The sequence below is a fragment of the Pseudooceanicola lipolyticus genome, assembly GCF_002786325.1.
GTDB classification, from domain to species: Bacteria; Pseudomonadota; Alphaproteobacteria; order Rhodobacterales; family Rhodobacteraceae; genus Pseudooceanicola_C; species Pseudooceanicola_C lipolyticus.
In genome coordinates this window covers 1-45,306 of the sequence record NZ_PGTB01000020.1, presented here as the reverse complement: position 1 = coordinate 45,306, position 45,306 = coordinate 1, and the positions used below count along the sequence as shown (strand labels likewise).

At 65.4% G+C, this 45,306-nt stretch carries 45 protein-coding genes and 1 pseudogene; 24 read left to right on the top strand and 22 right to left on the bottom strand.

All coding sequences use genetic code 11. The features are described from left to right. Positions 1 to 428, bottom strand: a 428-nt coding sequence (locus CVM52_RS08400) for an FAD-dependent oxidoreductase (protein ID WP_133119814.1), incomplete at its 3' end; no start/stop codon positions are given. Positions 429 to 485: 57 nt separating this feature from the next. Between CVM52_RS08400 and mnmC2 the strand changes: the two genes are divergently transcribed. Both mnmC2 and CVM52_RS08390 read left to right on the top strand, forming a co-directional pair. Then, positions 486 to 1,157 (top strand): tRNA (5-methylaminomethyl-2-thiouridine)(34)-methyltransferase MnmC2, encoded by a 672-nt coding sequence (mnmC2, locus tag CVM52_RS08395; RefSeq protein ID WP_100162060.1) that lies wholly within the window; start codon positions 486 to 488, stop codon positions 1,155 to 1,157. A gap of 1 nt (position 1,158) precedes the next feature. After that, the gene (locus CVM52_RS08390) at positions 1,159 to 2,067 is read left to right on the top strand and encodes a DMT family transporter (RefSeq protein WP_100162059.1); all 909 of its coding nucleotides are present in this window, start codon (positions 1,159 to 1,161) and stop codon (positions 2,065 to 2,067) included. Here the strand turns inward: CVM52_RS08390 and CVM52_RS08385 are convergent. Beyond that, positions 2,041 to 4,017 (bottom strand): lytic transglycosylase domain-containing protein, encoded by a 1,977-nt coding sequence (locus CVM52_RS08385; RefSeq protein ID WP_100162064.1) that lies wholly within the window; start codon positions 4,015 to 4,017, stop codon positions 2,041 to 2,043. The two genes, CVM52_RS08390 and CVM52_RS08385, sit on opposite strands and share 27 nt — an antisense overlap. A 148-nt stretch (positions 4,018 to 4,165) precedes the next feature. On the opposite strand from CVM52_RS08385, the gene dapA reads away from it, so the two are divergent. Next, on the top strand, positions 4,166 to 5,041 hold the full coding sequence (gene dapA, locus CVM52_RS08380) for a 4-hydroxy-tetrahydrodipicolinate synthase (RefSeq protein ID WP_100162058.1): 876 nt from the start codon (positions 4,166 to 4,168) through the stop codon (positions 5,039 to 5,041). Here dapA and pdxR read toward each other — a convergent pair. From pdxR to CVM52_RS08355, 5 genes are all read right to left on the bottom strand, one after another. Further along, entirely contained in the window at positions 5,034 to 6,500 is a 1,467-nt protein-coding gene (gene pdxR / locus CVM52_RS08375; RefSeq protein WP_100162057.1) for a MocR-like pyridoxine biosynthesis transcription factor PdxR, read from the bottom strand. The two genes, dapA and pdxR, sit on opposite strands and share 8 nt — an antisense overlap. Before the next feature lie 43 nt (positions 6,501 to 6,543). Further along, positions 6,544 to 7,512: a class I SAM-dependent methyltransferase gene (locus tag CVM52_RS08370; protein WP_100162056.1), complete on the bottom strand. Its 969-nt coding sequence runs from the start codon at positions 7,510 to 7,512 to the stop codon at positions 6,544 to 6,546. 158 nt (positions 7,513 to 7,670) lie between these two features. Continuing rightward, positions 7,671 to 8,744 carry a hypothetical protein gene (locus CVM52_RS08365; protein WP_100162055.1) on the bottom strand — a complete coding sequence of 358 codons (1,074 nt, stop codon included), beginning with the start codon at positions 8,742 to 8,744 and terminating at the stop codon, positions 7,671 to 7,673. Between the two features lie 215 nt (positions 8,745 to 8,959). Next, complete coding sequence (locus tag CVM52_RS08360) at positions 8,960 to 10,351, bottom strand: aminotransferase family protein (protein WP_100162054.1); 1,392 nt, start codon at positions 10,349 to 10,351, stop codon at positions 8,960 to 8,962. A gap of 170 nt (positions 10,352 to 10,521) precedes the next feature. Further along, entirely contained in the window at positions 10,522 to 11,100 is a 579-nt protein-coding gene (locus tag CVM52_RS08355; RefSeq protein ID WP_100162053.1) for a transglycosylase SLT domain-containing protein, read from the bottom strand. Between the two features lie 222 nt (positions 11,101 to 11,322). Between CVM52_RS08355 and hspQ the strand changes: the two genes are divergently transcribed. Then, positions 11,323 to 11,649: a heat shock protein HspQ gene (gene hspQ / locus CVM52_RS08350; protein WP_100162052.1), complete on the top strand. Its 327-nt coding sequence runs from the start codon at positions 11,323 to 11,325 to the stop codon at positions 11,647 to 11,649. 4 nt (positions 11,650 to 11,653) lie between these two features. Here the strand turns inward: hspQ and CVM52_RS08345 are convergent, their stop codons facing one another. From CVM52_RS08345 to CVM52_RS08335, 3 genes are all read right to left on the bottom strand, one after another. Next, positions 11,654 to 13,228 (bottom strand): gamma-glutamyltransferase family protein, encoded by a 1,575-nt coding sequence (locus CVM52_RS08345; RefSeq protein WP_100162051.1) that lies wholly within the window; start codon positions 13,226 to 13,228, stop codon positions 11,654 to 11,656. A 243-nt stretch (positions 13,229 to 13,471) separates the two neighbouring features. Next, complete coding sequence (locus CVM52_RS08340; RefSeq protein WP_100162050.1) at positions 13,472 to 13,975, bottom strand: ATP-binding protein; 504 nt, start codon at positions 13,973 to 13,975, stop codon at positions 13,472 to 13,474. After that, entirely contained in the window at positions 13,947 to 14,285 is a 339-nt protein-coding gene (locus CVM52_RS08335; RefSeq protein WP_100162049.1) for an STAS domain-containing protein, read from the bottom strand. Before CVM52_RS08335 ends, CVM52_RS08340 begins: the two co-directional genes overlap by 29 nt. 107 nt (positions 14,286 to 14,392) lie before the next feature. Here CVM52_RS08335 and msrC point away from each other — a divergent pair, with 107 nt between their 5' ends. Further along, positions 14,393 to 14,848 carry a free L-methionine (R)-S-oxide reductase MsrC gene (msrC, locus tag CVM52_RS08330; protein ID WP_100162063.1) on the top strand — a complete coding sequence of 152 codons (456 nt, stop codon included), beginning with the start codon at positions 14,393 to 14,395 and terminating at the stop codon, positions 14,846 to 14,848. 13 nt (positions 14,849 to 14,861) lie between these two features. Here msrC and CVM52_RS08325 read toward each other — a convergent pair whose 3' ends face one another. Then, the gene (locus CVM52_RS08325; protein WP_100162048.1) at positions 14,862 to 15,047 is read right to left on the bottom strand and encodes a hypothetical protein; all 186 of its coding nucleotides are present in this window, start codon (positions 15,045 to 15,047) and stop codon (positions 14,862 to 14,864) included. Between the two features lie 447 nt (positions 15,048 to 15,494). Here CVM52_RS08325 and CVM52_RS08320 point away from each other — a divergent pair, with 447 nt between their 5' ends. Beyond that, positions 15,495 to 16,118: a LysE family translocator gene (locus tag CVM52_RS08320; protein ID WP_100162062.1), complete on the top strand. Its 624-nt coding sequence runs from the start codon at positions 15,495 to 15,497 to the stop codon at positions 16,116 to 16,118. A gap of 2 nt (positions 16,119 to 16,120) precedes the next feature. Beyond that, positions 16,121 to 16,498 (top strand): GFA family protein, encoded by a 378-nt coding sequence (locus tag CVM52_RS08315; protein WP_100162047.1) that lies wholly within the window; start codon positions 16,121 to 16,123, stop codon positions 16,496 to 16,498. A gap of 16 nt (positions 16,499 to 16,514) precedes the next feature. Here CVM52_RS08315 and CVM52_RS08310 read toward each other — a convergent pair whose 3' ends face one another. Beyond that, positions 16,515 to 16,925, bottom strand: a complete 411-nt coding sequence (locus CVM52_RS08310; RefSeq protein WP_100162046.1) for a nuclear transport factor 2 family protein — start codon at positions 16,923 to 16,925, stop codon at positions 16,515 to 16,517. A 107-nt stretch (positions 16,926 to 17,032) separates the two neighbouring features. Between CVM52_RS08310 and CVM52_RS08305 the strand changes: the two genes are divergently transcribed. Next, positions 17,033 to 17,686: an RluA family pseudouridine synthase gene (locus tag CVM52_RS08305; protein WP_100162045.1), complete on the top strand. Its 654-nt coding sequence runs from the start codon at positions 17,033 to 17,035 to the stop codon at positions 17,684 to 17,686. A gap of 168 nt (positions 17,687 to 17,854) precedes the next feature. On the opposite strand, the gene CVM52_RS08300 is transcribed toward CVM52_RS08305, so the two are convergent. The 9 genes from CVM52_RS08300 to CVM52_RS08260 all read right to left on the bottom strand — a co-directional run bounded on the left by CVM52_RS08300 (position 17,855) and on the right by CVM52_RS08260 (position 27,388). Continuing rightward, positions 17,855 to 18,535, bottom strand: a complete 681-nt coding sequence (locus CVM52_RS08300) for a DUF1523 family protein (RefSeq protein WP_100162044.1) — start codon at positions 18,533 to 18,535, stop codon at positions 17,855 to 17,857. A gap of 9 nt (positions 18,536 to 18,544) precedes the next feature. Then, complete coding sequence (locus CVM52_RS08295) at positions 18,545 to 18,820, bottom strand: hypothetical protein (RefSeq protein ID WP_100162043.1); 276 nt, start codon at positions 18,818 to 18,820, stop codon at positions 18,545 to 18,547. Between the two features lie 3 nt (positions 18,821 to 18,823). Continuing rightward, positions 18,824 to 20,170, bottom strand: a complete 1,347-nt coding sequence (locus CVM52_RS08290; RefSeq protein WP_100162042.1) for a DUF6638 family protein — start codon at positions 20,168 to 20,170, stop codon at positions 18,824 to 18,826. 121 nt (positions 20,171 to 20,291) lie between these two features. Continuing rightward, complete coding sequence (locus tag CVM52_RS08285; protein WP_100162041.1) at positions 20,292 to 22,229, bottom strand: AAA family ATPase; 1,938 nt, start codon at positions 22,227 to 22,229, stop codon at positions 20,292 to 20,294. A gap of 61 nt (positions 22,230 to 22,290) precedes the next feature. Beyond that, positions 22,291 to 23,415 (bottom strand): hypothetical protein, encoded by a 1,125-nt coding sequence (locus tag CVM52_RS08280; protein ID WP_100162040.1) that lies wholly within the window; start codon positions 23,413 to 23,415, stop codon positions 22,291 to 22,293. A gap of 56 nt (positions 23,416 to 23,471) precedes the next feature. Beyond that, on the bottom strand, positions 23,472 to 24,548 hold the full coding sequence (locus CVM52_RS08275) for a coiled-coil domain-containing protein (RefSeq protein ID WP_100162039.1): 1,077 nt from the start codon (positions 24,546 to 24,548) through the stop codon (positions 23,472 to 23,474). 190 nt (positions 24,549 to 24,738) lie between these two features. Continuing rightward, a complete protein-coding gene (gene recR, locus CVM52_RS08270; RefSeq protein ID WP_100162038.1) occupies positions 24,739 to 25,332 on the bottom strand; it encodes a recombination mediator RecR in 594 nt (197 codons plus the stop codon). 94 nt (positions 25,333 to 25,426) lie between these two features. Further along, entirely contained in the window at positions 25,427 to 25,771 is a 345-nt protein-coding gene (locus CVM52_RS08265) for a YbaB/EbfC family nucleoid-associated protein (RefSeq protein ID WP_100162037.1), read from the bottom strand. Between the two features lie 141 nt (positions 25,772 to 25,912). Continuing rightward, positions 25,913 to 27,388: an NAD-dependent succinate-semialdehyde dehydrogenase gene (locus CVM52_RS08260; protein ID WP_100162036.1), complete on the bottom strand. Its 1,476-nt coding sequence runs from the start codon at positions 27,386 to 27,388 to the stop codon at positions 25,913 to 25,915. 89 nt (positions 27,389 to 27,477) lie between these two features. Between CVM52_RS08260 and CVM52_RS08255 the strand changes: the two genes are divergently transcribed. The 5 genes from CVM52_RS08255 (at position 27,478) to CVM52_RS08235 (ending at position 32,632) form a co-directional block, all read left to right on the top strand. Then, the gene (locus tag CVM52_RS08255; RefSeq protein ID WP_100162035.1) at positions 27,478 to 28,272 is read left to right on the top strand and encodes a hormone-sensitive lipase; all 795 of its coding nucleotides are present in this window, start codon (positions 27,478 to 27,480) and stop codon (positions 28,270 to 28,272) included. A gap of 4 nt (positions 28,273 to 28,276) precedes the next feature. Further along, on the top strand, positions 28,277 to 29,110 hold the full coding sequence (locus CVM52_RS08250) for a hypothetical protein (RefSeq protein WP_100162034.1): 834 nt from the start codon (positions 28,277 to 28,279) through the stop codon (positions 29,108 to 29,110). Positions 29,111 to 29,135: 25 nt separating this feature from the next. Then, complete coding sequence (locus tag CVM52_RS08245; protein WP_133119813.1) at positions 29,136 to 29,435, top strand: hypothetical protein; 300 nt, start codon at positions 29,136 to 29,138, stop codon at positions 29,433 to 29,435. A gap of 135 nt (positions 29,436 to 29,570) precedes the next feature. Beyond that, positions 29,571 to 30,779 carry an aminopeptidase P family protein gene (locus CVM52_RS08240; RefSeq protein ID WP_100162032.1) on the top strand — a complete coding sequence of 403 codons (1,209 nt, stop codon included), beginning with the start codon at positions 29,571 to 29,573 and terminating at the stop codon, positions 30,777 to 30,779. A gap of 215 nt (positions 30,780 to 30,994) precedes the next feature. Then, positions 30,995 to 32,632 (top strand): GAF domain-containing sensor histidine kinase, encoded by a 1,638-nt coding sequence (locus CVM52_RS08235; protein WP_100162031.1) that lies wholly within the window; start codon positions 30,995 to 30,997, stop codon positions 32,630 to 32,632. Positions 32,633 to 32,641: 9 nt separating this feature from the next. Here the strand turns inward: CVM52_RS08235 and CVM52_RS08230 are convergent, their stop codons facing one another. Next, the gene (locus tag CVM52_RS08230) at positions 32,642 to 33,649 is read right to left on the bottom strand and encodes a LacI family DNA-binding transcriptional regulator (RefSeq protein WP_100162030.1); all 1,008 of its coding nucleotides are present in this window, start codon (positions 33,647 to 33,649) and stop codon (positions 32,642 to 32,644) included. 232 nt (positions 33,650 to 33,881) lie between these two features. Here CVM52_RS08230 and CVM52_RS08225 point away from each other — a divergent pair, with 232 nt between their 5' ends. The 11 genes and pseudogenes from CVM52_RS08225 to CVM52_RS08175 form a co-directional block, all read left to right on the top strand. After that, positions 33,882 to 35,492 (top strand): extracellular solute-binding protein, encoded by a 1,611-nt coding sequence (locus CVM52_RS08225; protein ID WP_100162061.1) that lies wholly within the window; start codon positions 33,882 to 33,884, stop codon positions 35,490 to 35,492. 64 nt (positions 35,493 to 35,556) lie between these two features. Next, entirely contained in the window at positions 35,557 to 36,417 is an 861-nt protein-coding gene (locus tag CVM52_RS08220) for a carbohydrate ABC transporter permease (protein WP_100162029.1), read from the top strand. Further along, a complete protein-coding gene (locus CVM52_RS08215) occupies positions 36,414 to 37,355 on the top strand; it encodes a carbohydrate ABC transporter permease (protein WP_100162028.1) in 942 nt (313 codons plus the stop codon). Before CVM52_RS08220 ends, CVM52_RS08215 begins: the two co-directional genes overlap by 4 nt. Next, on the top strand, positions 37,355 to 38,413 hold the full coding sequence (locus tag CVM52_RS08210) for an ABC transporter ATP-binding protein (RefSeq protein WP_100162027.1): 1,059 nt from the start codon (positions 37,355 to 37,357) through the stop codon (positions 38,411 to 38,413). Before CVM52_RS08215 ends, CVM52_RS08210 begins: the two co-directional genes overlap by 1 nt. Next, positions 38,413 to 39,429: an ABC transporter ATP-binding protein gene (locus CVM52_RS08205; RefSeq protein ID WP_100162026.1), complete on the top strand. Its 1,017-nt coding sequence runs from the start codon at positions 38,413 to 38,415 to the stop codon at positions 39,427 to 39,429. The genes CVM52_RS08210 and CVM52_RS08205 overlap by 1 nt, the downstream gene beginning before the upstream one ends. Positions 39,430 to 39,450: 21 nt before the next feature. Beyond that, positions 39,451 to 40,536, top strand: coding sequence for a Gfo/Idh/MocA family protein (locus tag CVM52_RS08200; RefSeq protein WP_100162025.1), 1,086 nt, complete (start codon positions 39,451 to 39,453; stop codon positions 40,534 to 40,536). A gap of 18 nt (positions 40,537 to 40,554) precedes the next feature. Beyond that, positions 40,555 to 41,466: a sugar phosphate isomerase/epimerase family protein gene (locus tag CVM52_RS08195; protein WP_240620903.1), complete on the top strand. Its 912-nt coding sequence runs from the start codon at positions 40,555 to 40,557 to the stop codon at positions 41,464 to 41,466. Between the two features lie 92 nt (positions 41,467 to 41,558). Further along, the gene (locus tag CVM52_RS08190) at positions 41,559 to 42,737 is read left to right on the top strand and encodes an aldose 1-epimerase family protein (protein ID WP_100162023.1); all 1,179 of its coding nucleotides are present in this window, start codon (positions 41,559 to 41,561) and stop codon (positions 42,735 to 42,737) included. Beyond that, positions 42,734 to 43,522, top strand: a complete 789-nt coding sequence (locus CVM52_RS08185; RefSeq protein WP_100162022.1) for an SDR family NAD(P)-dependent oxidoreductase — start codon at positions 42,734 to 42,736, stop codon at positions 43,520 to 43,522. The genes CVM52_RS08190 and CVM52_RS08185 overlap by 4 nt, the downstream gene beginning before the upstream one ends. 23 nt (positions 43,523 to 43,545) lie before the next feature. Beyond that, positions 43,546 to 44,739: a CaiB/BaiF CoA transferase family protein gene (locus CVM52_RS08180; RefSeq protein WP_100162021.1), complete on the top strand. Its 1,194-nt coding sequence runs from the start codon at positions 43,546 to 43,548 to the stop codon at positions 44,737 to 44,739. Further along, a pseudogene (locus CVM52_RS08175) lies at positions 44,736 to 45,306 on the top strand (carbohydrate ABC transporter substrate-binding protein); the annotation flags it as partial. The gene CVM52_RS08180 and the pseudogene CVM52_RS08175, both read left to right, overlap by 4 nt.

Sequence of the window (45,306 nt, the reverse complement as noted above, 5' to 3'; positions counted from 1 at the left end):
TGAATGACCAGGCCGGTCGGGCTGGCCGGGCACCAGGGGCCGGCCTGGTTCACCGGCAGGATGCGCCAGTCGGCCTTGCCCTGCCACAGGGTTTTGGCGTTTTCGGCGCGGCTGCGGGCCAGGTCCAGCGCGGCCTCATCGGCAATCGGTTGCAGCCGCCCGCTGCGGCCATAGCCGGCCGTTAGGCCGCCGGTGGCCTCGACCCCGGCCCAGAAGGCTTCGGCCAGCAGCAGGCTGTCGAGCTGGAACGCCTTCTTGTCGTTCCAGTTCTCCGGCACATGCGGCGCCAGCGCACCGACGATGCCGCCGCTGGTGCCGGCGCCGGGGCCCAGCGGGTCGATCACCCGCACTCGGGCGCCGCGCCGTGAACAGGCCCAGGCGATCGACAGGCCGAAGATGCCAGCGCCGCGGATGGTGATTTCGGCCATTGCCAATGCCGGACCCTTTCGCCAGTGTCGCGCCGTCTTAGACTAAGGCTTTCGCGGATGCAGGACCAGCAGGCAGAGATCGAATGGCGCGACGGCGGGGTGCCGGTGTCGGCGCGGTTCGACGACCCCTATTTCAGCCTGGAAAACGGCCTGGCCGAGACCCGCCACGTGTTCCTTGACGGCAACGGGCTGCCGGGGCGGTTCCGCGACGGGTTCTGCATCGGCGAGCTGGGCTTTGGCACCGGGCTGAACTTTCTGACCGCGGTCGAGGCTTGGCAGGCGGCGGGCGCAGTGGGCACGTTGCGCTTTGTCAGTTTCGAGGCGTTTCCGATGGCGGCCGGGGATATGGCGCTGGCGCTGGCGGCGTTTCCGGAACTGGCGGCGCTGGCGCCGGAACTGCTGGCGGCCTGGCGGCTGGACGGGCTGGCGATGCAGGTGGGCGGCGCCGAACTGACCGTTGTGATCGGCGATGCGCGGCAGCGGCTGGCCACCTGGGAGGGCGTGGCGGATGCCTGGTTTCTTGACGGGTTCTCGCCGGCCAAGAACCCGGAACTGTGGGAACCCGCGCTGATGGCCGAGGTCGCCCGCCACACCGCGCCGGGCGGTACGGCGGCCACCTATACCGCGGCGGGTTTCGTGCGGCGCGGGCTGGCCGAGGCGGGCTTTACTGTTACACGAAAGCCGGGGTATGGCCGCAAACGTCACATGACGATAGCGGAGAAACCCTGAGATGCAGCCGGACCGCCTGGTTATCGCGCCGAAGACCCCGTCGGCGCAAAGCAACAACGTGCGCCTGGGCGTGGCGCTGATGATTGCCACCACCGTCGTGTTCTCGGTGCAGGACGGCATCTCGCGCTATCTGGCGGGCGAGTACAACACGCTGATGGTGGTGATGATCCGCTATTGGTTCTTTGCGCTGTTCGTGATGGCGGTCGCGGCGCGCAGTGCCGGCGGGCTGCGGGCGGCGGCGCGCACCTCGCAGCCCCTGATCCAGATCATCCGCGGGCTGCTGCTGGCGGGCGAGATCTGCGTGATGATCTACGGCTTTACCGTGCTGGGCCTGGTGCAGAGCCACGCGGTGTTCACCTGTTATCCGTTGCTGGTGGCGGCGCTGTCGGGGCCGATCCTGGGCGAAAAGGTCGGTTGGCGGCGGTGGAGCGCGATTGCCGTCGGTTTCGTCGGTGTCCTGATCATTCTGCAGCCGGGCTATGGCGTGTTCGATCCCTCTGCGGTGATCCCGCTGTTGGCGGCGGTGATGTTCGCGGTTTACGGCCTGCTGACCCGCTATGCCGGGCGGCGCGACCGTACTGCCACATCGTTTTTCTGGACCGGGGTGACCGGGGCGGTGTTCATGACCCTGATCGGCCTGTCGTCGTGGGAACCGATGAGCGGCCCCGATACGATCTGGATGGCGGCGCTGTGCGTCACCGGGGCGCTGGGGCACTGGCTGCTGATCCGCTGTTACGAGGTGGCGGAGGCCAGCGCGGTACAACCCTTTGCCTATTTCCAGCTGGTCTTTGCCGCCTCCATCGGCCTGATCGTGTTCGGCGAGGTGCTGACCTCGAACGTGGTGATCGGCGTCGCGATCATCGTCGCGGCGGGCCTGTTCACCTTATGGCGCGAAAGACAAAAGCGTTGATCCGGCCAGTTCCTGCGAGAAGGGCACCGGCAACGGGTCTTTGCCCAGGCGCGCACGGTAGACCGGCAGGCTTTCGGTCACCCGCATGACATAGTTGCGGGTTTCGTCGAAGGGGATGCGTTCGATCCAGTCGACGATGCGGGCATCGTCTGCCGGCTTCGCCTCGCGCGGGTCGCCGAACCGGTCCATCCAGCGCAGCGGCCGCGACGGGCCGGCATTGTAGCCGGCCGACATCATCACCACGTTGCCGCGCAATTCGCCGGCCAGCCCGGCCAGGTAATTGGCGCCCAGCTTGGCATTGTATTGCCAGTCCGAGATCAGCCGCCCGGTGTCGTGGCTGCCCAGGATGCCCAGATCGCCAGCCACCGCGCGGGCGGTGCCCGGCATCACCTGCATCAGCCCGCGCGCGCCCGCGCCGCTGATCACGCTGGGGTCAAATTCGCTTTCCCGGCGGGCGATGGCCAGCACCATTTCCGGTGCCATCGGCAGGTCCATGGCGCCGACCGGGTGCAACGGATAATAGGCGCCATAGAGCAGGATGGCCCGGCGCGCGGCGCGCTTGGCGATCATCACCGCCAGGTGCGGGCGGTCGAGATCGACCGCCATCTGGCCCAGCTGCGCCGCCGCGCCCGGTTCCAGCGTTTCGACCAGGTGGGTCAAGAACCGTTCGGCCAGCACGGGTTCGCCGGCGGCCAGCAGCATCAGGCCGGCCTTTTGCACGCTGGAGCCGGTGAACGCGGCGTTGCGCCAGTCGGGCAGGGCGGGGGGCTTGCGCAGCAGCGGGTCGAAGGGCAGGCCGGCGCGTTCGGCCGCCAGCAGGCCGTAAAACGAGGTCTGGAATTGCGCCGCCATGGTATAGGCGGCCTTGGCGGCCTCGGCCTGGCCCAGCGCCTGATGCGCGCGGCCCAACCAATAGCCGGAACGGCCCTTGGAGATCGGCGAATCGACGGCGGCGTCGAACCGTTCGAAATGCCGCAGCGCGGTGGTGGGATCCTTCAGATCGCTCAGCGCGATATAGCCGGCCAGCCATTCCAGCTCGGCATGGGCATAGCCGGCTTCGGGGGTGGTGTGGTGCGAGGCGGCGATATGATAGGCGCGCACCGGGTCGCCGGCCAGCATGAAGCTGCGCGCCAGGTCGACGCGGCGGGCGGCCCAGGCGGCGGGTTCGCCCAGGCGGTCGGCGCTGGTGCTGCACTGGATCAGCAGCTCGGCCGCGTCGGATTCGCGGCCCTTGCGGTGGCGCCAGACGAAGCGGTCATAGGCCAGGCCGGGCGAGTCTTGCAGCGCCTGGGGCACCGCGGCGATTTTTGAATCGACGCCGGGCGCCTGTTCGCGCAGGGCGATGCGCGCTTCGGCCAGCTTGCGCTGACCGTCATCCACCAGCGGCAACATGCGGCGGGCGCTGACCAGGTGATCGTCCCACAGCAGCCGGTCGAGCCGGGCAGCGTGATGCGGCGCCAGCAGCTTGCCATGGGCCGACAGATAGGCGGCCTGAATCGCCTCGCCCATTGGCATGGTGCGCCAGGCCAGCACCAGTTCCGCCTCGCCATCGCCTTTCTGGCCGCTGGCGATCAGCGCGGTGGCATGGGCCAGCATACCTTCGGGGGACTGCGGCGGTTGATCGCGGAAAAAGCTGAGCACGGTGTTGCGCCCGGCGGCGACGATGGCCGGTTCGCTGTTACGGCGCAGCCAGTCCAGGCCGGGCCAGTCGGGGCGCCGGGTGAGAAAGGCAATGACCTCGGCCGCGGTGCCGTGACCGGCGCGCAAGCGGTGCCATTCGATAATATCGCGCGGCACCGATCCCTCAGGGCCGGCGGCGTCCAGCGCGGCGCTCCATTCTCCCGATTTCATGCGGGACATCGCCCGCGACAGCGCCTCGGCCTCGCCGGCAAGGGCGGGCAGGGCAAGCGTGGTCCACAGCAGTGCGGCCATCGCCAGAATTCGCGTCATCACTTGCATTTTCCAGGCAACCAAGGCTAGAGGCTTCAGACGATATCGACTGCCGGGCAAGGTTCAACTCACATTCTTGCCAAAGGCAAATTCCCGGCGGCGCATGGGCCGCCATAGCACAGTGACGACAGTAAAAGGAGTGCGTCCGATGTTCAGAGGCTCGATGCCAGCCCTGGTCACCCCGTTCCGCAACGGCGAGGTGGATCTGGACGCGCTGAAACATCTGGTCGAGTGGCATATCGAGGAAGGCTCGACCGGGCTGGTGCCGGTGGGCACGACCGGGGAAAGCCCGACGCTGAGCCACGAAGAGCACGAAAGCGTGGTGGAGGCGGTGGTAAAAGCCGCGGCGGGCCGCATCCCGGTGATTGCCGGGGCCGGGTCGAACAACACGGTGGAAGCCATCCGGTTCATGCGCTTTGCCGAGAAGGTCGGCGCCGATGCGGCGCTGGTGGTGACGCCCTATTACAACAAGCCCACCCAGCGCGGGCTGATCGCGCATTTCACCGCGGTGCATGATTGCTGCGATCTGCCGATCATCATCTACAACATTCCGCCGCGCTCGGTGGTGGACATGACGCCGGCAACGATGGGGCAGCTGGCCAAGCTGCCGCGCATCGTCGGGGTGAAGGATGCCACCGGCAAGTTGGAGCGTGTCAGCCAGCAGCGCAGCGCCTGCGGCGCCGACTTTATCCAGCTGTCGGGCGAGGATGCCACGGCGCTGGGGTTCAATGCCCATGGCGGGGTCGGCTGCATCTCGGTCACCGCGAATGTGGCGCCGCGGCTGTGCGCCGAGTTCCAGCAGGCGACTCTGGTAGGCGACTACGCCAAGGCGCTGGAGTACCAGGACCGGCTGATGCCGCTGCACGAGGCGATCTTTGTCGAGCCCGGCCTGGTCGGCGCCAAATACGGGCTGTCGCGCCTGGGGCTGTGTACCGAGGAGGTGCGCTCGCCGCTGACCGGGCTGGAAGACAGTACCAAATCGGCGATCGACGATGCGATGCGCCATGCCGGCCTGATCAACTGAGCGCTTCCGGGATCGCCTGCGCGATCCCGGCGATGCCCTCGGCAATCCGCCCCTCGGGGATCGAGGAATAGCCCAGCCGATAGAAGCCTTGCGGCTTGTCCGGCCCGGCAAAAAACGGCGCCCCCGGTTCGATCAGCACGCTGCGGCTGCGCAGCACCGTGGCAAGCCGGGTGGTGTTCACGCCCTCGGGGGCGCGCATCCACAGCGACGAACCGCCATAGACCCCGCGCCCGGCGATGGTCAGCCCGTGCTGACCGATCGCCTGTTCCAATGCACGGCGGCGGGCATGCAGCGCCTTGGCCATGCGCCGCATCTGGGTGTCGTAATGGCCGAGCGACAGGAAATAGGCCGCCGTGCGCTGCATGTTGCCGGGGGGGTGGCGCAGCACCGAGGCGCGCAGCGCGCGCGCCTCGCGGATAAACGCCTCGGAGCCGACGAGATAGCCCAGCCGCAGCCCGGGAAACAGCGATTTCGAAAACGAGCCGACATAGATCACCCGCCCGTCCCGGTCCATCGACTTGAGCGCGGGATAGGGCGCGCCGAGAAAGGAAAGCTCGAATTCGTAATCATCCTCGACGATCAGCGCGTCGAGGTCGCGGGCGCGGTTCAGCAAGGCGCGGCGCCGGGCCATCGGCATGGTCGCCGTGGTTGGCGACTGGTGGCTGGGGGTGCAGAAAATCACGTCGGTGCCCGGTGGCACCTGTTCGGGCGGCAGCCCGTCGGCATCGACACGCACGGGCAGGGTGGCACAGCGGGTGTGGCCCAGAAGGTCGCGCAGCGCGTAATAGCTGGGGTCTTCCACCACCGCCCGGCGCTGCGGGCCCAGCAGCAGCTGCGCGGCCAGCCACAGCGCGTTCTGCGCGCCCATGGTGATCAGGATCTCGGCAGGGCGGGCCGTGATGCCGCGCCGGGGCAGCGTGTGGCGGGCGATGAATTCGACCAGCAGCGGATCGTCGCGGTCGTAATAATCCGAGGTGAGCGCGGCAAAATCCTTGGCCCCCAGCGCCCGCATCGCGCAGATGCGCCAATTGGCGTGGTCGAACAGGGTCGGGTCGACCTGGCCGTAGATGAACGGATGGCGGTAGGTCGACCAGTCATCGGGTTTGCGCGGGGTGTCGCCGCCGGTAAAGCGGTGGGTGATGGCGCGGGTCCAGTCGACCCGGTCCTCGCTGTGCGGGGCGGGGTCGTAGACCGGCGGCACCGGCGCGTTGTCGGAGACGAAATAACCCGAGCGGCCGCGCGAACTGAGATAATCGTTGGCCAGCAGTTCGGTATAGGCCAGCGTCACGGTGATGCGACTGACGCCCAGATGCAGCGCCAGCTTGCGCGAGGAGGGCAGTTTTTCGCCGCGGTGAAACCGGCCCGACAGGATGCCCTGGGCAATCATCTCCTGGATCTGCGACTGCAGCGTGCCCTGCGCATCGGGGGCCAGGAAAAAGGTTTCGACCGAGATTGCCATCGGGGGGACCCTAGTCTGGACTTAGGGCGCTGGCAATCTGGACTTAGGGCGCTTGGTGCTCGCCGGTTTTCTTCCAGATCTCGGTGCCATCGCCCATCGGTTCCAGCGCCGGATAGAGCGTGAGGTCATAGGCATAGGGCGCCAGGAAATAGCTGCCCCGGGTCATCGTGCGCACCATCCGTTCCTCCAGCTGCGTCTGCAAGACCGGATCGGATAGCGGCCGGTAGGAAAAGATCACGTCATAGCCGCCATAGTCGAACGTCAGCGCATCGGCGGTGAACAGGGCCTCGCCCAAACCCAGCTGGTCCTGCCCGCCCTTGATCATCACCGTGTTGAGGTCAAACCCCGACAGGCTGGACCAGGTGATCAGCTGTGCGTTGCGCGCGATGATCAGGTTGCGGCCCTGGCCGCAGCCGACCTCGAGATAGCTGACCGGGCGATAGCCGCCGCTGTCGTCGGTATAATCCGGATCCAACCGCAGCATCGCGTCCAGCCGCATCAGAAAGGTCAGAAAGCGCGGAATATCCAGCGCGATATAGCCAAAGCTGGTTTCGGGAACGGCAAAATCCGACGCGCAGGCGCCCTCGGGATCGCGCCCCGGCCAGAGATCGTTGACCATTTGGTGGATCACCCGGCACAATGCGCCCTCGCGGCGATGGGCGTCCAGCCTGGCGGTTTTCTGCTGGGCGAGGCTGTCGGCATAGCGGCTGCTGAGGGTGTCGAACGCCACGCGCTCGCAATCATAGGCCGCCCGTGCGGCGCTGAGCGTGTTGCGGGCGCGGTCCAGCGCGCGTTGTTGCAGCGCGTGTTTGCCGCCGAGCGCGGCCAGCGCCGAGCGGGCGGTGGCATCCCAGCCCTTGTCGCGGGTTTTCACCAGTTCGATGATCCGCTTTGTGATGCCGTCATGTTTGTCCTGCAGCGTGCCGAGATCGGCAATCGCCTGTTCCAGCGCCTGCGCGGCCTCGTCCAATTGATGCGCGGCGCGCTGGATGGTTCGGGTTGCGTCCTGCATGTCGGGCCCGTCCTGCGGTTGCTCCCGGCCATTCTGGCCGCACCGGGCGATTGAGCAAGGAAATTTCCGACTCGGGCCAAATGGGGTCCGCCAATGTCGCGGCGGCGCTGTGATTCAACCGCGCCGGTCGGCGTGGCCTCATGGGGGGGTCGCGCCGCCTAGTTGCACTCTGCCCCGGCCAGGCAGCGGCCGAAGCGGTCGAGGATCACCGCCGCCGGATCCGGCAGGCCGGGCGGCAGGGGCACGTCGATTTGCAGCAGGTAGCGGCGGCCGCGTCCGTCGCGAAAGCCATAGGGCAGGCGGGCGATCGGGCGGGTGATCACCAGCTGGCCATCAGGGCCGGGAACGATGGCGCCGGAGTGCAGCAGCAACAACAGGCCGGCCTCGCCCGGCAGGATGTCATAGGCCTCTGCCGGGGCGGCGGTGGTGATGTCGCGGGCGTTCAGCCGGGCGATGCCGCCGGGATAGACCGCTTGCAGGCGGTTCAGCAATTGCTGTTCCAGCTTCTCTGCATCGCCGGGTTGCACCGCGCCCATATGGGTCGGGCCGTTCACGATCATGCGGAAGTTGCCACCCTCCTGCGCAACGCCCTGGCCCTCGGCAGCCAGATGCCCCCAGCGATCTTCCTGCGCCTCGGGCAGTTCGACCGTGCCCGAGGGCAAGCGGACGGTTCCGATGCTTGCGCCGGCGAAGATGTGATCGACCGGGCGGTTCAGCACATCGGACAGCGCCTGTTTGGCGCGCTGCGCTGAGGGCGCGGCGCTGTCGGCAAAGGGCGGCGGGATGCAGCCGGGCGCGGCAAATGTGACCCGCGCGGGATCCAGCCCCGCAACGCCGGCGCCCTCGGGCAGGATAAATTCGTGCACCCGTTCGACCGCGCCGGTCAGGGTCCAGACGATGCTGCCCGGCGTGGTGGCGACCAGATAGAGCCCGCCATCGCCCGGCTCGATGTCGAGCGTGGCCATGGTGGTGGTGCCATCGGGCCCGGCGAGCGCGACGTTGGACAGCGTTGCCCCGACCCCGCCGCCAACCAGAACGATGCGGGCAAATTCCGATGGTGTGGGCAGGGTGCAGGCGGCGGTATCCGGGGCATCCGGCAGGAACGTGTCATCCTGGGCGAGGGCGATGGCGGGGATGAGGCAGAGCCACGCGGTCAGCACGGCTGCGATCCGGCGCGCCAAAAGTTTGGCGACGCCGCCGGTTGTTTCGGTCGCGGGGATCCGGGATGCCATGTGCCGCCTTCGAGCCAGAGAAACCTGTCCTGGCCCTAGATTACCAAAGCGGCAGCATTAGGGCCATGCGGGGCCGGTGCGCTGGCACCGCATGGCATGTCAGTTGGCCAACTGGTCGGGCTGGGCAGTGCCCTTGCAGGGGAAGCGCGCCCGAATGCGTCGGCCCGCGCGATGTTTCGGCGCCGAAAAATGCCGCGAAAAATCGATTTTTCCTGTCACCCGAACACCTTGGTCAGCGCGCTGTCGACGGTGCCGGTGATCTGGTCGATATCGCTGGCGGTGGCGATCAGCGAAGGCGCGAAACACAGGTAGTTGTTATAGCCGGGAACCGAGCGGTTGGCGGCGCCGATCAGCACGCCCTGCGCGGCACATTCGGCCACCACGGCGGCGACCTTGGCTTCTTCCACCGGCTCCTTGCTCTCGCGGTCCTTGACCAGTTCCAGGCCGCAGAACAGGCCCTTGCCGCGCGCGTCGCCGACGATGGCGTGCTTGTCCTTGATCGCATTCAGGTTGTCCATCATCCGGGCGCCCATGGCATTGCAATTGTCCAGCAGCCCTTCGTCTTCGATGATGCGCATGTTTTCCAGCGCCGCGACCGGGCCGGTGATGCAGCCGCCAAAGGTCGAGATATCGCGGAAATGGTCCAGCTTGTCGGTGGGATCGGATTTGAACAGGTTGAACACCTCTTCGGTGGTCACCAGGCAGGCGATGGCGGCATAGCCCGAGGCGACGCCCTTGGCCATGGTCACCATGTCCGGTTTCACTCCGTAATGCTGATAGCCGAACCAGGTGCCGGTGCGGCCGATACCGCAGACCACCTCGTCGATATGCAGCAGGATGCCGTAACGGTCGCAGATCTCCTGCACCTTCTGCCAATAGCCCTCGGGCGGGGTGATCACGCCGCCGCCGGCGGTCACCGGTTCCAGGCACAGCGCGCCCACCGTGTCGGGGCCCTCGCGCAGCACCACCTGTTCGATCTGCTCGGCCGCCCATTCGCCGTAATTTTCGACCGGGGCGCCGTCCTGTTCGTGCTTGCGGTATTCCAGGCAATGCGGCACCCGGACAAAGCCGGGGGTAAAGGGGCCGTATTGCAGGTTGCGTTCATCCTGGCCGCCGGCCGACAGGCAGGTGATGGTGGTGCCGTGATAGTCGCGGTCGCGATAAAGGATCTTGTGCTTGGTGCCGCCGAATTTCTTATGCGCGATCTGGCGGACCATCTTGAACGCCTTCTCGTTCGCCTCCGAGCCGGTGTTCAGGTAATAGACCCGCGACAGGCCGGGCATCTTGCCGATCAGCTTTTCGGCAAAGACCGAGCCGGGGATGCTGCCGGCGGAACCGGCGAAATAATTCACCTTCAGCAGCTGGTCGCGGACCGCGTTGGCGATGCTTTCGCGGCCATAGCCGACATTCACCGTCCAGACCCCGCCCGAGACGGCATCCAGATGTTCCTTGCCGTTCTGGTCCCAGACGCGCATGCCCTTGCCCTCGACGATGATGCGCGGATCGGAGGTTTCATAGGGTTTGTGCTGGCTCAGGTGGTGCCAGACATGCGCCTTGTCGGCGGCCACGATGTGCGAGATGTCGTTTTCGTTGAAGGTGCCGTCCATGGCAGGCCCTTTCCGGTGTTCTGGTGGAATCGCTCATGCGACATCGGCAGCCCACGCCGCCCGCCGCTTGGACCTAGAACAGCGCGAAAACGGCCGGAATTATAGGTCCAGATGGAACTTGATCTAAGTCCAGAACGCGGGAGGCGCGATTTTGCCACCGCGCCGGGGGGTTAGCCGCAGCGCGCCAGTTGGGAATTGTACAGCACCGCGCGCGCCTCGACCTCGTCGGCGACGCGCAACAGCCAGCTTTTGCTGTTATAGCTGCCGCGCGCATAGCCGGAATGGCCCTCGTGATAGGCCAGGTACTGGTTCCTGGCGTCATTGAGCGCGATGCCGTTCTTGTCGCGGCTGCGGGTCATGTACCATCCGATGAAATCCGACGCGTCGCGGATATTGTCGCGCTTGGCCCGGCGCTTGCCGGTGGCGCGGCGGTAATCGTCCCAGGTGCCGTCCAGCGCCTGGCTATAGCCGAAGGCGCTGCTTTGCCGGCCCATCGGAATGATGCCCAGCGCATAGCGGAACGGGGTGCGCGCGTCGCCGCGGAACCGGCTTTCCTGATAGATCGTGGCCATCTGCACCGCCACCGGAACCCCCCAGCGCCGCTCGGTCGCCTTGAAAGCCCGGACATATTTCGGCCGCTGGACCGCGATGCTGCAGGCATTGTCCAGATCGTGGGGAGGCGACTTGTAGCCGCCGCCACAGGACGACAGCATCAGCGCCAGAATCATGACGCAAAGTGTTCTGCTCATTTGCCTCGTGCCTTTTTTGATGCAATCCTACATCAAGTGGCGCTTCAGGCAAACCACATTCGGGGCAACAGTGACGGGGCTCTGGCCGCTGCGCGAAGATCCCCTGTCGTGATGAAGATCCACTGTCGTAATGAAGTTCACAGACTGTTTCTGACAAATCTGGCTCAATTCATGGACAAATAGGACGCAAAACGGCTAGAAGCCTGATGGGGGCTTATATGTATGCTGGCTAGGCACGCGAAATATCGTTTGGGACAGGTAGTCCGCCATCGGAAGCATCCCTTCCGGGGGGTGGTTTTTGACGTGGATCCCGAATTTTCCAACACCGAGGAATGGTATCAGGCGATTCCCGAGGACAGCCGCCCGACCAAGGCGCAGCCGTTTTATCATCTGCTGGCCGAGAACGATCAGAGCTATTACGTGGCCTATGTGTCGGAGCAGAACCTGATCGCCGATTATTCCGGCGAGCCGGTGGACCACCCCGACATCCCTGAGATGTTCGGCCCGTTCGAAGACGGGTCCTACCCGCTGCATTTCAACCTGAACTGACGGCTCAGTAGCCGATTGCACAGCCGTCCTTGCGCGGGTCGCTGGCGCCTTCCAGCACGCCGTCGGGATGGATGGTGATCGCCTGGGCGCCGCCGATCGCGGTGTCGGGGATCGATACCCGGTGGCCGAGATCGGCAAGTTCCTGGCGCACCGCGTCGCTGTAGCCGCGTTCGACCTTCATCTCGCCGGTATCGGAGAAACAGCGCGGCGCGTCGATGGCCTGCTGCGGGGCCATGCCGTAATCGGTCAGGTTGCTGACAAAGCGGGCATGACCGTTGGGCTGATAGGCGCCGCCCATCACGCCGAAGGGAATCAGGGTTTCGCCATCGCGCAGCATCGCGGGAATGATGGTGTGCATCGGCCGCTTGCCGCCCTTCAACTCGTTCGGGTGGCCTTCTTCCAGGGTGAAACCGGCGCCGCGGTTCTGGAACAGGATGCCGAACTTGTCCGAGGCGACGCCGGAGCCGAAGCTGTGGAAGATCGAATAGATCAGCGACACCGCCATGCGGTCGCGGTCGACCACGGTGATATAGATCGTGTCCTTGTGCACCGACTCGGTCAGCGGCGCGGCGGCGGGCATAGCCTGTTTCAGGTCGATCAGGGCCGCGAGTTTTGCGGCGGTTTCCGGGGCAAGCATGTGATCGAGCCGGGTGGTATGGCCGGCATCGGCGATGAAACGGTTGCGGGCGTCATAGGCCAGCTTGGCCGCCTCGGCTTCGATATGCGCGCGTTGGGTGCCCAGCGGGTCCATCGCGGCGAGGTCGAAATGCGACAGGATGTTCAGCATCAGGCAGGCAGTGGCGCCCTGGCCGTTGGGCGGATGTTCAAACAGCGTCCGGTCGCCATAGCGGCTGTGCACCGGTTCGGTCGCGTCGCAGCGGGTGGCGGCAAAATCCTCGGCGGTGAACTCGCCGCCCAGCCGGTTCAGCGAGTCGATCATGTCCTCGGCGACCTCGCCGGTATAGAACCCGTCGCGGCCCTGGGCGGCGATGCGGCGCAGCACTTCGGCCTGGCCGGGTGAGCGGAAAAGCTGGCCCTGGCGCAGCGGGGCACCATTGGACAGATAGGCCGAGCGGGCGCTGCCCTGGATCGCCCCGAAATCCCTGGCCCAGTCGGAGGCGGCGCGCGGTGCCACCGGCACACCCGCTTCGAAATACTCGATCGCGGGGGCAAGCAGCGTGTCGATCCCCAGTTTGCCGACGGTGTCGGCCAGGTGGCAGAAGGCGTCGATGGCGCCGGGCACGGTGACCGGCAAAACACCGCCCAGGGGAACCGTGCTGTGCCCGGCGGCGCGCAGTTTCGCGGCATCGGCGGCGGCGGGGGCGCGACCCGAGCCGTTCAGCGCATGGATGTCATCGCTGCCCGGCCGGGTGTAGAGCATGAAGCAATCGCCGCCGATTCCGGTCATCGCCGGTTCGCATATGCCCAACAGGACCGCCCCGGCAATCGCCGCGTCCATGGCATTGCCGCCGCATTTGAGCATGTCCAGCGCCGCCTGCGCGGCAAGCGGATGGGAGGTGGCGCACATGCCATTGGTTGCCAGCACCGGTGAGCGCCCCGGCAGGTGAAAATCGCGCATACTAACCTCCTTGGTCCTTTGCAGCGGACCATAGGTGGCAGGGCGCGGGTTGCCAATGCGTGAAAGTCGGGGGGAAGAAAATCCTCGGTGCCGCGCACTGGGTGGGGGCTATGACACGCGGCACCGAGGGAAGCTTTATGCAGCTACATGGCTGTTTTCCGCTGGCATTCGGGCAGCAGTAGGGAGCGAATAGGGCAGTTTTGCGGCAGCGCGAATTCTGTGCGCTTTTTGCGCGGGAAATAGTCAGTTTGCCGGGTCGGGGGCGGCCGGCGTGGCCAGGTCGAACCACAGATCCAGCCGGTTCTGTCCGTTTTCGCGACGATAGGCCAGCCGGCTGGTCAACATGCGGATCAGCGGCCAGCCAAAGCCGCCTTCGGGCATTGTGGCGCGCGGGCCGGACAGATCGGGCACGCGAGGCGGCGGCAGCCGGCCAGCGGGAAAGCTGCGGCCGCGATCGGTCAGCGTCAGCTGCAACTGGTCGGGGGACAGGTGGAATTCGATCACGAATGTCGCGGCGGTGTTGCCGGCAAAGGCATGTTCGACGATGTTGTTGATCACCTCGGCCAGCACGATCTGCACGTTTTCGCGGGTTTCCGGCGCCAGCCCGGCCCCGGCCAGCCGCTGCATCGTGGCGCGGATGGCGCTGCGCGCGCCGCCGGTATTGGCGCTGATCCGGCCCGTGCCGCTGTGCGCCGCCGGCCGCAGCGGCGGATGCGGGTCAGCCCCGTTCAGCCGCGAGTGCGTCATGGAGCGACGGGTAGAGGTTGAAGACGGTATCCATCCGGGTCAGTCGGAACACCTTGTCGACCGCCGGGGACAGCCCGGCCAGGTCCAGGCGGCGGTCATCGCCCAGTTGTTTCATCGCGGCGACGATGGCGCCCAGCCCGCTGGAATCGATGAAATCGACGGCGGAGAGGTCCAGCACCACCCGCGCTGCGCTGCTGGCGGTTTCGCTGCGCATCTCCTCCTTGAACTGGATTGCGCCTGCTGCGTCGATACGTTCGGCATCGACGGTGACGATCTGTAACCCGTCCGCTACCCTGCTGGTCAAACTCATCCGCGTGGTCCTTGTGCTGGGATTCGGCAGCAAGATCCTAGACGGCAAGGCTTACCATTCGGTATGCAGCGGGCCATGCAGCGAATGATGTGCAATTTGAGGTGAAGATGCGCGCCGATTACCCGACCCTGACGCAAACAATCGCGGCGCTAACCGAAGGCGAGACCGATGCGGTGGCGCTGATGGCGACCGTCGCCTGCGAGGTGCATCATGCCGATGACCGTTTTGACTGGACCGGGTTTTACCGGGTGACCGCACCGCAAGTGCTGAAGATCGGGCCGTATCAGGGCGGCCATGGCTGTCTGGTGATCCCGTTTTCGCGCGGGGTCTGCGGTGCCGCCGCCCGCACCGGCGAAGTGCAGCTGGTTGCCGATGTCGAGGCGTTTCCCGATCATATCGCCTGTGCCGCGAGCACCCGGTCCGAGCTGGTCTTGCCGGTGCGGGACGGTGCCGGGGCGCTGATCGGGGTGTTCGATATCGACAGCGACCAGCCGGACGCCTTTGATCAGAGCGACGCCACGGCACTGCAGGCGATATTGCAGCAGGTGTTCGGGCGGCTCTGAGCCTGCCGCAGGCTCAGTTCGCCTGCAGCCGCGCCAGCCGGTCCTGTTGCGGCGCGTTTGTGCACCATTTTTCGCCGGAAAGCTCCCAGACGGCATTGCGTTCGCTGGCGTGAACGGTGATGCGGCCGCTTTCGGTGGTGATGATCTGCGGGTCCAGCAGGTTGAGGAACAGCGCAAGCGCTTCGGCGGTCAGGCACATCTGTTTAATCTCCTTTGCAGGCTGTGCGTCGGGTCATTGATCCTCCCCTCATGTGATTGACATCCAGTCTAGGACGCGGGCGCTGCGGATGCGCGCCAGAAATGCCGCAATGCAGCATTTATCGCGCGAATTTTGCTGCGACGCCGCGTAAGGCGCCTAATTTTTGGGCGAAGCGCGGCGGACTCCTCTATATTTTGTGGGTATTCGGGTGTGTGCCACAATGAGTCGGTGGGGCGGGTGGCGTCAAATTAGGCAAGCCTGCACCGGCGAGGGGCGGCCGGGAGATCCCGGAGCGGGGTCCGGGACAGCGGCGCGCGACCAAAAAACCAAGTGCATTTTCCGGTGCGGCGCGGCAGCATGGCAGGACCGAATCCGACAGCAAGGCGGGTGCCGCATGTTCAAACTCCCGGTGTTCCGCCCGGTCCCAACCTGTTGGGCCGCGTGGCGATGAGTTTTCACGCCTGGACCGTCTTTGCCCTGTTCTGGGTGGTGTTTGTCACCACGCCGGGGCCGAATGCGGTGAATTGCATCAGCAACGGCATGACCCTGGGGTTCTGGCGCGCGATGGTGGGGGTGCTGGCGATTCTGACCCAGTCCTTTGCCTTTCTGATCCTGTCGGCGCTGGGCATCACCGCGCTGATCGCCGCCTCGCCAGCGGCGTTTTTCCTGGCCAAGCTGGCCGGGGCCGGGGTGCTGGTCTGGCTGGGCATCCGCAGCTGGATCAATGCCGGCCGGCCGGTGCGCGCCGCGCCGCGGCCGGCGCGGCATGTCTACCTGCACGCGCTGGCGGTGGCGACGATCAATCCGAAAAGCGTGGCCGGCTATCTCGCCGCCTTTTCGCAATTCGTGCAGCCGGATGTGCCGATCTGGGGCCAGATGGTGTTTATCGTGCCGACGGCGCTGGTGATCACCACACTGAGCTATACCACCTTTACCGCGCTGGGCGCGGGGATCGGGCGGGCCGCGCTGGGCATGGTGTTCAACACCTGGTTCCGCCGGATCATGGCGGTCTGTTTCATCATCTACGGCGTGCTGCTGGGAGTCAGCGCCACGCCGCAACCAAGGGGGTAGAGATGCACAAGGGGTCTTGCCTGTGCGGCACCGTCACCTTCCAGCTGTCGGGCGCGCTGGCGCCGCCATCGGTTTGTCATTGCCGCATGTGCCGCAAGATGTCGGGCCATGCCTGGGCCTCGACCCATGTGCCGCAGTCGGCGCTGGAGCTGAGCGGGCAGGACTCGCTGATCTGGTATCGCGCCAGCGTCAACGCGCGGCGCGGGTTTTGCGGCGTCTGCGGCAGTTTCCTGTTCTGGCAGCATGAGGAAGAAGACAGGATCTCGATCGCGATGGGCGCCTTTGACACGCCGACCGGGGTGCAACTGGCCCGGCATATCTTTGTCGATGACAAGGGCGACTACTACGACCTGGAGGACGGGCTGCCGCAGCAGGGCTGACCGCCATCGCCGCCGCTCAGCGCAGCGCGTCGCGATAGGCCAGGAAGCGTGGATCGCCCTGCACCCGTTCATTCATTGCCGTGCGCAGGGCGGCCACCGATTTCAGCGGGCGCATGGCAACCTCGAACACCGCGATCAGCCCGTCATCGTCCAAAGTCAGGAGATCGACGCCAACCGCGTCGAGATCGCCGATCTTGCATTCGAATTCGAGCGCCCAGTCGCGGCCCGCACCCATCACCCGGCGATAGCGGAAATCGCTGAACACCTGGCCGACATGGCCCAGCACCGCGGCCACCGGGGCGCGGCCGGTCCAGGTGGCCCAGTAGGTCGGCGGCAGAAACCGCACGTCTTCGGCCAGAAGCGCGGCGATGCGGCTGTCCTCGCCGCTGGCCACGACCTGTTGCAGGGTACTGATGGTGGGGTGCATCGCCTGTCCTCCCTTGCGCTGCGGTGCCAGACTGACCGGGCGGGCGAGGTCTGTCCAGCGCGACGCGGCGTCTTGTGTGCCGGGCAACGCGCCGCTAGTCAGGCGCGATGACGGTTTCGAGCGTATATGCACCACCCCCCGGGATGCCCGAGATCCTGCATGACGATGCGGAAATCCTGGTGGTGAACAAGCCCGCCGGGCTGCTGTCGGTGCCGGGCAAGGGCGCGCATCTGGCCGATTGCCTGATCGCCCGGTTGCAGGCGGTGTTTCCGCAGGTGCTGTTGGTGCACCGGCTGGACCGCGACACTTCGGGGGTGATGGTATTTGCGCTGACGCCGCATGCGCAGCGGCATCTGGGGCTGCAATTCGAGAAGCGGCAGGCGCGCAAGACCTATCTGGCCCGGCTGGCCGGCCGGCTGGCGCCGAAAACCGGTACGGTGGACCTCCCGCTGATTGTCGACTGGGAGCGGCGGCCGCGGCAGATGGTCGATCACCAGAACGGCCGGGCGGCGGTGACCGACTGGCGGGTGCTGCGCCACGAGGGCGACACCACGCGGGTGCGGTTGAACCCGAAAACCGGGCGCAGCCACCAGCTGAGGGTGCATATGCTGGCGCTGGGTCATCCGATCCTGGGCGATCCGCTCTATGCCGAGGGCGCGGCGCGGGACCATCCGCGGCTGATGCTGCATTCCGAAGAGCTGAAGATCCGCCATCCCGATGGCGGCGCGGCGCTGCGGTTCCGGGCGGCGGCGGAGTTCTGACCCCCGAAAAAGGGGCGGCCCGCCTCGTTGGGGATGAGAGGCGGGCCTGGGGGGGACCGGGCAAACCCGGTGGCAGGATGGGCGGAAGCAACCTCAGGTCGCTGCTTCCAATTCGTTAACGCGCCGAGACCGAAATGGTTTCAACCGGTTGGCAATTTTTTTGCCCGTCTATTTTTTTGCCCGCCAGGTGTCGAGCCAGCGGCGGAATCGGCCGCGGCGTTCGGACAGGTGATGGCCCACCGTGTCCCACTGTTCCTCGATATCGTCCATCGTCGGGTCGATGGTGCGTTCGCGGAATTGGCGCCAGACCGCCCTGAGAAAGCCCCAGGCGATGGCGAGGAAGAAGAAGAAGACGATGTTGAACCAGGGGATCACGGTTACGTCCGGGCCTTCGACCGGGCGGATGCCGATGGCGTTGGGATAGATCGACAGGTATTTGTTGCGCCAGCCGTAATGGGTCAGCACCGCCCATTGCGGATTGGCATTGGTCGAGACATTGGCGGCGGCCTGGGCCTGCAGGTCGGAACTGTCGAACTTGAAATAGGGCGGCCAGATCCAGCCGGTATCCTCGTTGCGATACACCATGACGCGGGTGGAGCCGCGCGGGAAGAAGCCCAGCAACCAGGTGCGCCGTTTCTCGGTATTGATCAGCCGCAGGTCGCGGGTGGCCAGTTCCGAGGCGCCGCTGTCGGCCTGGGCGTAAAACGGGCGGTTCAGCCAGTTGAAATCGGTACGGATCACCTCGGTCGAGGTGATGCGCACGATGTCATGCTGGGGCAGGACATAATGCAGGAAGCCGCCGACGATCACGAAGACAAGGATGAAAAAGGCGGTCTTGATGCGGCGCATGGGCGCTCCTCAGTAATAGGTGGTGACGATGTGGATCGCGGCGACGACGATCACCGGGATGACATAGACCAGCAGGATCAGCTTGGGCCGCAGGCTGGCGTGATACTCGGCCATCCCTTTTTCAACATAGGCCGCGCGCGCCGCCATGTCGGTGGCGCCGGGATGTTCCGCCGCCCAGCGTTTTTCCAGCTTTTCGCGCCGGACCGAGCGCGAATAGAGCGAGATCAGGAAATAGGCCGCCGTCATGACGATCAGGCCGACTATGGTAAGACGGACAAAGCCCATCGCCTATCTCCTGACTGCGCCCCAGGGCCCGACCCTGCGAACGATTTCTTCCACCGGGCGGGGCGGCGGGCGGCCGCCCATATCCGGCTCGTGCCCGAACAGTGCCGCGCGTGCCCCGGCCTTGTCCACCTGATATTCCCGGTCGAGGAAATCGGCGACAAAGGCGCGCTTGGTCTCGGGCCAGGTGCGGTAAAGGTCGTAGAACAGCTGTTTGTGGCAGATGAACAGCTGCCGGATGTCCAGCGGCGTGAGATTGGCCAGCAGCATGTTGACCAGGTCGCGCTGCGGCGTGTCGGCGGCGCGCAGCGAATAGAAATAGGCCGGGTCCGAGGAATCGATGCGCGGCCACCTGCCGCCCTCCACCGCCCATTTCAGCAGCGCGTTCAGCCCGTGATAGGCGCGCGGCAGGCGGTCGGCATTGGCCCGCGCCAGGCGGCGGATGTCGGGACGGGTGAGGCCGGTGAGGTCAAGGTCGAGGTCGGCGGCGGCATCGATGACGATGAAATCCATCTTCTGGCGCAGGATCGCCACCGCGTCGATGCCGCGCGCCTTGACGATGGGTTCGACCAGGTCGTTCAGATCGAGGAACCTGGCGATCTGGTTGCGGTCCTCCAGGTCGAAGACATGTTTCAGCGGCACACCGTCGAAGCCCTGCTTGTCACCGACGGCGATCAGCGCCGGATGCGGCACCGAGCGGAACAGGTAGGCACCGCCGAAATGGGCGGTCCAGAAATCGGGCTGGTCGTAACTTTTCTGTTTCAGCCGTACCGGGTTGCGGGTGATGTCGCCGGATTTCTGCGCCAGCCCGATCATCTCGGCGATCAGCACATCGTCGAACCAGCCATCCTCCTCGGTCTTGAACCGATCGACCAGCCCGGCCAGCCGTTCGGCATGGCGCAGGGTGCCGGTGGTGGTGTCGGCCTCGATCCCGATGCTGGTGATGTCGAACAGGCGGGCGGGGTGCGAGATGTCGAAAACCGAATTGATCAGCTCGCCCGCCACCGCATCGGTGGCGGTGAGCGCGAAGAGCTGGGTTTCGTTATCGGTGATGAACCGTTTCAGGATCTCGCGTGAGGTGGAGAATTTCACGTTCAGCAGCGGGCAGCGTTTCTGCTCGGTGGTCAGCAGGATGAACTGCCGGTTGACGCCGTTGTGGTTGAGATAGAGGTCATCGCCGAATTCGTCGCCGATCTCGGGCGAATAGCCGGAGAGGTCGATGTGGAAATCGGCAAGCTGCGTGCGCCTGCCGGTCAGATGTTCCAGCGCGCGGTTATACCGCTCGACCAGCGCGTGCGAGGAGACGTGGTAGAGGTTGCCGAACATCAGGCCCTTTTCGATGAGGCGTTTCATGGCCGTGCCTCCCTGCCGCCGCCGCGAAGGTGATCCGGGGCCTCTTGGCTACGGGTAGAGGTCCCGGCGCGGGGGCCGGGACAGCGGGGCATCGATGTGTCGTGGATCGGTTGCAGGGGTCTCACTCCTTGCCCTCCAGATACCGCTTCTTCGCCGCTTCCTGCCGGCCGAACTCGCGCACCAATGCCTCGATCGCGGCCTCGTCGGATTTGTCGGCATAGCGGAATTCGCTATCGGCATAGCGGTTGATCTCCTGGATCACCATCTCGGCGGTGATCGGCACCCGCAACTCTGCGATCATCGCCTTTTTCTCGTCGTAAGGTTTGAACAGGAACAGGTCCGGCTCTTCCATCCATTCATCGGGCAGTTCGAAATCCATCGCCCGGACCTTCACGGCGTCGGTGATGTTCTTGATCGCCCGGCCGGTAAAGCGGTCGTCCGCCTGCTGGATCGCCTTCAGATAGGTGCCCATCTTGGCGATGGTGTCCAACTCGCCAATCTGCGCCTGTACCCGGTCGAAGACGTTCAGCAACCCTTCCTCATGCGGGCGCGCGTGTGCTTCGAACGATGCGGCGACGGCGCGCTTGATCTCCTGCGCGGCATAGGCGTCGTGATCGCCCAGCGGAATGGCGTGGTTCTTACCCATCAGCAGATGCAGGATGTCGATGTAATCCTCGCGGGTCTGCGGCCCGTCGACCAGGAACCGCGCGCCGGCGCGCTGGCGCAGGGCGTCGTCGACGTTTTCGGGATAGTTCGAGAACATGCCGAAGGTGCAGTTGCCGCGCACCACGGTATTGGCGCCGGCAAAGCTTTCCATCAGCACCGCGGTGATTTCCAGCTGGCCGGCGCTGGACTGGCGGTCGCCGCGCTTGCCGGCCAATTGGTCGATATCGTCAATGGTGCCGAAGCCGATCACCGAAGGGTCGATGATCGTGTTGATGAAGGCCTTGGCGTTCTGGCCCGACTTGCCCTGATAGCTGTCGATATTCTCGGTGCTGAGGTTCTGATAGCGGAAGGGATAGCCGGCATTGCGGCAATAGCCGTCGATCAGCCCCGCCATCATCTGGATCAGGGTGGTCTTGCCGGTGCCCGGCTTGCCATCGCCCATGAAGGTGAAGATGAAGCCGCCAAGCTCGGCAAAGGGGTTCAGCTTGCGGTCGAAATCATAGGCCATCAGCATCTTGGCCAGCTTCATCGCCTGGTATTTGGCGATATGGTTGCCGACCACTTCGTTGGGCTGCTTGAAGGTCATGGTCAGCGTGGTGGACCTGGCCTTGGAGGCCGGGGTGAAGCCGCGGATCGTCAGGTCATCGGCCTCGACCCGCCAGGCGGCGCCGGTGAACGGGCCCAGATGCGGCGCCGACTGGGCGCGCAGGGCAGATTTTTCCATCAGCTGTTCGGCATAGGCGCTGGCGGTGGCCAGCAGCCGGGCATCGTCGGCGGCGTGGCGGGCGAACATCTGGTCCAGTTCCCACAGCGCGCCGTGCAGCGCCAGCTGGCCATTGTCGGTCAGCACCTCCTGCGCCTCGCCGACCTCGACCGCAACCTCGCCGGCATGGGGCGACAGCAGATAGGCCAGCGCGTTGCCAAAAACATGCAGCGCGATCAGCGCCTCGGAGGCCAGCAGTTCCGAAAACTCGGTCTTGCGCGCGGCCGGCAGGCTGCCGGCGAGATTGGCGCGTTTCAGCTCGGCCAGCGGCGTGGCGTCGGCGAAGCTGTCGCCGAGGGCCAGCGCGATCGCCAGCGCCCGGCGCAGCGCGGTCATCACCACCGCCTGGCTTGGCGAGGTGATGATGTCGCCGTCATCGGCGGCGGCGATCCGTTCCAGCAGGTGCACGCCCTCGGGCCGCGCGGTCGAGCGCGTGACCAGGCCGGGGGTGGTGGAGCGAAAACGGCGGCGGCTGCCGATGCCCGGAGAGCGTTCGGGGGCCGCGGCAGGTTCGCCCGGTTTGGCGATGCGCGGGGTATGGTCGAACCCGTCCAGCATCGCCGCGGCGGCCGGGTAATGGGCGCGGATATCCGCCTCGCGGAGTTCCATCTGGTCGGATGTCAGGCTCATCTGGCGCGGGTCCTCCCTTTATCTTTCCTGCGTCTTCCACCCGGCGACACCGGCCGCGGGCTCAGTACCTGAGCACGCGGCCGCCATCACCGACGACAAATTTCCGCACGCTGGCAAAGCCCGGCGGGTTCTGCTCGGCCAGCACCTGGAACGGCCGCTGCGGCAGGATGATCGCGCGTTCCGTCAGCGAGGCGCCGGTTTCGGCGCCGCGCCCGGCAAACGGATCGAGGGCAAACACCTCGCGTTCAACCTTGCCGAACCAGCCAGCGCGTTCCTCGACCACCCGTTCGCTGTGCAGATCTTCCTGGGTCCAGGCCAGCGCCCAGTCTTGGCCTTCGGGCGCGGCGGCGTCTTCCAGTACCTGGCGCAGCGGCCCGGCCTGGCGCGTATAGGCATGGGAATACATCGGCCCGATATGGAAGCGGCGCAGGCGTTTCGGGTGCAGGTCGTCGAAATCCTCGTCAAAACCCTTGGCGATGGTCAACAGCTTGAGCCCGCCCAGCGCCTGCGCGGTCAGATGCGCCTGCGCCTCGGGCCAGCGGCGTTCGTCCTTGGGCAGGGCGGTGCGGCCGGAATCCTCGACTTCCATCAGGTAGATCACCGGCAGGTTGGTCTGGCTGTCATAGGCCGCCCAATGCAGCAGGAAACGGCGCCGGTTTTCGCCGAGATTGCCCAGCCACTGGCAATCGGGATCGTTGCGACACCAGAACAGCCCGCCTTTCAGCAGTTCCTGGTAATACAGCCGCTGCGACAGCGCGAATTGCAGCTTGGTAGGGATTTGCCGGTCGCTGACGATGGTGCGCACCATGTCATCCTTCAGCCGCGCCTCCGAGGGCATGTTGGCCAGGTGGCTTTCGGCTTGCTGGGCGTCATTGGCCATGGTCATCAGCTCGGTCGCCACCGGAAAGCCGCTGTCGCGGGTGTCGATCAGCAGCGAGCCGAAAAACCGCCCTGTGTCGCGGCCAACCATGAGGTATTTCATGCTGAGCGCGCGAAAGGTGAAGGTCAGCATCTGCACATAGCGGGTCAGCACCCTGACCTCGGTCTTGTCCAGCGCGCCCTCGGCCTCCAGCACGCCGGCGACGCGGCCGAGATGGCCGGTGATCGCCTCGAACTTGCGGAAATAACGCCGCGAGGCGAAGGTGTCGCTCAGGCCGGCGCGGTCATCTTCGGCGGTGGTGGTCATTCATCTTCTCCCAGCCGCTGACTGAACGCGGCTGTGGAACCGGGATGCATCTGCACTCAAGCCCCGTACAGGTTCTTGTCGTGCTTATCGACAATCGCCTGGAACCGGCGGGCAAAGCGTTCGTCGGCCTTGGCCTTCTGTTCCAGCACCTTGCGGGCGAAGACCATGTGATCCTCGTGGGCTTCCAGCATGTCGGCCATCTTCTGGTTGGTGGCGGTGCCGATGGCGGCCATGGCGGTCTGCGCCTCCTGGTCGGTCTTGACGCCGATCTCGTTGATCCGGTGCGCCACGTCCTGCTGCTGGGCGGTTTTCAGCGATTTCGACAGCGCATCATACAGCACCACGCGCTGCTGCGTGTCGGTCTGCAGCTTGTTGATCAGCACCATCTGCGTCGCCGCCTGGTTCTGCAGTGAATCGACCCAGCTCTTGCCCTTTTCGATATAGCGTTCCAGCGTCTGCGACTTGGCCAGCTTGACCTGTTCCTGCTGCACCATCTCGTTGTACTTCGCGTTCAGCGCGGCCAGGTCGGTTTCCAGCTTGGTGCGCGCGGCGGCGTCCTGTTCGACGCTGATCTTGTTCTCCAGCTCGATGATCTTGGGATCCATCGCCAGGATATCGGCGCGCAGGGCCTCCAACTCGCCCACCGTCATCTCGCGTTCGTCCAGGGTGGACGACAGGTTGTCGCCGACCTGGGTTTTCTGGGTTTCCAGCATCGCCAGTTGCTCCTGCAGCAGCTTGACGATGACATCGGATTTCGAGATCAGGTCCTGCAGCTTGTCGTCGATATTGGCGGTGCGCATGCGTTCCTGCCGCATCGAGTCGGACTTGGCCTTGGAGAAGATGCCGACAAAGCTTTCCCAGCCGGTCTTGTTGCGCATCTCGTCGAAATCCTTGGAGAATCCGGCGGTCACATCGTCCAGCCCCATGATCAGCTCGGCGATATTGGCGGTCATCACCTCGGTATGGGCGTGCACGTCATCCAGCGTTGCATTCTCGATATCGATGGCCGCGTCCTCGCCCGCCTCGATCTTGGCGCGGGCGGCCTCGATCCGGCTGGTCATCGCCTTGATCTCGGCCTGGCTTTTGGCGACCTTTTCCTGTGATTCACGAACCATCGCGTCAAAATCGGCCATCAAACGCTCCCTCTTTCAATGACTTGCTGCCCATATAGGCAATGTTACAAAGATTTACATCAGGCGGGCGGCATATTTCACGCCAAGTGTCGCAAAAGGCACGTGCAAAGAAAAGGATATGTGTTGCCGGGGGCCGTCCGGCTGGAAAGACAGGCGCGCCCGGTGCGGGCCTGAGCGGTCGCGCCGTGGTTCACACGTCCTTGCGGGCGCGCATCGCGGCGCTGATGGTGCCGTCGTCGAGATAGTCCAACTCGCCGCCGATCGGCACGCCCTGGGCCAGCGAGGTCAGCCGCACCCGCCCGCCCAGCTGGTCGGCGATGTAATGGGCGGTGGTCAGCCCGTCGACGGTGGCGTTCAGCGCCAGGATCACCTCGGTGATTGCCTCGGTTTCGACCCGGTCGATCAGGCGCGGGATGCGCAGCTCGTCCGGGCCCACCGCGTCCAGCGCCGACAGCGTGCCGCCCAGCACGTGATAGCGGCCTTTGAACACCCCCGATCGTTCCATCGCCCAGAGGTCGGCAACATCCTCGACCACGCAGAGCTCTCCGGTGGCGCGTTTTTCGGCGCTGCAGATATCGCAGATATCGCTGGTGCCGACATTGCCGCAGTTCAGGCATTCGCGGGCGGTTTCCGCCACCCGCTGTATCGAGTCGGCCAGCGGCGTCAGCAACAGCGCGCGTTTGCGGATCAGGTGCAGCACCGCGCGCCGGGCCGAACGGGGGCCGAGGCCGGGCAGCTTGGCCATCAGCTCGATCAGATTGTCGATGTCGCGGTTGGAGCTCATTTGCGCGGAGAGGTAGCCGATCGGGTTCCGGAACTGCGGCGGCCCGGCTGCGGGCCGCGGTCCCGGGCCTGCCCTGGGACCTCCCGGATCCGGCTCAGAACGGCAGCTTCATGTCCTTGGGCAGGCCCATGCCCTCGGTCAGCTTGCTCATTTCCGCCTGCGCCTTTTCGCTGGCCTTGCTTTGGGCGTCCTTGATCGCGGCGAGGATCAGATCCTCGACCACTTCCTTGTCGTCGCTGTTGAAGATCGACGGGTCGATTTCCAGCGACTTCAGCTCGCCCTTGCAGGTGCAGACCGCCTTGACCAGCCCCGCGCCGCTTTCGCCGGTCACGGTGAGGTTGGCCATGTCCTCTTGCATCTGCGCCATCTTGGTCTGCATTTCCTGTGCGGCCTTCATCATCTTGGCCATATCGCCAAGGCCGCCAAGTCCCTTGAGCATTTCGGTCTCCTCGTGCTGGGGCGCGCGGGCGCCGGGGATGTGTTTGGTTCACATATCGCAGTGCAGCGCGTCCGCGGCAAGGGTGGTCCGGCGGCCGGGGGCTCCTGCGCGGGGCAGGCGCCGGGAAATACGCTGGGCCGGTCAGACCGACATGCAGAGATATTTCATCTCGAGGAATTCCTCGATCCCGTGATGCGATCCTTCGCGGCCCAGGCCCGATTGCTTGACGCCGCCGAAGGGGGCCAATTCGGTCGAGATGATGCCGGTATTGATGCCGACCATCCCGTATTCCAGCGCCTCGGCCACGCGGTAGACCCGGCTGAGATCCTTGGCGTAGAAATAGGAGGCGAGCCCGAAGATGGTGTCATTGGCCATCTCGATCACCTCTTCATCGCTCTCGAACTTGAACAGCGGGGCCAGCGGGCCAAAGGTTTCGTCCTGCGCCACCATCATGTCCTGGGTCACGCCGGTGACGATGGTGGGTTCGAAGAAGGTGCCGCCCAGGGCATGGCGCTGCCCGCCGGTCAGGATGGCGCCGCCATGGGACGTGACGTCGTTCAGATGCTCTTCCACCTTCTCGACCGCGTCTTCGTTGATCAGCGGCCCGGTGGTAACGCCGTCGCTGAGCCCGTCGCCGACATTCAGCTTGGCCACCGCTTCGGCCAGCTTGGCGGCGAACGCGTCATACACGCCGGCCTGCACGTAGATCCGGTTGGCGCAGACGCAGGTCTGGCCGTTGTTGCGGAATTTGCACAGCATCGCGCCTTCGACCGCGGCGTCGAGATCGGCATCGTCAAAGACGATGAACGGCGCGTTGCCGCCCAGTTCCATCGAACATTTCATCACCTGGTCGGCGGCCTGGCGCAGCAGGATGCGGCCAACCTCGGTTGAACCGGTGAAGGTGAGCTTGCGCACCTTGGGGTTCTCGCAGAATTCCTTGCCGGTGGCCGAGGCGGAGCTGGACGTCACCACGTTGAACACGCCGGCAGGAATGCCGGCGCGTTCGGCCAGCACCGCCAGAACGATGGCCGACAGCGGGGTTTCCTTCGCGGGCCGCGCGACAAAGGCGCAGCCGGCCGCCAGCGCCGGCGCCGCCTTGCGGGTGATCATCGCATTGGGGAAGTTCCACGGCGTGATCGAGGCCGCAACGCCGATGGGCTGCTTGATCACGGTGATGCGCTTGTCGCGCTGGTGGCCGGGGATGGTTTCGCCATAGACCCGCTTGGCCTCTTCGGCGAAGAACTCGACGAAGGAGGCGCCGTAATGGATCTCGCCCACTGCCTCGGATTTGGGTTTGCCCTGTTCGGCGGTCAGGATGATGCCCAGGTCCTCGGCGTTTTCGGTCATCAGGTCGAACCACTTGCGCAGCAGGTTCGCCCGTTCCTTGCCGGTCAGCGCCGCCCACTCTTTTTGCGCGGCATAGGCGGCGTCGATCGCTTCGGCCACTTGCGCGCGCGACAGGTCGGCGACCTGGGCGATCACATCGCCGCGCGCCGGGTTGGTGACATCGAAGGTGCCGTCGCTGCCATCGGTCCAGGCGCCGTTCACATAGGCGCGGCTTTCCAGCAGCGTGGGGTCGTTCAACAGGGATTTGAGATCGGTCGTGGCGTCCAGCATGATGGCCTCCCGCGGTATTGATGAAATTTGGTCTCGCCCACCGAAACCATTTGGGGCAGGTTTTGTCCAGATCAACCGGAAGGACGGAAATGGAACTGGACGATGCCTATGCCAATGGCGCCTATATCGCCGGGGCGGACAGCTATCCCGATCGATGGGACACCGCGGCGCGGGTGTTTCGCGACCAGCTGTCGGCGGCGGGACGGGCGCAGCTGGACCTGGCCTATGGGCCCGGCGCGCGCGAACGGTTCGACCTGTTCCTGCCCGAGGGCACGGCGCGGGGGCTGATGGTGTTTGTGCATGGCGGCTATTGGCTGAACTTTGACAAGTCGACCTGGTCGCATTTCGCCGCCGGCGCCGTGGCGCGCGGCTGGGCGGCGGCGCTGCCGTCTTATGATCTGTGCCCGTCGATCCGGATTTCCGGCATCACCCGGCAGATCGCCGGCGCGGTGCAGGCGGCGGCGGGGCGGGTCGCGGGGCCGCTGGCGCTGACCGGCCATTCCGCCGGGGGACATCTGGTTGCACGGATGCTGGCGCCGGGAATGTTGCCCCCGGAGTGCACGATCCGGCTGGCCCAGGTGGTGCCGATCTCGCCCTTGGCCGACCTGCGGCCCCTGTTGAAAACCTCGATGAATGCCGATCTGCGCCTGACCGAAGCGGAGGCCGAGGCGGAAAGCCCGGTGTTCCAGCCGGCGCCGGCGACACCGGTGACCGTCTGGGTGGGCGGCGACGAGCGTCCCGCCTTCCTGGACCAGGCCGCCTGGTTGGCCAAGGCCTGGAGCTGTGGCCGGACGGTGGTGGCGGGCCGGCATCATTTCGACGTGATCGACGGGCTGGCCGATCCAGACAGCGACCTGATGGCCGTGCTGACCGGCGGGGGCTGACCGGTTGCGGCTGCTATCCGCGGTGGTGCTGTGCCTGCTGGCGCTGCCGGTGTTGGCGCAATCGGTGCCGCGCGGGCCGAATGCGCAGAACCTGGTCGATCTCGACCCCACGACGCTGAGCGATGCCGAATTGCTGGAGCTGCTGAACCGCTACGAGGCGGCACGGCGGGGGCTGCCGCAGCGGGTGGGGGTGTTCGGCATTCCATCGGGCTTCGGGGCGCCGCGCGGTCTGGGCTTTGTCTCGGGCGCCGTCACCAACCGGCGGGATCGGGCGCAGATCGGCGATTGGGACGCCTCGGTTGTGCTGGGCATCGGCCTGGGCGATGCGCGGCGGGGCGTGGCGGTGACCCCGGTGCTGGACCTGACCTCGGTCACGCCGCATCATTTCGGCGAATCCGGCAAGCTGAGCCTGCAGTTCAGCAGGGCACTGCGCCTTGGCCCTGGCTGGCAGGGGGCGGCGGCACTGGAGGTGCAGAATCTGGCGACCTGGGGTGATTCCCGCGTGCTGGACCGCAACTGGAGCGTGGCGCTGTCCGGCATCCGGCCCGCCGATGGACTATTCGGGCGCCCGGTGATGCTGAGCGCTGGCTGGGGCAGCGGCGTGTCGGACCGGAGCACCGCCCCCGGTGTCTTTGCCGGGGCGGGCATCGGGTTGAGCCACCGAGTCGGGTTGAGCCTGGGGTGGTATGGCGATGAGGCGATCGCCGGGGCGATGATCTGGCCCGATCCTGACAAAAACCTGCAGATTTCCGTTGGCATCGGTGATATGACCGGTGCGGTATCGGGCCGCCGCCTGTTGCTGGCGCTGACCCTTGCAAAGCCCATTGGCCGCCGCTGATGGCCTGGAGATCGAGGAGAGACCGATGAAACCCGTCTTTGCCCTGGCGCTTGCCGCGCTTGTCGCCAGTCCGGCCGTTGCCGGGGACCAGCCGGTGATCCTGCCGATGCCGACCATCGGTGTTGTCGACTATCTCGGCCCCCCCGAAGTGCGGTTTGACACCGTGGCCACGCCGACGGCGGGGCCGGTGCCGACATCCTCCGGCGCGGTGCAGGCCGCGACACCCGGCGGCAATGGCACCGGGGCCTTCGGCCTGGGCCACGTGGCGTCGGACGACCTGTACGCGCGTCTGCTGGACGAGGCGCGCAGTCGCGGCCTGCGATAAGCCGAAACGCTTGCGCTGGCGCTGAATTTTCGGAAGATGTGAGGCGGGCAGGGCGATGGCGTCGCCGCGCCGGGCAACCGGCGGCCCGATTTCCCCGTCCTGCACGCCGGGACCTTTCTGAAAAGGAGGGTCGCGATGACCGCACGCCCTGAATTTTATCGCTTTCACAATGGCGACAAGGCCACGTTGCCGTTTCTGCCGGAAGAATACGAGGCGCGCCTTGCCGGCCTGCGCGCCCGGATGTCGGCCGAGGGCGTCACTGCCGCGCTGTTCACCTCGATGCACAACATCGCCTATTACTCGGGCTTTCTGTATTGCGCCTTTGGCCGGCCCTATGGGCTGGTTGTGACGGCGACGGATGCGGTGACGGTCAGTGCCGGCATCGATGCCGGCCAGCCCTGGCGGCGCTGCCATGGCGACAACATCACCTATACCGACTGGGCGCGCGACAATTTCTGGCGCGCGGTGGCTTCGGTTGCCGGACGCGGCGCGGTGCTGGGATACGAGGCCGACCACCTGACGCTTGTGCAGCATGGCAAGATGCTGACCTTCTTGGAGCCGCGCCACGCCGTGGACCTAAGCGCGCTGACCATGATGCAGCGGATGCGCAAATCGGCGGCCGAGATCGCCCTGATCCGCGAAGGCGCGCGGGTGGCGGATCTGGGCGGCTATGCCATCCGCGAGGCAATTCGCGAAGGCGTGCGCGAGATCGACGTGGCGATGGCTGGGCGCGACGCGATGGAAACCGAGATCGCCCGCCGTTTCCCCGAGGCCGAATATCGCGATACCTGGGTCTGGTTCCAGTCGGGGCTGAACACCGATGGCGCGCATAACCCGGTGACGGGCCGAGAACTGCGGCGCGGCGATATCCTGTCGCTGAACACCTTCCCGATGATCTCGGGCTATTACACCGCGCTGGAGCGGACCTTGTTCCTGGGTGAACCCAAGTCCGAGGCGCTTGCCATCTGGCAGGCGAATGTCGCCACCCATGAATACGGGATGAGCCTGCTGAAACCGGGGGCAAGCTGTGCCGAGGTGACGGAGAAGATCAACGTCTTTCTGGCCGAACGCGACCTGCTGCAGTATCGCACATTTGGCTATGGTCATTCCTTCGGGGTGCTGTCGCATTATTACGGGCGCGAGGCGGGGTTGGAACTGCGCGAGGATATCGACACGGTGCTGGAACCGGGCATGGTGATCTCGATGGAGCCGATGCTGACCATCCCGCAGGGGCAGCCCGGCGCGGGAGGGTATCGCGAGCATGACATCCTGATTGTCACCGAAACCGGCGCCGAAAATATCACCGCCTATCCCTATGGGCCGGAGTTCAACGTGATCGGCTAGGCTGGCCCGGATCAGACAGTGCAGGTGCGGGTTTTCGCCAGCTGTTTCGCGTTGGTTAAATCCAGGGTTGCGGAGAGATTTCGTTACTCTCCGCATGCGAGCAAAGTATACTTCGCCGGGCTCGGATACCTCCACATTCTGGCCGTAAAGCTGTGCCACCCCTCGCAGGACTGTGCCGCGGTGGGGTGGCCAGGAATACCGGGAAAGGCTTGAGTATGTTGACCAATCTTCGCGAAAGGATGTCGAAGCGGAAGAAGGCGGCCAAGTGCGACGAAACGCTGCGCGAGCTTTATCTTCTGGCGGTCAGCCCCAACCTGTCCTTTTCCGAAAAGGTCGATAGCCTGCTGCGCCTGGGGCGCAGCGCGCTGGGCGCCTCGATGGGCATCGTCAGCCGCATCAACGATGGCAAGTACGAGGTGCTGTTCAGCAGCGGGCCGGATTGGGCGCCGGCACCGGGGACACGTTTTGACCTGAATGGCACTTATTGCGTGCACACCTTGCTGGCGGATGAGGTCAAACATTTCCACGCCGCCGGAACGTCCGAGATCGCCACGCATCCCTGCTATCTGGAGTTCGGACTCGAAAGTTATATCGGCGTCCCGATCAAGATCGGCGGGCAGACCTTTGGCACGGTGAATTTCTCCAGCCCCGAAGCGCGCCGCCCCTTCCGCCGCGAAGAGATCGAGATGATCCGATTCATCGGCTTCTGGTTTGCCAGCGAATGGCAGAAACAGCAGGAGCATGACCAGCTGTTCCGCCAGTCGACGATCTTGAAGGCCGCGCTGCAATCGGTGCCGGACCCGGTGGTGACGCTGGATGCCGAACGCCGCATCCAATCGGCGAACCCGGCCGCCGAACGGACTTTCGGTTATGCCGCGTCGGAACTGATCGGGCGCCAGGTTTCGGCGCTGTATCACGACATGGGCGATTACGAAGACCGCACCCAGACCTATACCGAGGCCCGCCACGAAAAGATCGATGGAGTCGACCTGCACTATCGCCGCAAGTCCGGCGAAAGCTTTGTCGGCAAGACCACCGCGGAGCCGCTGTTTTCCGAGCAGGGCGATTTCCTGGGCTATCTTGGCGTGGTGCAGGAAAAACCCGCGGCGGGCGCAGCCGAACAGCGGCGATCCCAGCTGTTTGCCACGGTCAGCCACGAGTTGCGCGCACCGGTGGCGTCGATCCTGAGCTCGCTCAAGCTGCTTGAGATGAAGGGCGCGGGCGATCCCGAAAAAACCGCCAAATGGCTGACCGCGGCGACGGCCAATGCACGCCGGCTGCAGACGCTGATCGACGATATTCTCGACGTTGAAAGCCTGTCGCAAACCAAGCCGAATACACAGGCCAGGGCAATCAACCTGAACGGATTGCTGGACCAGGCCGCGACGGGCATGCGGGATTTTGCCGAGGAACACGCGGTGAACCTGAAACTGTGCCACAGCCCGGAGCTGGCCCGGGTGATGGGCGACAGCGGGCAGATCGTGCAGGTTCTGACCAACCTGATCTCGAACGCAATCAAGGCGTCGCCGGCCCAGGGCGTGGTGTCTCTGGGTCTGACCAAAGAGCTGGACGGGTTCTGGGTTCGTGATCGGGGCAAGGGCATTCCGGAGGAATTCCAGCCCTATCTGTTCGACCGCTTTACCCGCGCGGCGGAAAGTTACGATTCGGTCCGCAGCGGTTCGGGCCTGGGCATGAGCATTGTGAAGTCGATTGTCGATCATCACATGGGCAGCCTCAGCTTTGACTCGAAACCGGGAAAGGGCACGGTGTTCACCGTGCGGTTGCCGCAATCCGAAGCCGGGAACGGGCTTGATGCAGAGCCCGCGGTGCTGAAGCGCGCGCTGTCGGCGTAACCGCCCTGCCTACTGGATCGGAATATTCTCTTTGAACACCACCTGCAGACGGGGCAGGTATTCCGGTTCCATCGATCCCTTGACCGAGGAGGCCAGCAGGCGAACGATTTCGCGTGCCTCGACCCGCGGGTTTTGGTCGATCACCGCATCCATGGTGCGATCCAGCAGCATCAGCCGGGTGGCGTCGGTCAGGTCATGGCCGATGAACACCATTTGCCGTTCCATGCGCGCCTCGCGCAGGGCGCGGGCGATGCCCTGATTGCCCGACCCGATATTGTAGATGCCGGTGATGTCGCCGCGGTCGAGAAAGCGCATGGTTTCCTGATAGGCGCGGTCGCGGTCGTCGCTGACCTCGGCGGTGCCGGCGATGCGCATCTCGGGAAACTCCTCGCTGAGGATCGAGCGGAACCCCATCTCGCGTTCCTCGTGGCCGCGATAGGCAAGCGAGCCGATGAACACGGCGACCTTGTGCTGTCCCGGCGGCAGGAACCGGCCCAGCAGCAGGCCGGCCAGCCGCCCGGCGGCGCGGTTGTCGACCCCGACATAGCCGACCTTGTCGACAGTGGGGATGTCTGACACCAGCGTGCCGATCCGCACGCCGGATTTCGCCAGGTCGTTGATCGCCTCGCGCACCTGCGGATGATCCAGCGCCACCAGGCCGACCGCATCGGTGCGGCCGCGCAAATCACCCAGCTTGGCGGAGAGCCGGTCGGGATCGAACCCTTCGATCTCGTGGATGGTGGCGGCGACGTCGTCGCGCGCCAGGCTTTCTTCCAGCAGGTTCTTGCGCAGGGTGCGGATGAAGGAATTGCTGCCTGCGGGCAGGATGAAGTCCAGCCGCACCTTGATGGCATTGTCGCCGGCCTCCTGCGGGCCGAAATAACCCAGCTTGCGCGCCACCTGCAGCACGATCTCGCGGGTGCGCGGGCGCACGCCGTCGCGGTCATTCAGCACCCGGTCGACCGTGGCTGGAGAGACGCCGGCCTCGCGGGCGATTTGAGAGACTGTGGTGCGCATATGAGCCTTTCGCGAGTCGAAGTGATCATCATTTCACCTCATTTTGGTGATGTGATGCAATCATTTATCTCTGGAAACTGCGATTATCGCCTCATTCAGCGGCTCATCTCACCGCAAATGGGCGATAATGATGGGAATTGATGGCTATTGATGATTGTCGTTGCGCGGGCGGCGGAGGATGGTGGACCTCATTGGAAAGGTGCGTCCGGGGGGCGCGACCAGGGAGGGAAATATGAACAATCAACCGCGATTTTCGCGGCGCCGCCTGCTGACGGCTGCCGCCCAGACAACCGCGCTTGTCGCGCTGTCCTCGCCGCTGGTCCTGCGCGCTGACCGCGCTCGCGCCGCCGGGGGGCTGGCCGATGGCATGATCGGTGGCCCGACCGGCTTTGCCGGGGCCGAGCGCTATCAATACGGGCCCGACACCCCCGAGGGGCGGGCGATCGAGGCGGCCAAGGCGCTGAAGGCGGCCGGCAAGGCGCCGGCGCGGATCGTGCTGGGCCTGTCGGACGGGTCCATCGGGCAGATCACCCAGCCGTTCCCGGAGGGCGCGCCCTCGGTCAAGGAACTGTGGGAGCAGGAAACCGGCATCGTGCTGGATATTGTCGGGGTGCCGAACGGGCAGGAATTCACCAAGGTCATGCAGGACGTCTCGACCAAGGCGGGCGGCTTTGACATCTACGCGGTGGAATGGAACCGTCTGGGCGATCTGGCGGAAACCGGCGGCATCGTGGCGCTGGATGATTTCGTGGCTCAGCACCAGCCGCAATGGGACGACCCGGAGCGCGGCTATGTCAATGGCGATCAGGGCGTGTCGCTGCTGAACGCCTATCGCGGCGCGGTTTATGGCGTGTCGCTGGACGGCGATTTCCAGACCTGGAACCACCGCAGCGACCTGTTCAACGACCCGACCGAACAGCAGGCCTTTGCCGACCAATACGGCTACGACCTGGCGCCGCCGAAAACCTGGAGGCAGCATGACGAGATCGCGGCGTTCTTCCACCGGCCGGACCAGGGGCTGTTCGGCTCGACCGATCTGCGCAACCAGGGCTGGGGCTATACCAACTGGTACCAGCGCTATGTGTCGATGGGATCGCCGAACCAGTTCCTGTTCGCCGATGACGGCACCGCGCTGATCAATACCGAGGCCGGCTGGGCCGCGACGCAGGAATATATCGACAGCCTGTCGCACCATTCGCCCGACGCGATCAGCTGGGGCTGGCCCGAGCAATACGGCAATTTCGGCAATGGCGGCGCGGCGATGACCTGTGCCTTTTCGAACCTGCCCAAATTCCTCGACAACCCGGCGAACGAAGGCTCCAAGGTCACCGGCAAGGTGGGCAGCCACCTGCCGCCGGGGCGCCAACATGACGATGGCATCGCGTCGCGCACCGTGCTGTGGTTGAACCTGACCGCCTGCGTGTCGTCGCAGTCGGAACATCCCGAGGCGGCCTATCTGCTGCTGCAATGGCTGGGATCGTCGCGCATCTATTCCTGGATGACGGCCAATCCGGGCGGCTATTTCGACCCGTTCCAGCTGTCGAACTTCGCTGATCCGCTGGTGCGCGAAACCTATCATGACTACCACATGGACGTGGTCCGCGAGAGCGTGAAGCGCACGGTGCCGACGATCAACTATCCCGGCGCCACCGCCTTCCACAACGCGCTGGACGAAAACCTGATGGCGGCGCTGACCGGCGGCATGTCGGCGGAACAGGCGATGGCCAATACCGAACGCCAATGGCAGCGCATTGCCCGCCGCGTCGGCGAGGACAAGCTGCTGGATGCGATCAAGTCCAACAAGGCGGCCTGGCCCACGGTGATGGACCCGGTGGCAAGCTGATCCTCCCCTGCGGGGCCGCCCCATAGGCGGCCCTGCGACTGACCCTTCGTAGATGACTGGCCCGATGCAACGTTCGCTCTCTTTCGAAATTTTCCGCTATGCCGCGATCTTCGCGTTTCTGGCGCTGTCGCTTGTGCCGACGATCTGGATGATCTCGATGGCATTCAAGCCGATTGCCGAATGGCAGGCCTCGGGCGCCGACCTGACCTGGTGGCCGAAAAACCCGACGCTGGACAATTTCCGGTTTATCTTCGGCCAGTCCGGATCGGACCTGATCGTGGCGCTGGAACGCACCGCCGGGCGGCCGATCCTGGCCTCGCTGCTGGCGGCCAGTTTCGGCACGCTGATCGCGATGACCGCCGGCACCGCCGCCGCCTATGGCCTGTCGCGGTTCGGGGCGGGCGGCAACCTGCCGCTGGCGCTGATCCAGCTGCGGATCTTTCCGCCGATGGCGGTGATGATCCCGGTGATGATCATGTGGTCGTTTCTGGGCCTGATCGACACCTGGTACGGTCTGGCGCTGATCTATGGCATTGTCACCATGCCGTTCAGTTTCTGGCTGATGAAGACCTTTTTCGACGACATGCCGAAAGAGATCGAGGATGCCGCGCTGGTCGAAGGCTGTTCGCGCTGGCGGGTGTTTCTCAAGATCACCCTGCCGATGATGCGCCCGGCGCTCGCCTCTTCCGCGCTGTTCGTCTTTATCCTGAACTGGTCGGACTACCTGATCGCGCTGCTGCTGACGACGCGCGATTGGATCACCGTGCCGGTCTACATGGCCTCGCTCAGCTCGTCGATGACAGGGCAGCTTTACGGCGCCAAGGCGGCGCTGGGCCTGATTGCCGCGGTGCCGCCGGTGATCATGGGCATCGCGATCCAGAAACAGCTGGTGCGCGGCCTAACCTTCGGAGCGCTCAAGGAATGACCGACATGACCACCCATCACATGGACGCGCCCGACGCCCCGGCGATGCCGATGCAGGAGGGCCACGAGGAAAAGCGGCTGGGTCTCTGGCTGACCCTTCCCGCGCAGCTGCTGGTCCTGTTCATCGCGCTGTTCCCGATCCTGATGCAGATCTACATCTCGCTGACCGACTGGTCGCCGCTGGACGGGATCCCCTGGTACCGCGCCTACGAGCTGTGGATCGGCCTGCTGAACTATACCGACCTGGCCACCGACCCGCGGTTCTGGTCGGCGCTGTGGCGCACCTGCATCGTGATGGTGGTGTGCGTGCCGGTGCAATTCTTGCTGGGCCTCGGACTCGCCATTCTTTTTGTCGATGATTTCCGCGGCAAGCGGGTGCTGTATTCCACCATCCTGGTGCCGATGATGGTGGTGCCCGCGGTGGCCGGATACATGTTCTTCATGCTGTTCCAGTCCGGCGGACCGGTGAACGACATCCTGTCGATGTTCGCGGGCCGCCCGGTGACCATCGCCTGGCTGTCCGATCCCGACCTGGCGCTGTTTGCCACCATCGTGTCGGACATCTGGCAGTGGACGCCGCTGATGTTCCTAATCCTGCTGGCCGGCATGGTCTCGGTGCCGCAGGATCAGCAGATGGCCGCCGTGCTGCTGGGCGCCTCGTGGTGGCGCCGGTTCTGGACCATCGTGCTGCCGCGGATGAAGACGATCATCATCATCGCGCTGGCAATCCGGGTGATCGAGAATTTCAAGGTCTTCGACAATTTCTACATCATGACCGGCGGCGGCCCCGGCGTCGCGACCGAAACCATCTCGATCTACATCTACAAGGTCACCCAACAGGAACTGATCTGGGGCTATGTCGCGGCCATCGCGCTGGCCATCCTGATCGTGCTCTCCGTGGTCTCGGCGCTGGCCATCAAGAAACTGAGGAGCGCGTGATGACCGAGATCGTGATGCAGAACCTGGGCAAGGCATTCGGCGATTTCACCGCGCTTGCCGATATGGACCTGACCATCGGCACCGGCGAATTCGTCGCGCTGCTGGGGCCCTCGGGCTGCGGCAAGTCGACCACGATGAACATGATTGCAGGGATGCTGGCGCCGACCCATGGCGAGATCCGTTTTGACGGGCGCAACATGAACGGCGTGCCGATGGCCAAGCGCGGTGTCGGCTTCGTGTTCCAGAATTACGCGATCTTCACCCATATGACGGTGCGCGAGAATCTGGCCTACGGTCTGAAATCGCAGGGTGTGACGGCCGCCGAGACCAGGCGCCGGGTGGGCGAGATTGCCGAGCTGTTGCAACTGACCCCGATGCTGGAGCGCAGGGCGGCGGGGCTGTCGGTCAACATCCTGCAACGGCTGGCGATCGGCCGGTCGGCGGTGGTGGAACCGGCGATTTTCCTGCTGGACGAGCCGCTGTCGAATGTCGATGCCGCGTTCCGGGCGGTTATGCGCTCCGAGCTGAAGGCGCTGCAGCGCCAGTTCCGGCAGACCATGGTCTATGTCACCCATGACCAGCTGGAGGCGATGACGATGGCCGACCGCATCGCGGTGATGGACCATGGCAAGCTGTTGCAGGTGGGCACGCCGCTGGAGGTCTATAATCACCCCGCCGACACCTTTGTCGCGCGTTTCATCGGCGCGCCGGGAATGAACCTGCTGCGCGGACGGGTGATCGGCGCCGATACCGGGGTGGCGGTCGACCTTGGCGCGGCCGGCCGCTGCCCGCTGCGCAGCGGGCAGGGTGGCGAGGTGCTGTTCGGGTTCCGCCCGGAACAGGTGCAGCCCGATCCGCAGGGGCCGATGCAGATGACCGTGACCACGGTCGAGCGCATCGGCGCGCGGACCATCCTGCACCTCGCGGCCGGCGACCATTTGGCCAAGGCGGTGTTGGACAGCGAGGCGGAAACGCCCGCGCAGGGCGCGGAACTGCGGTTTTCGGTGCCTGCCGACGCGGTGCGCCTGTTCGATCCCAAGACCGAAAGGGCGCTGTGATGGCTTCGATTTCCTTCCGCAACGTGTCCAAGCGGTTCGGTGATGTGCTGGCGCTGGACGATGTCAGCCTCGACATCCGCGACAATGCCTTTTTCTGCCTGTTCGGGCCGCCGCTGTCGGGTAAGTCGACGATCCTGAAGCTGATCCTGGGGCTGGAACAGCCCGATGCGGGCGAGATCCTGATCGACGGGCGGCCGGTGACGCTTGTGCCGCCGGCCAAGCGCAACGTGGCGATGGTGTTCCAGAACCTGGCATTGTTCCCGCATATGACCGCGTTGCAGAACGTGCGCTTTCCCTTGGTCGAGCGACGGATGGACCCGAAACAGATCGAGGCGCGGGTCGGCGATGCCGCAGCCAAGCTGCATATCGGGCATATCCTGCACAAGCCGCCGGCGCAGCTGTCGGGCGGCGAGCGTCAGCGCGTTGCCATCGCCCGCGCCCTGGTGCGCGATCCGGTGGCCTATCTGATGGACGACCCGATCAGCGCGCTGGACGCACGGCTGCGCGAAGAAACGCGGGTAGAACTGCGCAGGATCCAGCAGGAGATGGGCAAGACGCTGGTTTACGTGACCCACGACCAGGAAGAGGCGATGTCGGTTGCCGACGGCATGGCGGTGTTCGAAAACGGCCGCGTGCGCCAGACCGGCACCCCGGAAGAGCTGTATCGCCATCCCAATTCCACCTACGTGGCGGGAATGCTGGGCGCCCCGGCGATGAACGTGGTGCCGATGGCGCTGGCGCGGCAGATGCAGGTGGAGGGCGGGCCGCAGCGCGCCGAGACCCTGGGCGTGCGGCCGGAAAACCTGCGGGTGGCGCCGGGCGCGGCCGCGCGGATCACCGAGGTCGAGCCGCTGGGCGGCTTTACCACGCTGGCGCTGGAGCTGCAGGGCACCCCGCTGCGCGCGACCCTGCGCGGCCAGCCGAAATTCACTGCCGGAGAAATGGTAGGCCTGACGGTTGATCCCGGCCGGGCGCATTTTTTCGATGCCGGCGGCGCCGCACTCGCGGCACAGTAAGACGGGGAGAGGGAGGAGAGCATGAAGGACGTCGCCTATCGGCCGGACCCAGAGGTCCGGGTTCGCAAATACAAGATCGGGGCCATCGGCGCCGGCATGATCATGGCCGAGTGCCACCTGGCCGCCTATGCCGAGGCCGGGTTCCCGGTGGTGGCGATTGCATCGCGCACCCCGGCCAAGGCCCGCGCGGTGGCCGAGCGCTGGAACATCGGCAGCGTGCATGACACGCCCGAGGCGTTGATCGATGACCCCGAAGTCGAGATTGTCGACATCGCCTATCCGCCCGACCAGCAGCCGGCGCTGATCCGCAAGGCGCTGGCGGCCCCGCATGTGAAGGCGGTGCTGGCGCAGAAGCCGCTGGCGCTGTCGCTGGAAGAGGCACGCAGCCTGCGCGACGCGGCCAAGGCGGCGGGCAAGCCGCTGAGCGTGAACCAGAACATGCGCTATGACCAGTCGATGCAGGTGCTGAAGCAGCTGCTGGAGCGTGGGGCGCTGGGCGACCCGATATTTGCCCAGATCGACATGCACGCGATCCCGCATTGGCAGGGGTTTCTGGAGGGGTATGACCGGCTGACGCTGTCGAATATGAGCGTGCATCATCTGGACGCGTTGCGGTTCCTGTTCGGCGATCCCGAGGAGGTCACCAGCTTAACCCGCACCGATCCGCGCACCGCCTTCGAGCATTCCGACGGTATCGTCGTGACCACCCTACGCTTCCCCTCGGGCCTGCTGGCCCTGTCGACCGAGGATGTCTGGTCGGGGCCGCGCGAAGCGGGGTACGAGGATGATCAGCACATCACCTGGCGGGTCGAGGGCACCCGTGGCGTGGCCAAGGGCAGCATCGGCTGGCCCACCGGCGCGGCCTCGACCCTGTCTTACAATTCCATCGACGAGACCGGCGGCAAATGGGTGACGCCGGAATGGGACACGATGTGGTTCCCGCAGGCCTTCATCGGCGTGATGGAACAGCTGCAATACGCCATCGACACCGGCACCGAGCCGGTTCTGAACGTCGCCGACAACGTCCGCACCATGGCGCTGGTCGAAGGCGCCTACCAATCCATCGAACAGGGCCGGACTGTCCGGCTGGACCTGACCAAAGACTGAGGGAGGATTTTCATCATGATGAGCACAGGCATTTTCTCGGGGTATTTCCCCTATGACCTGAAAAAGACCTGCGAGGTGATCCAGGGCCACGGGTTCACCACCGTGCAGCTGGACCTGCATTTCAAGGATATCGACGTTTCCGACGGGCAGATGACGCCGGACAAGTGTCGCACCATCCGCGACAGCTTTCGCGACCACAACCTGCCGGTCTGCTGTATCTCGGGCTATACCAATATCGTGCATCCCGATGCCGGCACCCGCAAGGAGCGGCTGGCGCGGCTGAAGGAACTGATCGCCCATGCGCAGTATCTCGGCACGCCCTACGTGATCTCGGAAACCGGCACCTTCGACACCGAGTCCGACTGGGTGCACCACCCCAAGAACAAGACCGAGGAAGGCTGGGACGATTGCCGCGAGGTGATCCGCGAGCTGTCGCAATATGCCTATGACCACGGTGCGGTGTTCCTGCTGGAAACCTATGTCAACAATGTCGTCGGCTCGGTCGAAGAGACGCTGCGCATGTTCGCCGAGGTCGATCATCCCGGCCTGGGCCTGCTGATGGACCCGACCAACTATTTCGAGGCGCATAACATCGACGATATGGACAAGACTCTGAACCACGTGTTCGACGCGCTGTCCGACAAGATCAAGATCGCCCATGCCAAGGACGTGAAGCGCTCGGGCGATGACAAGGGCGAAAAGCATTCGGATATCGGCGACGACTCGGCCGCCGAAAGCCATACCTTCCGCGGCGTGGGCGAAATCGAACTGCCGGCGCCGGGTCTGGGCGAGCTGAACTACGACCTCTATTTCCAGCGGCTGGCCAAGAAACATCCGAACATCCCGATGATCATCGAACACCTGGACGAGGCCGACGTGCCGCGCGCCAAGAAATTCATCGACGGCAAGATGCGCGCCAACGGCTGCTGACCCATCGGGCGGGCCGGACTCCCCCGGCCCGTCCATCAGGCACAAAACGAGACAAGGCGCCCCGGCCTGGCCCGGCGGCGGACGGAGAAGTCATGGTCAAGCTATACGGCAAGAACCTGAGCAGGGCAGAGGCCGAGGCCCTCAGCGGATCGCTGGGTCACGCGGCCGGCGTGCGGCTGATGACGCTGGGCGATGGGCTGGAGCGCGGCATCCGGATGCTGGAATTCCGCAGCGGGTCGGGTCTGCGGTTTACCGTGCTGGTCGACCGTGCGATGGATATCGCCGATTGCGAACATAACGGCCGGGCCATCGGCTGGCATTCGCCAGCCGGGTTCCGCCATCCCGGCCTGCATGATTACGAGGGCGAGGGCGGGCTGGGCTGGATGCGCAGCTTTTCCGGCCTGATGATCACCTGCGGGCTGGATCACATCCTGTTCATGGCCGAAAGCGCAACGCCGGAATATGTCTATGGCCCGCGCAGAACGGCGAAACATTCGCTGCATGGCCGCGCCGGGACCATCCCGGCGCGCCTGACCGGCTATGGCGAGACCTGGGAGGGCGACAGCTGCACGCTGTGGGCCGAAGGCGTGGTGACGCAGGGCACGGTGTTCGGCGAGCATCTGGAGCTGCACCGCCGGATCGAGGTGGCGGTCGGCAGCGACGAGATCCGCCTGTCGGATCGGGTGGTCAATCGCGGTTTCTACGACACGCCGCACATGTTCTGCTATCACATCAATGTCGGTCATCCGGTGCTGGAGGAAGGCGCGCGCTATCTTGGGCCGATCCGCGACGTGGTCTGGGCCGCGCATGCCGAGGCGTATGAGCGGCAGGGCGTCGGCTATCGCACCATGCCGGCACCGCAGATGGGGTTCCACGAACAGGTCTGGCAGCACGAGATGGCCACCGATGCCGACGGGCGCGTGCCGGTGGCGTTGGTCAATGATCGGCTGGGCCTGGGTTTCATGGTCACCACCCGGAAGGACCAGTTCCCCTGCATGTACGAATGGCAGAACCTGCAAGCCGGGCAATATGCGCTTGGGATCGAGCCATCGTCGAACCACGTGTTGGGCAATGGCGCGGCGCGCGAGCGGGGCGAGCTGATCCGGCTGAAACACGGCGAGGAACGCCGCTATGACACCGCGTTCACGGTGCTGCCCGATGCGGGGGCCATCGCCGCGGCCGAGGCGCGGATCGGCGCCATCGCGGCGCAGCCCGAGGCGGATTATCCAGCCCCCTCAGGTACCTTCCTGCCGATTGCAGGCCGGTCATGAACCGCGAGGCCCCGATGCAGGCCGCATCCGGCCGCGGTGCGCTGGCCGGGCGGCGGGTGCTTTATACCGGTGCCTCGGGCGGGCTGGGCCACCAGACCACCCTTGACCTGCTGGCGGCGGGGGCCGAGGTCTTCGCCCTCGACCGCGACCATTCAAAAAACCAGAGCCTGCTGGCGCATACGCCGAAAGACGCGGCGAACCGGCTGCACCTGCTGGAGCTGGACCTGACCGACCAGCCGGCGCTGGAGGTCGGGTTGGCCGAGATCACCGCGCAGGCGCCGCTGGACGTGTTGATCAACAACGCGGCGATCTATCCTTCGAAACCGTTCGAAGCCTTCACCATGGAAGAGCTGCGGCTGGTGCATCAAGTCAATGTCGAGGCGGCGCTGATCTGTACCCGCGCGGCGCTGCCGGGGATGCGGGATTTGGGCTGGGGGCGGATCATCAACGTGACCTCGATCACCCTGACCGGCGGCTGGGAAAACCTGGCGCCCTATGTCCAGTCCAAGGGCTCGCTGTTGGGGTTGACCCGCGCCTGGGCGCGGGAGTTCGGCAAGTGGGGCATCACCTGCAACGCCATCGCCCCCGGCGCCTTTCCCACCGATGCGGAAAAGATCCATCCCGATCCGGAGGGTTATCGCAAATTCGTGCTGGATCACCAGGCGGTCAAGCGGCGCGGCACGCCGCATGACATCGCCGCCGCCATCCTTTTCCTCGCCTCCGACGGGGCGGGATTTATTACCGGTCAGAACCTTGCCGTCGATGGCGGCTGGAACATGACCTGACAGCAGGAACTGGAACGAAGACAATGGGAATTCTCGACGGTTATACCGTGCTCGACTGCTCCATCGCCATGGCAGGCCCCTTCGCGGCGCAGCGCCTGGGCGATCTGGGCGCCGATGTCATCAAGGTGGAACCGGTGGCCGGCGAATGGCAGCGCCACGCGCCCGCCGGCGGCATCACCGGCAACAAGATCAACGTGTCCTTCCTGTCGCTGAACCGCAACAAGCGGTCGCTGGCGGTGGATCTGAAATCGCCGGGCGGGCAAGAGATCATCCGCCGGCTGGTCGCCAAGGCCGACGTGTTCATCCAGAACTACCGCGCCGGCGTGGCCGGACGGCTGGGTGTCGATTACGACACGCTGTCGGCAATCAACCCGCGCCTCGTCTACGTGTCGATGTCGGGCTATGGCGAGGATGGTCCGCATGCCCAGAGGCCGGGGCAGGACCTGCTGTTGCAGGCGATGTCCGGCGCGATGATGTCGACCGGGCGCAAGGGCGAGCCGCCGCAGGCCGCCGGGCAGTACCTGGTGGACGCGGTCACCGCCTATACCGCCTTCGAAGGCGCGCTGGCGGCGCTGCTGCATCGCGAACGCAGCGGCGAGGGGCAGAAGGTCGAGGTGAACATGCTCGACGCGATCACCACCTTGCAAATGCAGGAACTGTCGGTCTTCACCGTCGGCCACAAGCCGCAGGAGCGCAGCGCCGAACCGCATGCCCATGTCTATATTCGCGCGCCTTATGGCACCTTTGCCACCCGCGACGGCTATATCGCGCTGGCGATGCCACAGTTTCCCGGGCTTGCCCGCGCGCTGGAGGCCCCGGCGCTGGCCGGTCTGGATGAAACGACGGCCGGCTGGGACGACCGCGATGCCACCTTTGCCGCGGTGCGCGAGGCGATTGCGCGGTTTTCCACCGCCGAATGCCTGACCCGGCTGGAGGCCGAGGGGATCTGGGCCGGGCCGGTCTATACCTATGCCGACCTGGTCGCCGACCCGCAGATCGCCCATAACGGCACCTTCCTAGAATATGACCACCCGACCGAGGGCCGGGTGAAAACCCCCGGCTTTCCGATCCGCTTTTCGCGCAGCCCGTCGGAACTGCGCCGGGGCGCGCCGCTGACTGGTGAACATACCGACGACATCCTGCGCGCCGCCGGGTTTTCCGAGGACGAGATCGCCGGCTTCGATGGGGCCGGGGCCATCGGGCGGGGCGCGGCATGAGCTTTCGCGGTCTGACCTGGAACCATCCGCGCGGGTATACCGCGCTGGCGGCGGCGGATGGCCCGGTGCACTGGGAGGTGCAGCCGCTGGAGGGGTTTGAATCGGCACCGATCGCGGCGCTCTGTGCAGACTATGACCTGGTGGTGCTGGATCATCCGCATCTGGGCGAGGCGTTGGCGCAGGGCTGTCTGATGCCGCTGGACCAGGTCTTCGCCCCGGAGGACCTGTCCCGCATCGCCGCCGCCGCCATCGGGCCGGCCTATGCCAGCTATGCCATGGCGGGGCGGCAATGGGCCTTGCCGCTGGACGCGGCGACGCAGGTCATGGCGCTGCGTTCTGACCTGACCGAGGCGCGGCCCGACAGCTGGGAGGCGGTCGAGCGCCTGTCGCAACACGGCGGTGTCGCGCTCAGCCTGGCCGGGCCCCATGCGGCCTTGTCCTTCCTGTCGGTCTGCGCCGCGCTTGACCCGGCGCTGGACCAGCGCGACCGGGGCTGGCCGGGCGACGGGGTGGAGGAACGGGCCATCGAGATCCTGACGCCGCTGGCCGCGCCGACGCCGGAACCGT

Excerpts from the sequence above, each read along its gene's own strand:
- msrC (WP_100162063.1), top strand. The coding sequence starts at position 14,393 with ATGCGCGCCGATTACCCGACCCTGACGCAAACAATCGCGGCGCTAACC.
- CVM52_RS08285 (WP_100162041.1), bottom strand. The coding sequence starts at position 22,229 with ATGAGCCTGACATCCGACCAGATGGAACTCCGCGAGGCGGATATCCGC.
- CVM52_RS08195 (WP_240620903.1), top strand. The coding sequence starts at position 40,555 with ATGAGCACAGGCATTTTCTCGGGGTATTTCCCCTATGACCTGAAAAAG.
- CVM52_RS08390 (WP_100162059.1), top strand. The coding sequence starts at position 1,159 with ATGCAGCCGGACCGCCTGGTTATCGCGCCGAAGACCCCGTCGGCGCAA.
- CVM52_RS08210 (WP_100162027.1), top strand. The coding sequence starts at position 37,355 with ATGACCGAGATCGTGATGCAGAACCTGGGCAAGGCATTCGGCGATTTC.
- CVM52_RS08265 (WP_100162037.1), bottom strand. The coding sequence starts at position 25,771 with ATGCTCAAGGGACTTGGCGGCCTTGGCGATATGGCCAAGATGATGAAG.
- CVM52_RS08295 (WP_100162043.1), bottom strand. The coding sequence starts at position 18,820 with ATGGGCTTTGTCCGTCTTACCATAGTCGGCCTGATCGTCATGACGGCG.
- CVM52_RS08240 (WP_100162032.1), top strand. The coding sequence starts at position 29,571 with ATGACCGCACGCCCTGAATTTTATCGCTTTCACAATGGCGACAAGGCC.
- CVM52_RS08205 (WP_100162026.1), top strand. The coding sequence starts at position 38,413 with ATGGCTTCGATTTCCTTCCGCAACGTGTCCAAGCGGTTCGGTGATGTG.
- recR (WP_100162038.1), bottom strand. The coding sequence starts at position 25,332 with ATGAGCTCCAACCGCGACATCGACAATCTGATCGAGCTGATGGCCAAG.
- CVM52_RS08305 (WP_100162045.1), top strand. The coding sequence starts at position 17,033 with ATGACGGTTTCGAGCGTATATGCACCACCCCCCGGGATGCCCGAGATC.
- CVM52_RS08300 (WP_100162044.1), bottom strand. The coding sequence starts at position 18,535 with ATGCGCCGCATCAAGACCGCCTTTTTCATCCTTGTCTTCGTGATCGTC.
- CVM52_RS08335 (WP_100162049.1), bottom strand. The coding sequence starts at position 14,285 with ATGAGTTTGACCAGCAGGGTAGCGGACGGGTTACAGATCGTCACCGTC.
- CVM52_RS08385 (WP_100162064.1), bottom strand. The coding sequence starts at position 4,017 with ATGACGCGAATTCTGGCGATGGCCGCACTGCTGTGGACCACGCTTGCC.
- pdxR (WP_100162057.1), bottom strand. The coding sequence starts at position 6,500 with ATGGCAATCTCGGTCGAAACCTTTTTCCTGGCCCCCGATGCGCAGGGC.
- CVM52_RS08320 (WP_100162062.1), top strand. The coding sequence starts at position 15,495 with ATGAGTTTTCACGCCTGGACCGTCTTTGCCCTGTTCTGGGTGGTGTTT.
- CVM52_RS08275 (WP_100162039.1), bottom strand. The coding sequence starts at position 24,548 with ATGGCCGATTTTGACGCGATGGTTCGTGAATCACAGGAAAAGGTCGCC.
- CVM52_RS08325 (WP_100162048.1), bottom strand. The coding sequence starts at position 15,047 with ATGTGCCTGACCGCCGAAGCGCTTGCGCTGTTCCTCAACCTGCTGGAC.
- dapA (WP_100162058.1), top strand. The coding sequence starts at position 4,166 with ATGTTCAGAGGCTCGATGCCAGCCCTGGTCACCCCGTTCCGCAACGGC.
- CVM52_RS08230 (WP_100162030.1), bottom strand. The coding sequence starts at position 33,649 with ATGCGCACCACAGTCTCTCAAATCGCCCGCGAGGCCGGCGTCTCTCCA.
- CVM52_RS08245 (WP_133119813.1), top strand. The coding sequence starts at position 29,136 with ATGAAACCCGTCTTTGCCCTGGCGCTTGCCGCGCTTGTCGCCAGTCCG.
- CVM52_RS08215 (WP_100162028.1), top strand. The coding sequence starts at position 36,414 with ATGACCGACATGACCACCCATCACATGGACGCGCCCGACGCCCCGGCG.
- CVM52_RS08225 (WP_100162061.1), top strand. The coding sequence starts at position 33,882 with ATGAACAATCAACCGCGATTTTCGCGGCGCCGCCTGCTGACGGCTGCC.
- CVM52_RS08220 (WP_100162029.1), top strand. The coding sequence starts at position 35,557 with ATGCAACGTTCGCTCTCTTTCGAAATTTTCCGCTATGCCGCGATCTTC.
- CVM52_RS08345 (WP_100162051.1), bottom strand. The coding sequence starts at position 13,228 with ATGCGCGATTTTCACCTGCCGGGGCGCTCACCGGTGCTGGCAACCAAT.
- CVM52_RS08360 (WP_100162054.1), bottom strand. The coding sequence starts at position 10,351 with ATGGACGGCACCTTCAACGAAAACGACATCTCGCACATCGTGGCCGCC.
- CVM52_RS08290 (WP_100162042.1), bottom strand. The coding sequence starts at position 20,170 with ATGAAACGCCTCATCGAAAAGGGCCTGATGTTCGGCAACCTCTACCAC.
- CVM52_RS08355 (WP_100162053.1), bottom strand. The coding sequence starts at position 11,100 with ATGAGCAGAACACTTTGCGTCATGATTCTGGCGCTGATGCTGTCGTCC.
- CVM52_RS08200 (WP_100162025.1), top strand. The coding sequence starts at position 39,451 with ATGAAGGACGTCGCCTATCGGCCGGACCCAGAGGTCCGGGTTCGCAAA.
- hspQ (WP_100162052.1), top strand. The coding sequence starts at position 11,323 with ATGCTGGCTAGGCACGCGAAATATCGTTTGGGACAGGTAGTCCGCCAT.
- CVM52_RS08185 (WP_100162022.1), top strand. The coding sequence starts at position 42,734 with ATGAACCGCGAGGCCCCGATGCAGGCCGCATCCGGCCGCGGTGCGCTG.
- mnmC2 (WP_100162060.1), top strand. The coding sequence starts at position 486 with ATGCAGGACCAGCAGGCAGAGATCGAATGGCGCGACGGCGGGGTGCCG.
- CVM52_RS08365 (WP_100162055.1), bottom strand. The coding sequence starts at position 8,744 with ATGGCATCCCGGATCCCCGCGACCGAAACAACCGGCGGCGTCGCCAAA.
- CVM52_RS08260 (WP_100162036.1), bottom strand. The coding sequence starts at position 27,388 with ATGCTGGACGCCACGACCGATCTCAAATCCCTGTTGAACGACCCCACG.
- CVM52_RS08315 (WP_100162047.1), top strand. The coding sequence starts at position 16,121 with ATGCACAAGGGGTCTTGCCTGTGCGGCACCGTCACCTTCCAGCTGTCG.
- CVM52_RS08340 (WP_100162050.1), bottom strand. The coding sequence starts at position 13,975 with ATGACGCACTCGCGGCTGAACGGGGCTGACCCGCATCCGCCGCTGCGG.
- CVM52_RS08255 (WP_100162035.1), top strand. The coding sequence starts at position 27,478 with ATGGAACTGGACGATGCCTATGCCAATGGCGCCTATATCGCCGGGGCG.
- CVM52_RS08310 (WP_100162046.1), bottom strand. The coding sequence starts at position 16,925 with ATGCACCCCACCATCAGTACCCTGCAACAGGTCGTGGCCAGCGGCGAG.
- CVM52_RS08370 (WP_100162056.1), bottom strand. The coding sequence starts at position 7,512 with ATGCAGGACGCAACCCGAACCATCCAGCGCGCCGCGCATCAATTGGAC.
- CVM52_RS08180 (WP_100162021.1), top strand. The coding sequence starts at position 43,546 with ATGGGAATTCTCGACGGTTATACCGTGCTCGACTGCTCCATCGCCATG.
- CVM52_RS08235 (WP_100162031.1), top strand. The coding sequence starts at position 30,995 with ATGTTGACCAATCTTCGCGAAAGGATGTCGAAGCGGAAGAAGGCGGCC.
- CVM52_RS08280 (WP_100162040.1), bottom strand. The coding sequence starts at position 23,415 with ATGACCACCACCGCCGAAGATGACCGCGCCGGCCTGAGCGACACCTTC.
- CVM52_RS08190 (WP_100162023.1), top strand. The coding sequence starts at position 41,559 with ATGGTCAAGCTATACGGCAAGAACCTGAGCAGGGCAGAGGCCGAGGCC.